The sequence below is a fragment of the Vibrio sp. E14 genome, from assembly GCF_020515785.1.
Classification (GTDB): Bacteria; Pseudomonadota; Gammaproteobacteria; order Enterobacterales; family Vibrionaceae; genus Vibrio; species Vibrio diabolicus.
Genome location: NZ_JAHPJI010000009.1, coordinates 57,672 through 115,342 on the forward strand (window position 1 = coordinate 57,672; position 57,671 = coordinate 115,342).

Annotated in this window: 49 protein-coding genes (2 of these 49 cut by a window edge); 23 read left to right on the forward strand and 26 right to left on the reverse strand. The window is 44.2% G+C overall.

Going from position 1 to position 57,671, the window contains the following annotated elements; translation table 11 throughout:
- Together LIX84_RS19690 and infA are read left to right on the forward strand one after the other, a co-directional pair.
- Positions 1–454, forward strand: partial view of an arginyltransferase gene (locus tag LIX84_RS19690; RefSeq protein WP_145474280.1) — the 3' portion only. Its footprint begins 248 nt before the window's first position; the window shows 454 of its 702 coding nt (coding positions 249–702); the start codon falls outside the window, past its left edge; the stop codon is at positions 452–454.
- Positions 455–535: 81 nt separating this feature from the next.
- A complete protein-coding gene (infA, locus tag LIX84_RS19695; RefSeq protein WP_001040192.1) occupies positions 536–754 on the forward strand; it encodes a translation initiation factor IF-1 in 219 nt (72 codons plus the stop codon).
- Between the two features lie 135 nt (positions 755–889).
- Here infA and clpA read toward each other — a convergent pair whose 3' ends face one another.
- Positions 890–3,157: an ATP-dependent Clp protease ATP-binding subunit ClpA gene (clpA, locus tag LIX84_RS19700; RefSeq protein ID WP_005390700.1), complete on the reverse strand. Its 2,268-nt coding sequence runs from the start codon at positions 3,155–3,157 to the stop codon at positions 890–892.
- 50 nt (positions 3,158–3,207) lie between these two features.
- Positions 3,208–3,528, reverse strand: a complete 321-nt coding sequence (gene clpS / locus LIX84_RS19705) for an ATP-dependent Clp protease adapter ClpS (RefSeq protein WP_031780157.1) — start codon at positions 3,526–3,528, stop codon at positions 3,208–3,210.
- Between the two features lie 704 nt (positions 3,529–4,232).
- Between clpS and cspD the strand changes: the two genes are divergently transcribed.
- Positions 4,233–4,451 carry a cold shock domain-containing protein CspD gene (gene cspD / locus LIX84_RS19710; protein WP_005378407.1) on the forward strand — a complete coding sequence of 73 codons (219 nt, stop codon included), beginning with the start codon at positions 4,233–4,235 and terminating at the stop codon, positions 4,449–4,451.
- Between the two features lie 187 nt (positions 4,452–4,638).
- On the opposite strand, the gene LIX84_RS19715 is transcribed toward cspD, so the two are convergent.
- Positions 4,639–6,864 carry an NADP-dependent isocitrate dehydrogenase gene (locus tag LIX84_RS19715; protein ID WP_226422013.1) on the reverse strand — a complete coding sequence of 742 codons (2,226 nt, stop codon included), beginning with the start codon at positions 6,862–6,864 and terminating at the stop codon, positions 4,639–4,641.
- Positions 6,865–7,175: 311 nt separating this feature from the next.
- Between LIX84_RS19715 and LIX84_RS19720 the strand changes: the two genes are divergently transcribed.
- Positions 7,176–7,877 carry a pseudouridine synthase gene (locus tag LIX84_RS19720; RefSeq protein ID WP_085343558.1) on the forward strand — a complete coding sequence of 234 codons (702 nt, stop codon included), beginning with the start codon at positions 7,176–7,178 and terminating at the stop codon, positions 7,875–7,877.
- Positions 7,878–7,962: 85 nt separating this feature from the next.
- Here the strand turns inward: LIX84_RS19720 and LIX84_RS19725 are convergent, their stop codons facing one another.
- Complete coding sequence (locus LIX84_RS19725; protein WP_012841993.1) at positions 7,963–8,640, reverse strand: DUF2057 family protein; 678 nt, start codon at positions 8,638–8,640, stop codon at positions 7,963–7,965.
- Positions 8,641–8,716: 76 nt separating this feature from the next.
- The gene (locus LIX84_RS19730) at positions 8,717–9,748 is read right to left on the reverse strand and encodes a porin (protein WP_006742133.1); all 1,032 of its coding nucleotides are present in this window, start codon (positions 9,746–9,748) and stop codon (positions 8,717–8,719) included.
- A gap of 514 nt (positions 9,749–10,262) precedes the next feature.
- Between LIX84_RS19730 and dinG the strand changes: the two genes are divergently transcribed.
- The 5 genes from dinG to xthA all read left to right on the forward strand — a co-directional run bounded on the left by dinG (position 10,263) and on the right by xthA (position 14,745).
- Positions 10,263–12,338 carry an ATP-dependent DNA helicase DinG gene (gene dinG, locus LIX84_RS19735; protein WP_226422014.1) on the forward strand — a complete coding sequence of 692 codons (2,076 nt, stop codon included), beginning with the start codon at positions 10,263–10,265 and terminating at the stop codon, positions 12,336–12,338.
- Positions 12,339–12,352: 14 nt separating this feature from the next.
- A complete protein-coding gene (locus LIX84_RS19740; RefSeq protein ID WP_005390688.1) occupies positions 12,353–13,138 on the forward strand; it encodes a sulfite exporter TauE/SafE family protein in 786 nt (261 codons plus the stop codon).
- Entirely contained in the window at positions 13,135–13,680 is a 546-nt protein-coding gene (locus LIX84_RS19745) for a primosomal replication protein (protein ID WP_048626180.1), read from the forward strand. Before LIX84_RS19740 ends, LIX84_RS19745 begins: the two co-directional genes overlap by 4 nt.
- Positions 13,680–13,844: a pleiotropic regulatory protein RsmS gene (rsmS, locus tag LIX84_RS19750; RefSeq protein WP_005378432.1), complete on the forward strand. Its 165-nt coding sequence runs from the start codon at positions 13,680–13,682 to the stop codon at positions 13,842–13,844. Before LIX84_RS19745 ends, rsmS begins: the two co-directional genes overlap by 1 nt.
- A 94-nt stretch (positions 13,845–13,938) precedes the next feature.
- On the forward strand, positions 13,939–14,745 hold the full coding sequence (gene xthA / locus LIX84_RS19755; RefSeq protein WP_048626179.1) for an exodeoxyribonuclease III: 807 nt from the start codon (positions 13,939–13,941) through the stop codon (positions 14,743–14,745).
- Positions 14,746–14,842: 97 nt separating this feature from the next.
- Here xthA and LIX84_RS19760 read toward each other — a convergent pair whose 3' ends face one another.
- The 6 genes from LIX84_RS19760 to LIX84_RS19785 form a co-directional block, all read right to left on the reverse strand.
- Entirely contained in the window at positions 14,843–17,563 is a 2,721-nt protein-coding gene (locus tag LIX84_RS19760) for an ImpA family metalloprotease (protein WP_226422015.1), read from the reverse strand.
- Positions 17,564–17,719: 156 nt separating this feature from the next.
- The gene (locus tag LIX84_RS19765) at positions 17,720–18,397 is read right to left on the reverse strand and encodes an ABC transporter permease (RefSeq protein ID WP_053807157.1); all 678 of its coding nucleotides are present in this window, start codon (positions 18,395–18,397) and stop codon (positions 17,720–17,722) included.
- Between the two features lie 3 nt (positions 18,398–18,400).
- Positions 18,401–19,141 carry an ABC transporter permease gene (locus LIX84_RS19770; protein ID WP_006742137.1) on the reverse strand — a complete coding sequence of 247 codons (741 nt, stop codon included), beginning with the start codon at positions 19,139–19,141 and terminating at the stop codon, positions 18,401–18,403.
- 81 nt (positions 19,142–19,222) lie between these two features.
- On the reverse strand, positions 19,223–19,993 hold the full coding sequence (locus tag LIX84_RS19775; protein WP_012841998.1) for an ABC transporter substrate-binding protein: 771 nt from the start codon (positions 19,991–19,993) through the stop codon (positions 19,223–19,225).
- Positions 19,994–20,075: 82 nt separating this feature from the next.
- The gene (locus LIX84_RS19780) at positions 20,076–20,846 is read right to left on the reverse strand and encodes an ABC transporter ATP-binding protein (RefSeq protein WP_005378438.1); all 771 of its coding nucleotides are present in this window, start codon (positions 20,844–20,846) and stop codon (positions 20,076–20,078) included.
- 237 nt (positions 20,847–21,083) lie between these two features.
- On the reverse strand, positions 21,084–22,445 hold the full coding sequence (locus tag LIX84_RS19785) for a hypothetical protein (RefSeq protein WP_020840322.1): 1,362 nt from the start codon (positions 22,443–22,445) through the stop codon (positions 21,084–21,086).
- A 456-nt stretch (positions 22,446–22,901) separates the two neighbouring features.
- Between LIX84_RS19785 and LIX84_RS19790 the strand changes: the two genes are divergently transcribed.
- From LIX84_RS19790 to LIX84_RS19830, 9 genes are all read left to right on the forward strand, one after another.
- Positions 22,902–24,449 carry a DUF3360 family protein gene (locus LIX84_RS19790; RefSeq protein ID WP_005390668.1) on the forward strand — a complete coding sequence of 516 codons (1,548 nt, stop codon included), beginning with the start codon at positions 22,902–22,904 and terminating at the stop codon, positions 24,447–24,449.
- Positions 24,450–24,754: 305 nt separating this feature from the next.
- Complete coding sequence (gene pflB, locus LIX84_RS19795; protein ID WP_005390666.1) at positions 24,755–27,031, forward strand: formate C-acetyltransferase; 2,277 nt, start codon at positions 24,755–24,757, stop codon at positions 27,029–27,031.
- Positions 27,032–27,183: 152 nt separating this feature from the next.
- Positions 27,184–28,161 carry a lipid A deacylase LpxR family protein gene (locus tag LIX84_RS19800; protein WP_226422016.1) on the forward strand — a complete coding sequence of 326 codons (978 nt, stop codon included), beginning with the start codon at positions 27,184–27,186 and terminating at the stop codon, positions 28,159–28,161.
- Between the two features lie 211 nt (positions 28,162–28,372).
- A complete protein-coding gene (gene pflA / locus LIX84_RS19805; protein WP_226422017.1) occupies positions 28,373–29,113 on the forward strand; it encodes a pyruvate formate lyase 1-activating protein in 741 nt (246 codons plus the stop codon).
- A 154-nt stretch (positions 29,114–29,267) separates the two neighbouring features.
- Complete coding sequence (locus LIX84_RS19810; RefSeq protein WP_226422018.1) at positions 29,268–29,933, forward strand: energy-coupling factor ABC transporter permease; 666 nt, start codon at positions 29,268–29,270, stop codon at positions 29,931–29,933.
- A gap of 136 nt (positions 29,934–30,069) precedes the next feature.
- The gene (locus LIX84_RS19815; RefSeq protein WP_005390659.1) at positions 30,070–30,570 is read left to right on the forward strand and encodes a YfbU family protein; all 501 of its coding nucleotides are present in this window, start codon (positions 30,070–30,072) and stop codon (positions 30,568–30,570) included.
- A 486-nt stretch (positions 30,571–31,056) separates the two neighbouring features.
- Entirely contained in the window at positions 31,057–32,991 is a 1,935-nt protein-coding gene (locus LIX84_RS19820) for a PrkA family serine protein kinase (RefSeq protein ID WP_005390658.1), read from the forward strand.
- Between the two features lie 47 nt (positions 32,992–33,038).
- Positions 33,039–34,310, forward strand: a complete 1,272-nt coding sequence (locus tag LIX84_RS19825) for a YeaH/YhbH family protein (protein ID WP_005390656.1) — start codon at positions 33,039–33,041, stop codon at positions 34,308–34,310.
- 11 nt (positions 34,311–34,321) lie between these two features.
- Complete coding sequence (locus LIX84_RS19830) at positions 34,322–35,881, forward strand: SpoVR family protein (RefSeq protein ID WP_226422019.1); 1,560 nt, start codon at positions 34,322–34,324, stop codon at positions 35,879–35,881.
- A gap of 77 nt (positions 35,882–35,958) precedes the next feature.
- Here the strand turns inward: LIX84_RS19830 and kdsB are convergent, their stop codons facing one another.
- Genes kdsB through LIX84_RS19855 form a run of 5 tightly spaced genes read right to left on the reverse strand, consistent with a single transcriptional unit; the run spans position 35,959 to position 41,925 of the window.
- Positions 35,959–36,714 (reverse strand): 3-deoxy-manno-octulosonate cytidylyltransferase, encoded by a 756-nt coding sequence (gene kdsB, locus LIX84_RS19835; RefSeq protein ID WP_005390653.1) that lies wholly within the window; start codon positions 36,712–36,714, stop codon positions 35,959–35,961.
- Positions 36,714–36,893 (reverse strand): Trm112 family protein, encoded by a 180-nt coding sequence (locus tag LIX84_RS19840; RefSeq protein ID WP_005390649.1) that lies wholly within the window; start codon positions 36,891–36,893, stop codon positions 36,714–36,716. The genes kdsB and LIX84_RS19840 overlap by 1 nt, the downstream gene beginning before the upstream one ends.
- Positions 36,874–37,881 carry a tetraacyldisaccharide 4'-kinase gene (lpxK, locus tag LIX84_RS19845; RefSeq protein WP_226422020.1) on the reverse strand — a complete coding sequence of 336 codons (1,008 nt, stop codon included), beginning with the start codon at positions 37,879–37,881 and terminating at the stop codon, positions 36,874–36,876. Before lpxK ends, LIX84_RS19840 begins: the two co-directional genes overlap by 20 nt.
- 5 nt (positions 37,882–37,886) lie before the next feature.
- Positions 37,887–39,635, reverse strand: a complete 1,749-nt coding sequence (gene msbA, locus LIX84_RS19850) for a lipid A ABC transporter ATP-binding protein/permease MsbA (protein ID WP_005390646.1) — start codon at positions 39,633–39,635, stop codon at positions 37,887–37,889.
- Positions 39,636–39,666: 31 nt separating this feature from the next.
- Complete coding sequence (locus LIX84_RS19855) at positions 39,667–41,925, reverse strand: DNA internalization-related competence protein ComEC/Rec2 (protein WP_226422021.1); 2,259 nt, start codon at positions 41,923–41,925, stop codon at positions 39,667–39,669.
- 8 nt (positions 41,926–41,933) lie between these two features.
- Between LIX84_RS19855 and LIX84_RS19860 the strand changes: the two genes are divergently transcribed.
- A complete protein-coding gene (locus LIX84_RS19860) occupies positions 41,934–42,443 on the forward strand; it encodes a DUF2062 domain-containing protein (protein ID WP_005390643.1) in 510 nt (169 codons plus the stop codon).
- A 148-nt stretch (positions 42,444–42,591) separates the two neighbouring features.
- Here the strand turns inward: LIX84_RS19860 and lolE are convergent, their stop codons facing one another.
- Genes lolE through lolC form a run of 3 tightly spaced genes read right to left on the reverse strand, consistent with a single transcriptional unit; the run spans position 42,592 to position 45,747 of the window.
- Positions 42,592–43,836 carry a lipoprotein-releasing ABC transporter permease subunit LolE gene (lolE, locus tag LIX84_RS19865; RefSeq protein ID WP_226422022.1) on the reverse strand — a complete coding sequence of 415 codons (1,245 nt, stop codon included), beginning with the start codon at positions 43,834–43,836 and terminating at the stop codon, positions 42,592–42,594.
- 2 nt (positions 43,837–43,838) lie between these two features.
- Entirely contained in the window at positions 43,839–44,546 is a 708-nt protein-coding gene (lolD, locus tag LIX84_RS19870) for a lipoprotein-releasing ABC transporter ATP-binding protein LolD (protein ID WP_053807148.1), read from the reverse strand.
- Entirely contained in the window at positions 44,539–45,747 is a 1,209-nt protein-coding gene (gene lolC / locus LIX84_RS19875) for a lipoprotein-releasing ABC transporter permease subunit LolC (protein ID WP_226422023.1), read from the reverse strand. The genes lolD and lolC overlap by 8 nt, the downstream gene beginning before the upstream one ends.
- Positions 45,748–45,996: 249 nt before the next feature.
- Between lolC and LIX84_RS19880 the strand changes: the two genes are divergently transcribed.
- The 4 genes from LIX84_RS19880 (at position 45,997) to LIX84_RS19895 (ending at position 51,523) form a co-directional block, all read left to right on the forward strand.
- Positions 45,997–46,566, forward strand: a complete 570-nt coding sequence (locus LIX84_RS19880) for a PilZ domain-containing protein (RefSeq protein WP_114322529.1) — start codon at positions 45,997–45,999, stop codon at positions 46,564–46,566.
- A 5-nt stretch (positions 46,567–46,571) separates the two neighbouring features.
- Entirely contained in the window at positions 46,572–50,033 is a 3,462-nt protein-coding gene (gene mfd, locus LIX84_RS19885) for a transcription-repair coupling factor (protein WP_226422024.1), read from the forward strand.
- 7 nt (positions 50,034–50,040) lie between these two features.
- A complete protein-coding gene (locus tag LIX84_RS19890; protein WP_006742156.1) occupies positions 50,041–50,811 on the forward strand; it encodes a peptidoglycan binding protein CsiV in 771 nt (256 codons plus the stop codon).
- Positions 50,812–50,974: 163 nt separating this feature from the next.
- Positions 50,975–51,523, forward strand: a complete 549-nt coding sequence (locus tag LIX84_RS19895) for a GNAT family N-acetyltransferase (protein WP_226422025.1) — start codon at positions 50,975–50,977, stop codon at positions 51,521–51,523.
- 84 nt (positions 51,524–51,607) lie between these two features.
- On the opposite strand, the gene LIX84_RS19900 is transcribed toward LIX84_RS19895, so the two are convergent.
- From LIX84_RS19900 to hinT, 7 genes are all read right to left on the reverse strand, one after another.
- The gene (locus tag LIX84_RS19900; protein ID WP_226422026.1) at positions 51,608–52,897 is read right to left on the reverse strand and encodes an NAD(P)/FAD-dependent oxidoreductase; all 1,290 of its coding nucleotides are present in this window, start codon (positions 52,895–52,897) and stop codon (positions 51,608–51,610) included.
- A 539-nt stretch (positions 52,898–53,436) separates the two neighbouring features.
- Positions 53,437–53,976, reverse strand: coding sequence for an alpha/beta hydrolase YcfP (gene ycfP, locus LIX84_RS19905; RefSeq protein ID WP_047008528.1), 540 nt, complete (start codon positions 53,974–53,976; stop codon positions 53,437–53,439).
- A gap of 75 nt (positions 53,977–54,051) precedes the next feature.
- Positions 54,052–54,933 carry a thiamine kinase gene (thiK, locus tag LIX84_RS19910; RefSeq protein WP_226422027.1) on the reverse strand — a complete coding sequence of 294 codons (882 nt, stop codon included), beginning with the start codon at positions 54,931–54,933 and terminating at the stop codon, positions 54,052–54,054.
- 24 nt (positions 54,934–54,957) lie between these two features.
- Complete coding sequence (gene lpoB, locus LIX84_RS19915) at positions 54,958–55,548, reverse strand: penicillin-binding protein activator LpoB (RefSeq protein ID WP_005378467.1); 591 nt, start codon at positions 55,546–55,548, stop codon at positions 54,958–54,960.
- Between the two features lie 66 nt (positions 55,549–55,614).
- The gene (locus tag LIX84_RS19920; RefSeq protein WP_005390620.1) at positions 55,615–56,007 is read right to left on the reverse strand and encodes a YcfL family protein; all 393 of its coding nucleotides are present in this window, start codon (positions 56,005–56,007) and stop codon (positions 55,615–55,617) included.
- Positions 56,007–57,404 carry a COG3014 family protein gene (locus tag LIX84_RS19925; RefSeq protein WP_226422028.1) on the reverse strand — a complete coding sequence of 466 codons (1,398 nt, stop codon included), beginning with the start codon at positions 57,402–57,404 and terminating at the stop codon, positions 56,007–56,009. The genes LIX84_RS19920 and LIX84_RS19925 overlap by 1 nt, the downstream gene beginning before the upstream one ends.
- Before the next feature lie 71 nt (positions 57,405–57,475).
- Positions 57,476–57,671, reverse strand: the 3' portion of a protein-coding gene (gene hinT / locus LIX84_RS19930) for a purine nucleoside phosphoramidase (RefSeq protein WP_005390611.1). It continues 155 nt past the right edge of the window; the window shows 196 of its 351 coding nt (coding positions 156–351); its start codon lies beyond the right edge, outside the window; it ends in the stop codon at positions 57,476–57,478.

A 57,671-nucleotide genomic window follows, 5' to 3' on the forward strand; every position in this document is an offset into this window, starting at 1 on the left:
TCAGAAGAGGCTGCTCAGTAAAGCACAGCCTTTACGTTGGGAAATGAAACCCGAAATGGATGAGGAATGGTTTGCGCTTTACAGTCGGTACATCTGCAAACGGCATAAAAACGGCACTATGTATCCACCAAAGCGTGATGAATTTTATCGGTTTGCCCAAACCAGCTGGTTGACCACTTCATTTTTGCATATTTACGATGAGTCAAATCAATTACTCGCCATTGCGGTAACGGATGTAATGACTCAATGTTCGAGTGCATTTTATACTTTTTTTGACCCTGACTACCCGTTATCTCTTGGCACTTTGGCAGTGCTCTATCAAATAAAATACTGCCAAGAGAACAAACAACAGTGGCTTTATTTGGGTTATCAGATTGATGAGTGTCCAGCAATGAACTATAAAACACGCTTTCAACGCCACCAAAGGCTAGTAAATCAGCGTTGGCGAGGGTAGAATACGCCTCAACTTTACATAATTACTATTTAGCGGCAGAATATAGACCGCTAATATTGCCTAATTTCTAAAGAGGATTAAATGGCTAAAGAAGACGTAATCGAGATGCAAGGCACGGTCCTTGACACTCTACCAAACACTATGTTCCGTGTTGAACTTGAAAACGGTCACGTTGTGACTGCTCACATCTCTGGCAAGATGCGTAAGAACTACATCCGTATCCTAACGGGTGACAAAGTAACTGTAGAGATGACTCCATACGACCTGTCAAAAGGCCGCATCGTCTTCCGCGCTCGTTAATCTCTGATTTTCGGATGCAATAAAAAACGGAGCAGTTTGCTCCGTTTTTTATTGCATGATTTTTATTTCCGAGTAGGTTTAGACAAACAAAAAGCGCACGATAAAATCGTGCGCTTTTACTTCCCTACGGAGCAATTAATGCATCGCTGCCTCTTTCTCACTCAAATATTCAAATTTAAGTGTGTCATTCACTAGTGTTACTTTCACAGTGCCGCCGTCGACTAGAGAGCCAAACAACAATTCATTAGCCAAAGGTTTCTTAAGTTGCTCTTGGATAACGCGTCCCATTGGGCGAGCACCCATCGCCTTATCATAACCTTTATTCGCTAACCAATGGCGTGCATCTTGCGATACCTCCATTGATACGCCACGAGCATCAAGTTGCACCTGCAGTTCAACAATAAACTTATCAACAACTTGATGGATAACGCTTTCATCAAGGCTGTTAAACCAGATGATGTTATCAAGACGGTTACGGAACTCAGGAGTGAATACCTTCTTAATTTCCGCCATCGCATCGTGACTGTTGTCTTGCTGAATCAAACCAATTGATTTCTTCTCAGTTTCAGCCACACCCGCGTTGGTTGTCATAACGAGGATGACATTACGGAAGTCTGCTTTACGACCGTTGTTGTCCGTTAGCGTACCATTATCCATCACTTGCAATAGCAAATTAAAGATATCTGGATGCGCTTTCTCAATCTCATCGAGTAATACGACTGAATGTGGGTGCTTGATAACAGCGTCTGTTAGCAAGCCACCTTGGTCGTAACCGACATAACCAGGAGGTGCACCAATTAAGCGACTCACGGAGTGACGCTCACCATATTCCGACATATCAAAACGAAGTAGCTCGATCCCTAGAAGCTTAGATAGCTGCACCGTCACCTCTGTTTTACCCACCCCAGTAGGGCCAGCAAACAAGAATGAACCAACTGGTTTGTTATCCACGCCCAAACCTGCACGTGTCAGCTTGATCGCTTCGGATAATGCATCAATCGCATTATCTTGACCAAATACCAACATCTTCATCTTGCTATCTAGGTTCTTCAAGATGTCTTTATCTGAAGAAGAAACCGACTTCTCTGGGATTCGTGCCATCTTGGCAACCATCGCTTCGATATCGGCAACACCAACCGTTTTCTTACGGCGGCTTGCAGGAGCAAGACGACTGCGAGCGCCAGCTTCATCAATGACATCAATGGCTTTATCTGGTAAATGACGTTCATTGATGTATTTCGCCGAAAGTTCTACCGCGGCACGCAGCGCTTTATTGGTGTAACGTACTTCATGGTGTGCTTCGTACTTCGGCTTCAAGCCCATCAAGATTTTAGTTGTGTCATCCAGAGAAGGCTCTACAACGTCAATCTTTTGGAAGCGACGGGACAACGCACGCTCTTTCTCGAAAATGTTGCTGTATTCTTGGTATGTAGTCGAGCCGATACAACGCAACTTACCGCTACTTAGTAGAGGTTTGATAAGGTTTGCGGCATCAACTTGACCACCAGAAGCCGCACCCGCACCGATGATTGTGTGTATCTCATCGATGAACAAAATTGCATCTTCTTCTTTTTCAAGCTGTTTCAAAATCGCCTTGAAGCGTTTTTCAAAATCACCACGGTACTTAGTACCAGCCAATAGAGAACCAATATCCAATGAGTAAATCACGCTGTTTTGAATAACTTCCGGGACCTGCCCTTCTACAATTCGCCAAGCAAGACCTTCTGCGATGGCTGTTTTACCTACCCCGGCTTCACCCACTAGTAATGGGTTATTCTTGCGGCGGCGGCAAAGTACTTGAATAGTGCGCTCTAGCTCTTTATCGCGACCAATCAGTGGATCGATATTGCCATCTTTAGCGACCTGATTAAGGTTAGTCGCAAAGCTTTCCAAACGTTCTTCAGAATTCGGCTCTTCGACACTCTCTGAACTGAACGAATCTGATGATGGGTCTTCGCTTGCACCTGACGCTTTAGTAATACCATGGGAGATAAAGTTAACAATATCTAATCGGGAGATGTCGTTTTTCTTCAGTAGGTAGGCGGCATGCGACTCTTGCTCACTGAAGATCGCCACAAGCACGTTTGCACCTGTTACTTCGTTGCGGCCAGACGACTGTACATGAAAGACGGCGCGTTGTAGCACACGTTGAAAACTCAAAGTCGGCTGGGTTTCACGCGTCTCATCACTGTCTGGGATAAGAGGCGTAGTTTGATCGATGAATATATCGAGTTCGTTACGTAAAGCGTCAAGATCCGCTTTACAAGCTAAAAGGGCTTCCTTAGCTGCATCATTTTCCAATAATGCAAGTAGGAGGTGTTCGACAGTCATAAACTCGTGGCGTTTATCTCGCGCCCGAGCAAATGCACCGTTAAGGCTTGACTCTAGTTCTTTATTTAGCATAAGTACCTCCCGAAAAAACAACTTGGGTTGTTCGAGCAAGTCTTCTTTGTTTACGCTTGCTCCATAGTGCAAAGTAGCGGATGTTCATTTTCCCTTGCGTACATCGTAACTTGCGCTACTTTTGTTTCGGCAATTTCTGCACTGTATGTGCCACAGATTGCCTTTCCTTCATAGTGAATCTTGAGCATGATCTGAGTCGCTTTATCAATGTCATGTGAAAAGAATCGCTCAAGTACCTCTATGACGAAATCCATAGGTGTATAGTCATCATTATTTAGTACAACATTGTACAGCTTAGGTGGCTGAACTTTCGTACTTTCTCGCTCCAGAAGATCAGAGTCCGGAGTGACCCATTCAAAATTTTTACTCATGGCAATTCAAAGATATCGTATCAAAGGGTTGATGTTTTCGACCTATAAAAACAATCTACCACAAGCGTGCAGCGCGGTGTAGTGAGATATGGCACCGAATTCGATCTTTGATCGATAAAAGTTGCTACCTAATATAGAGACTAATGCAGGTCTTGAGGGGGCGCAAATAAAAGATGCTTGTCGATAAGTTACACATTTTTACTTATAAAATAACTTTCTTTTTACCCCCTCCTAGCTATTGCGAAACATCTCTCAGTATTCTACCGAGATCACACTTCCTAACTGAGAATGGGGTAATTATCACGAAAACTTCATTTTTTATTCAGTTAGAGGATTCATCTATCATAAGCAACACGAACAGTATGGTTTTTCCAGTGAATACTACTTTGCAGGCTAATTGACCAAACTTCCGCGTATATACGAAAAACTGTTTGCAAATTTGTTAATCTCAAGAGTGATTTGTTTTCAATTATGTTTCTGTTTGTTGCTTAATGCTATTGACTGTCGGGATTCATTGACTACAGTGGAAAGTGTTGATGCATAAATCGTCATTTTGAATCCATTTGTTTTTAAGCAGCTTGGTGAATGTGATTTCTCATTGACTAGATGTTTGTTAGCGTTCGCTGACAATAGTAGTACCAGGTTAAAGGTATAACTTGGTTGTTGTAACAACTCAGTAAAAAATGCATGAGGGATGTAAAAGCATGGCTACAGGTACAGTAAAGTGGTTTAACAATGCCAAAGGATTTGGGTTTATTTGTTCAGATGAAGAAGAGGGAGATATCTTTGCCCACTACTCAACTATCCAGATGGACGGTTATCGTACACTGAAAGCAGGCCAACAAGTCTCATACGAGATTGAAAAAGGTCCCAAAGGCTGTCACGCGAGTAGCGTCGTGCCTCTTGAAGGTCAAGCCAAATAATTAGAGCGCTGTCGAAAAATAAAAATATTGCTCTCGAAACGTCATTTTGATGTTCTGAAGAGAAAAATAAACCCGCCAAGATAGCGGGTTTCTTACTATTTGTAGCTTATGAAATACAGATAGACCACATACAAAGTATTGATAAAAGAAGAAACACGCCGAAAGCGACGTGCTCTTTTCATCTATTTTACTTGTTAATGATCGCGTTAAAGGTTTCGCTTGGGCGCATCAACTTAGAAACCAATGCATCGTCTAGCAGGTAGTAACCGCCCAGCTCTCCTTTCACACCCTGTGCGCTGTTTAGCTCAGCGACGATTTTTTCTTCATGCTCTGACAACGCTTTCGCAATCGGTGCAAACTCAGCAGCGAGATCAGCATCGTCTGTTTGCTCGGCAAGTGCTTTCGCCCAGTAAAGTGCGAGGTAGAAATGACTACCGCGGTTATCTAATTCGCCCACTTTACGTGACGGAGACTTGTTGGTATCTAAAAACTCACCAGTCGCTTTGTCTAGCGTATCCGCCAAAACTTGCGCTTTCGGGCTGTTTGCCACCACACTTAGATGTTCTAGGGATGCAGCTAGTGCTAAGAACTCACCTAAAGAATCCCAACGAAGGTGATTCTCTTTTTCTACTTGTTGAACATGCTTAGGAGCAGAACCACCAGCACCTGTTTCAAATAGACCACCGCCATTCATCAATGGAACGATAGATAGCATCTTAGCTGACGTGCCTAACTCTAGAATTGGGAACAGGTCTGTTAGGTAGTCACGAAGAACGTTACCCGTTACAGAGATAGTATCCAGACCCGCTTTCATACGCTCTAGCGAGTACTTACAAGCATCAACAGGAGATAGGATCTTAATCTCTAGACCGTCAGTATCGTGCTCTGGTAAGTAGGTATTTACTTTCTTAATGAGTTCAGCATCGTGCGCACGGTTTTCGTCTAGCCAGAATACGGCTGGAACACCTGTTGCACGTGCGCGAGTCACTGCTAGTTTAACCCAATCTTGGATTGGTGCGTCCTTCACCTGACACATACGGAAGATATCGCCTTCTTCAACCGCTTGCTCTAACAATACGTTACCCGCAGTATCAACAACGCGAACAGTACCTGCTGCGTCTAGAATGAATGTCTTGTCGTGAGAACCATACTCTTCTGCCTTTTGAGCCATTAATCCAACGTTAGGCACGCTACCCATAGTGGTCGGGTCAAATGCGCCGTGCTCTTTACAGAAATCAATCACCGCTTGGTAAATACCTGCGTAGCTACGATCTGGTATCATCGCTTTGGTGTCTTTTTGTTTACCATCTGGTCCCCACATTTGACCAGAAGAGCGAAGCATTGCTGGCATAGAAGCGTCTACAATAATGTCGCTTGGTACATGTAAGTTGGTGATACCACGATCAGAGTCAACCATCGCAAGTTCTGGTTGAGTTTGGTAAACCGCTTGAATTGCCGCTTCAATTTCTGCTTTTTGCGCTTCAGGTAGAGACTCAATTTTCGAGTAGACATCACCAATGCCATTGTTTACATCAACGCCCAGTTCTTCAAACAGCTTACCGTATTTATCGAAAACGTCTTTGTAGTAAACTTTCACTGCATGGCCGAAAATGACTGGGTCAGAAACCTTCATCATCGTCGCTTTCATATGAAGAGACAGCAGCACGTCTTGTGCTTTCGCTTCAGCAATCTCTTTCTCGAAAAATTCAACCAGCGCCTTCTTCTTCATCACTGAAGTGTCAATGACTTCTTTATCTAGTAATGGGAAAGCCGGCTTAAGCTCTTTAACTGTACCGTCATTACCGACGAACTCGATTTTGACCTCTGTTGCGCCAGAGATGGTTGTCGACTTTTCGCTCCCAAAGAAGTCGTTATCTGACATGCTCGCGACATGAGACTTAGACTCTGATGACCACGCACCCATTGAATGTGGATTTTTCTTCGCGTAGTTCTTAACCGAAGTTGGAGCACGACGGTCTGAGTTACCTTCACGAAGTACTGGGTTAACCGCACTACCTTTGATTTTGTCGTAAGCCGCTTTAATCGCTTTCTCTTCGTACGTGCTCGGCTCTTCTGGGTAGTTTGGTAAATCGTAACCTTTCGCCTGAAGCTCTTTAATCGCCGCTTTAAGCTGAGGAACTGAAGCTGAAATGTTAGGTAGCTTGATGATATTTGCTTCTGGAGTTTGAGCTAGTTCACCAAGCTCTGTCAACGCATCGCCAATGCGCTGTTCTTCTTTTAGATGCTCTGGGAAGTTAGCGATAATTCGACCTGCTAGTGAAATATCACGAGTATCTACATTGATGCCAGACGATGCTGTGAATGATTGAATGATTGGTAGTAATGAATAAGTTGCTAGCGCCGGCGCTTCATCAGTGATGGTGTAGATAATTGTAGGTTTTTCTGTAGGCATGAAATTTCCCTATTTTTTAATCAACTTGTTGGCTGATCAACTCAGCGTCTGAGTTGGTTTAATTGACGCATTGCTGCACGTTAGCAGTACATGTCTCCTCACTAACGCCACATGCGGTTCACACTCTTTGTTGTAGTTTGAAGCTCTGGGCTCTGAATCCATGAGTGCACTGATATAATTAAACAAATAACACGAATTAGTCTATCATTCTGTGCGCGTTTGTTAGTTTTAGGCGCGCAAATCATATCCGATCATGAGAAAACTTAAAACTTTCAAACACAGTTCATTTACATTTTTGCAGGGTAGTTAACATGTCATCTCGTACAGGTCATGAAAAAGGTCGCGGTCGCAATCAATCCCAAACGGGCCGATTTAAACACTCAGGAGCTCGCAATAGCTCAAAGACTCGTACTCAAACAAACCGTCGCCCTGTTCGCTCAGCAAGAAACCAAAAGCCAAAAGTGGATCCAAAAGACCGTAAAGTCATTATATTCAACAAGCCTTACGACACGCTCAGTCAATTTACCGATGGTGATGGTCGCAAAACGTTAGCGGACTATATCCCAATCAAAGATGTCTATGCGGCTGGCCGATTGGACCGAGACAGCGAAGGTTTGATGGTGCTCACTAACGATGGCATCTTGCAGGCGAAGCTCACGCAGCCAAAGTCAAAATCCCCGAAGACTTATTGGGTTCAAGTCGATGGCGCTCCTCTAGAGCAAGATCTTGAAAAATTGAGAAAGGGAGTAGAGCTAAAAGATGGTATGACTCTACCAGCCGAAGTTGAAGTGATTCCAGAACCACAAGTCTGGGATAGAACCCCTCCTGTTCGTTTTCGCGCAAATATCCCTACCACTTGGTTAGCCATTACCATTATTGAAGGAAGAAATCGTCAGGTGCGTCGCATGACTGCGCACATTGGCTTCCCTACTTTGCGCCTCATTCGTCATTCGATGGGTGATATCGTCCTTAAAGACCTAATGCCTGGTGAATGGAGAGAAATCTCTCTCTAATAGGCAGAAAAGATAAAAGCAGGCTTAAAGCCTGCTTTTTAGATTCGTACTTTTTCAGTTAAGCCCTATCTAATGAACTAAGGGATTACTGCTCAGCAAGCCAGTTTTTAAATGCCTCTTTTTCCGCCGGAGACGCTTTCTGGTACATCGTCTTTAATACATCAACCATTGGGCTGTCGTTCGATGCGACTGTTGAACGGGTATCACTACTCTCAACTCGAGGCTCGATATCACTTACTGATTGTTGATGCTGATTCACAGTTACATAACTAACGGCAACACTCGCGATACCGCCAGCAATATTGTAGTTACGAGATTCTTGAGGGTAATTACGACCAATTTGAACACCATCTGACTCTAATACATCTTCGACCAAAGCAATAGGTTGACCTTTGGTGTCCAGCAGTTGCCAATCTAAAGGTGAGATGTTGTTTTGCGCTTGACGAAGAGTTTTAAACTCTGGTAGTTCAAACTTTAGTTTTTCATTTTCAACATCAAACTTAGCGATGATCACGTCACTGTAAACTGTCTTAAGGTTTTCGTTTGTTTCAAAAGCAGGTTGATATTTGAAGACAATTTGGTTAGTTCCGTCGGGGATCTCAATTGTCTTCTCACTAGAGAAAAGTCCCCCCTCAAGTTTTGGCTTCTCCATATTGACGGCCAGTAACTTCACGTCTTCTGGAACCACTAAAGTCGTTGCAGCATAAAGGTTTGTACTGGCAAGAATAGACAACGCCATTGCCACTTTTAATGATAACTGCATAGAGTTTTTCATCCTTATCTTCATAGTAAAAGACCCAGCATATAGCTGGGTCTTACAATATCAAACTGGGTATTGATTACCAGTAGAAACGTGCACCAACACCGAAGTCAGTTTTAGAATCAGTTTCTGCAGTTGTTTTACCAGCTTCTAGCTTATCACCATCAAAATTGTAACCCGCTTCTGCGAATACGCGAGCCCATTTAGAGAACTTGTATTCAACGCCAGCGTAAAACTTAGATTGGTCGCCATCTTTCTTGCCAGATTTGTCAGAAGATGACATTACTAGCTCGTAGCCAGAGTAAAGTGTTGTTTTAGGAGCTACAGCGAACATGCCTGCTAGAGAGATACCGTGAGAATCGATAGTCTCGTTAGCTGCTTTGTCTTCATTTTCGTTGTAGTAGTACGTAGCACCTAGAGTGTGCTCATCTAGAGCGTATTCAGCAGTTACTTCGAAAGATAGGTTCTCAGTGTTGTTACCTTTAGAAGCAATCTTGTTCTCAGAAGAAAGAACGCCAGCGTGTACAGATAGGTCATTGAAAGACTTACCTACGAATACTTCGCGGATTTCTTCGTTTTGATCTTTCTCACCTAGCGCGTAACCAGCTTTTAGCCAGAATGCGTCATTTTCGTAAGCGTATTTAATTTGAGAAGAGTTGTTCCACGCGTGTCCGTAAAGAAGTGCAGAACCACCGAAGAAGTATGAGTAATCAGCTCCGTAGATGTCATCAGCCCAAGTACCTTCTTTACCAAAACGAAGTGTACCCATATCGCCCATGTCGAAGCCAAAGATGTGACGGCGTACGTATACTGAGTCATCAGTACGCTCGCTTGAATCAGCACCTGCACCGTAGTTGTCACCTAGAGCAACACCGATTTCAACTTCACCTAGAACTTTTAGGTTGTCGTTTACAACGTAAACACCATTTACACCCATACGAGAAGAGCTAGTGTTTAGCTCTGCAGTGTGGTCTGTGCTGTCTAGGAATAGAAGAGTTGGACGTAGCTGACCGTAGAAATCTACAGAACCTTCTTCAGATTTGAATACTTCAGCTGCGTTCACTGAAGTTGCAGACGCAACTACAGCTAGTGCTAATAGAGTTTTTTTCATAATTAATCCACTGCCTTTTCTTAGTTCGGGATATCCTTGTCCGGTTCCCTTTTTTATATGTTTGAGATAGAGCGTTAACAAAACGTTATACAGCGCCTTCTCAAAATCTGGAGCTAAGAGTGCAAAAGATTATTCTGGCTGTCAAATTTTCTAAATACCAATGTAAAAAAACAAAAATAACATTTAAAAACAATAGCTTGAAAAGTTTATCTTTATTTATTCGACGAACATCTAATCAATCCTCTTGATTTTTCATAATTTATAAAACCATTAACAATGAGATTTTAAACCCAAAACAAATACTAAAAAACACAATATATAGAATAAAAAACCATACAAATATCATATTTGGAGTTTTATATTTTTCATATAATGAAATTAATTTCATTTAGATAAGGTTCAATATTTTTTTGTGAAGAAGATCTACATTCCTCATAAAAGCATTCCGTTTTGTGAACTACTGTACAACTAGTGATGTGTGCTACTATTCGCCTCCAACGCATTTGAGGCCCGTATGCTGACCAGTAACATTCAAAAATCGATTCGTAATAGCTATCAAAACCTGCAAGATCAACTTGATAACTTTGTACCTAGAAGAGCACAAAACTACCTTGTTGCAGAGATTGCAAAAACGCTGTGCGGTCAGTACCACAAATCTAACCGAATACTGGTTGCAGAAGCAGGGACTGGAATTGGTAAGTCGCTCTCCTATCTAATGGCTGCCATCCCCGTGGCTGTACATAACAATAGAAAAGTGGTTATCTCAACGGCGACCGTAGCTCTGCAAGAGCAGCTCATAAATAAAGACCTCCCTCTTTTTCGTCGGATTACCGACCGAGAGTTTTCTTTTATTTTGGCAAAAGGCCGTCAACGCTATTGTTGTGCAGAAAAACTTGCTTCAGCTTGTGGTGCTGATGGTGGTCAGTTAGCCATGTTCGAAACCAAGCCTAAGCAAAAAGATATAGAGCTGTTGGAAACAATGCATCGCTCTCTTGCGCAAGGTAAATGGGATGGTGACCGTGATTCTTGGCCTAAAACCATCGATGATAAGCTTTGGCAACTGATTGTCAGTGATAAACACAGTTGCAATAACAGTCTACCGGGCCATCGCGGCTGTCCATTTCAAAAAGCGCGCTCGGAGCTGGATAAGAATGATGTCATCATTGCGAACCACTCTCTCGTCATGGCAGACGCAGACTTGGGGGGCGGAGTAATCTTACCTGAGCCAGAAAACACGATATACGTCTTTGACGAGGCACATCACTTACCTCACGTCGCCCGCGATCATGCTTCAGCATCTGCGAGCTTAAAAGGTGCGGCAGCATGGCTTGAGAAGTTAAATCAGTCGATTAGCAAGTTTTCGTCGCTCGCAGACGAGAAGCGCGTAGCTCGATTTCGCAACGACCTTCAAGACGCGGTTCAGAACTTGATACCAGCACTGGCTCAACTGCCTAAACAGTTCGATCCAGCTCAATTTGAAGAGAGTATCTACCGCTTTGAGCACGGTGAACTACCAGAATGGCTAGAGAACCAATCCAAAGAGTTAAAGCAGTTCAGTAAAAAAGCAAATCAAAGTGTGGCAAAAATTGCCGACCTTATTGCGGAAAGAGTAAAAGATGGGGAGCTTACGACAAGATTGGCTGAACCAGCGCTTGCAGAACTCGGCTTCTACATTCAAAGGTTAGAAAACCTAGCGCAAGTCTGGCACTTGATGGCTGAGCCAACTCGTGAAAAAGGTGCGCCTTTGGCTCGCTGGTTAGAAACCCACCCCGATCGCGAGGGTGATTTCATTGTGAGTGTTTCTCCGCTTGAAATTGGATGGCAACTCGACCAACAAATTTGGAGCAGGTGCATTGGCGCCATTTTAGTTTCCGCAACGATGCGTGCATTAAACTCCTTCCATTACTTTTGCCATCAGGTTGGTATTGATGGAAAACCAGAATCAGGCACACCGTTTTTAGCGCTTGCGTCACCATTCGATTACCAAAACCAGGCAGAATTGCTCATCCCTGCGATGAAATATGAACCACCAGCGCCTCAATTTACTGAATATCTTATTGAGATATTGCCTAAGTACTTGGAAGACAAGAAAGCCAACTTAGTATTATTCTCATCCTATTGGCAGATGAACCAAGTTGCGAAGGCGCTGTCTTCGGAGTTCATAAAAAAAGGCTGGGCGTTGCAAGTTCAAGGTGAAAGCTCACGTCAAGAAATTCTAAAAAAACATAAAAAGCTAATAGAATCAAATAAAACCAGCATCTTATTTGGTACTGGCAGTTTCTCTGAGGGGCTAGATTTACCTGGCGCATTACTTGAAAACTTGGTGATTACAAAAATTCCATTTGGTGTTCCAACCTCCCCTGTCGAACAGGCTCACTCCGAATATATCGAGAAAAAAGGAGGGAACCCGTTTATGCAAATAACTGTACCTGACGCAAGCAAAAAGCTGATCCAGAGCGTAGGTCGCTTACTGCGTAAAGAGAGAGATTCTGGTAGAGTAACGATTCTTGATCGACGCCTAGTCACTAAGCGATACGGACAAGCCTTAATCGACTCACTACCTCCATTTAAACGTAAAATAGAATATTAGAAGAATCACCATTTATGGAAATGATTGAGCCAACTATGTTGTTGGTGTTGGCGCTTGTCGCTTTTGTCGCTGGATTTATTGATGCAGTTGCCGGTGGTGGTGGCATGCTAACCGTACCTGCTCTACTATCGTTGGGCTTGCCGCCCCATATTGCACTAGGCACCAATAAACTTGCGGCTACCTTTGCCTCTTCTACTGCGGCATTTACGTACTACAAGAAACGTTTATTCAAGCCTCAATGCTGGGGAAGAGCATTTGTAGCGACGCTTGTCGGAGCAACATTAGGTACCCTACTTGTGGACGCGATTAGCACGGATTGGCTAGAAAAAGGGTTACCTCTTGTTATTTTAGCGGCGGCGTTATACACCGTCTTCCATAAAACACCACACTCTCCTCATCAAAGTCCAATTCCCGAGCCTTGCCCAAAACTTCATAGAAAACAGTACATGCAAGGATTATCCATAGGGTTCTATGACGGGCTCGCAGGGCCTGGAACTGGGGCTTTTTGGACGGTCAGTTCAATGGCTCTGTATCGGCTGAATATCTTGCTCGCCTCTGGCTTAGCAAAAGCAATGAACTTTACCAGCAACTTTACCTCTTTGATTACGTTTGCAGTCCTCGGTCATATCAACTGGGTGCTAGGCTTAACAATGGGGGTATGTTTAATGGCTGGCGCTTTTGTTGGCGCGCATTCCGCCATTCGGTTTGGTTCTAAATTCATTCGCCCTGTATTTGTTACTGTCGTCAGTATACTGGCCATAAAATTGGCTTATGACGCATGGTTTGTAGGTTTGTCATGAACATTTCTCAACTCCAGGAAAACCTAGAACAAATGGCGAAGCAAGCCGCTGTTCTTGACCGTCAAAGAGGCGAACACCATGTTCCGCTTTTTGATGAGCGCTTATTTGGTTGTCGCTCTCGCTTACTTACTCCTTGCGTAAAAGAAGCAAAAGCCACGCTGGATGCGATTGTGCGTGAGCAAAATGAAGGTAAGCTCACCGCTTTGCGTGCTGAGTACCTCACTGAACGGTTAGTAGCGCAAATAGGTGCGATTCAACGCGAGATTTCTACCACCAAAATTCGCAAGAATGAGATCAAACATAGCAGCCATTTCCGCAAGCCTATTAACGTGCTTTATCAGGAACTCGCTCAACACCAAGAGTGGGCAAGACGCTTGCGCGAAATGGTGTTAGAAAAAGAACGTGCTGTCGAAAGCGCTCCGAGTTTTATGCGTGCCGAAGCTCAAAAAGTGTTACTAGCAACCGAGCAACGTTTAGCGCGTTGTGAAGCAGCACTTCTTAAGCTAGAGAACCAAATTACACATAGGGAAAAACATCAATAATGGCTGACCAACCAACCTCGCCTTTAGATGACGCACCTGAAGAGATCAAACTGGCTGTCGATTTAATCTATTTGCTTGAGAGCAATGAGATAGATCCAGAAGTTGCGCTTAACGCTTTGAAGATCGTGCAAAATGACTTAGAAAACAAATTAAAAGCAAAGTAGCTCAGAGCGTTTCACTCCTTTCACGAGACTCATTTTCAGTGCTCTTACACAATGATACTATTCATAAAAAAGTACGCCCCCAAAAGGATAAATAATGAAAGTAATCAGCTTTAACATCAATGGACTACGTGCGCGACTGCACCAACTCCAAGCGCTAATCGACAAACACCAACCTGATGTGATTGGTCTTCAGGAAATTAAAGTTCACGATGAAGCATTCCCGATTGAAGCTGTCGAAGCCATGGGCTACAAAGTGTATTTCCATGGTCAAAAAGCACATTACGGCGTAGCAATGCTTTGTAAGCAAGAGCCTCTACACGTACAAAAAGGGTTCCCGACGGATAACGAAGAGCACCAAAAGCGAATGATCATGGCAACGTTTTTAAATGAAAACGGCGAGAAGGTCACTGTGCTAAACGGCTACTTCCCTCAAGGGGATAACATCAGCCACGAAACAAAATTCCCATACAAACGTCAGTTTTATAAAGATCTGATGACCTACCTAAACGATCATCACAATAGTGACGAGCAATTGATTGTTATGGGTGACATCAACATCAGCCCTATTGATGCAGATATCGGTATCGGCGAACCAAACCGTAAGCGTTGGCTAAAAACAGGTAAATGTTCATTCCAACCGGAAGAGCGCGAATGGCTGAAAACCTTGCTAGATTGGGGCTTTGAGGACACCTTCCGCAAGCTATATCCAGAAGTGAACGATCAATTCTCGTGGTTTGATTATCGCTCTCGCGGATTTGATGATAACCGAGGTCTACGAATTGATGTCATTTTGGCGACCCCTTCTCTCGCGCAAAAATGTATTGAGTCGGGTATCGATTATGAATTGCGCGGTATTGAAAAACCTTCAGACCACGCTCCAATTTGGTCGACGTTCAAGTAATACATAACTGAGCAATAAGCGGGACTCAACGCTAAGCTTAACCCATGAAAAAGGGAGACTCTGTCTCCCTTTTTCATGCAAGTTACTTTCTACTCAGCTAGTTCTGCGGCCAAACCGTTTGACCATCAACACTGACTGGCGTTTGAGCAAATTCGTTCAGACAGTAGCCGGTATTGCTGCTTGCAAAGTAAGTGAGCGGCATCGGCGGTAGATTCAGCGCCACAACCTGCTGTTTCGCTTTTTCTGCGAACGAGAAGCCCCACATATCTAAATAGCTCGTCATGTCTCGCTGAGAGATGTAGCTCAGAGCAATAAGCAACCAGTCGTTGTTTGAGATGCTATTTGCCTCTTCACGAGAGTAGTTGGCGAAACCAATACTCAATCGTCTCTCATTCCAAAGCGCATCATCCGATTTTAAGCGGTTAAACTCACGTTCAATCAGGTGCAATCGCGCCAATAAATGCCAACCATTTTGCAGTACACCTTCATGCTGCGTCGCCATCATCATTTGAATGTAAACGCGAGCTCCCCAACTCCAACCAGTTTGATTTTGCGCTGCCATGTAAGCGTTTGGATCCGCTTGAGTTCGGCTTGCTTGCAATAATTCAAACTGGCCTTTGAAATCCAAACTTTGGCAAGTTGAAACTTTCCCCGTATTCTGGAAGAAACGAGACTTACTGTAATACGAGTAGTAATTGGTCGTTGAATGCCCTTCCCAGCCTGCAAATCGGAATCGACCTTTTTCCAAGCCATGACCAAGCTCATGTAAATCACCGTGACCGAGTGGGCTGAATGACCAGTAAGCATCGTATGGGTTACCAGAACAACCGTAACCACACGTCGCTTGGTCAGCGTTCATATGCTTCACCATATCAATATTGGCGATTTCCCAACCTTGATTTTTGGCATACTGGATAATTTCCGGAACCTCATCGATCCCCGGCCCTTGGAAACCAGCCAAGACATGTGGGTAGTTATGAACATACTCTTCTGTCGCTAGCGCCATTTCAGCTGGTGTCGACCACATCTCATCGTTGACAGATTCAAGCATTTTGTCACGTTTAGAGTGTACCTCAAATCCAGGCGTGATCAGTTCAGCCCAATCGAACAAATTCGCTTCAAGCTCCTGAATAAACGCATCGTTATCCTTTTCACTTCTCCATACAGGGTGTTGCGCTACATGGCTAAATGTTAGAGCTACTGGTACATCATTATTGTTAAAGTGAACCTGGATAGGCCCGCCATAAGGTGAAGTCAGCGTGATGGTTTCACCCGGCTTCACCTCATAGGCGAAAGAAGTCAGCATTTTTGGTCGCGTGTATCCATCTTTGCTGAACTCATGAGTTGCGCCACTTCTTAAACTGTTGATGACAATTTTAGTCGTCACTTCATTACTGTCATTGCGCGTGACCGTAAAGGTCTCCCCAGGAAGCGCATACACACCAGCAGAGCGGAAGTTACGCTTTGATTCCATATTAATCGTTGCGCTGATTCTCTTTACTTCAGGGCTAAACTCACTACGGCTGAAGTTCCCCATATTTGGTTGTTTTGGGTTCACGCTTCGGCTGTTGTATTGTACGTAATCGGCAAAATACGATTTTAGGAATTCGGTCGTTTGGGTTGATTGTTTGTCCATTGGGAACACAGCCGTTTGACGATAGTGATCAGCCAGCAATACCATGAGTTTTTCGTATTGGTAGCCATCTTGATTAAACAAATCTACTTTTTGTTCATCAAGCTTTTTCAACCGATGGCGAATACTGTTTGCCCCTGCATAAAATTGACTTTCCATATTCGCAGTGTCAGGACAAGATTTGTCATCACACTGTGACAAGTCAACATTGAAGTTTTGAGATTCAAAACGAGACAACAGCGCTTGTTGCGTAGCAACAGAGTCTGGCACGAAGTTCATGAGTGATGAAGGCGCCCAATCAACCAAGCCTAACTTACGCCAATAGTTATCTCCCACATAATCAACATGGAATTTTTCCAAAATGTCTCGGCCAAGTTCAGTTAGTCCTCCATCCCAATGCAGGTATAGAACAGGAATTTGGGCTTGCTCAGCGTATGCCAGAGCATCGAGTACTTGTTGGTTGGTGTCGCCAGATTGCAGATGCTGTGACAAGATCAATAAGTTTGGAGTATTGGTTTGCAAGCAGCTAAGTAGCTTCGAGCCATCGCATAGGTTGGCCTCGTTAAACGCCAACTCTTGTGAAACATTGTCTTTCAGCCAATTCCGAGTCGCTTGCTCATCAGGGAAGTAATAAGACTGATCCATTTGCGCGATGACAACGTTTGAAGTAGTTCCGCCTGACAACCAAGTGACCAGGTTGCTTAGCCATTGAGTCATCGCTGCATTCGAAGACTCGGGAAAGCGTTGTGCCGTTCTAAATGGGTTACTACCTAATAGCGCATAACGTTGACCATTAGCTTTTTCTCCAGCAACGCCAATTGACAACGCCTGATCTTTATAACCGCTAGCCATGGCCTTGTTGGTCATCAAGATTGTGTCGTTGAACCCATACTGAGGTGCCAAGATCGCTGCATCATGGGTTGGATCCCAATAAAGGCCAGAAAGGTTTTTCGCAATTGCGGATTTGATCGTATTCGACTGTTTCTTGTGCCCTTCCACAACTTGCCGACTTTCTCGGATGAAATCGTTCGGGTCAGAAACGAGCAGTGCATTACCAGTTTCCAGAGCTTGTTGAACTGGAGCTGGCGTTGGTTTTACTTGAGCATTAGATTGTGACTCTCCCTCTCCCCCACCACATCCAGTGGCAACGGCGGCAAGGCCCAACGATAGAATTGTTTTTTTCATTTTTTACTTACTAAACAATGGGTTTATCAAATATTAATGTAAGTACATGAATAAAAAGAAATAGTCTTTTGTATCGGTAGGAAAAATAGGAATGAAGATAACAAAATCATCAAAAAGCAATGGTACCCATTTCGATACCATTGCTGACACTAATTATTAACTTAAAGGACGTAGGTATGCCAAGAAGCGCTTCTCTGCCACTTTAAAGCACCACAAGATCATAAACGTCAGTGCCATGTAGAACAGCCCCGCCGTAAGGAAAGATTCAAATGGCGCATAGTAACGTGAGTTAACTAAGCGCGCAGCGCCAGTTAGATCCATAATGGTAACGATACCCGCGACCGCACTACCGTGCAGCATGAAAATCACTTCGTTAGAATAAGCTGGTAATGCTCGACGCAGTGCACTCGGCAAGATAATACGTCTGTATGTCATAAACTTACTCATCCCATACGCTTTGGCAGCTTCTACTTCACCTTTGGGCAAGCCATTAATCGCACCACGAATAATTTCTGCTGTATAAGCCGACGTATTAAGAATAAAAGCGACTAAAGCACAAAACCAGGCGTTTTCCCACAAGGTATCTTTCACAGGAAAGAACTGATCCATACCGTAATAAATCAAATACAACTGGACCAACAACGGTGTTCCACGGAAAAAGTAAATGAATCCCCAAGAAGGTAAGCTAAAGGCATAATTCGCACTATTACGTGCCACAGCTAATGGAATCGAGACACACAAACCGATAACCAACGCTAATCCTACCAGCCAAACTGTCGTCCAAAGTCCCTGAAGATAAGTTGGGAAGCTTTCAATAATCAAAGAAAAATCCATAACTTACCTCGCATGAATACTGAACTTACGCTCAACAAGCTTGAGTAGCCCGGTCGAAACGCTGGTAAAAAACAGAAAGATGAGCGCGACAGCCATGTAAAAGGTAAACGGCATTTTCGTCGTACCTGCCGCCAACGAGCTCATTCTCACCATGTCATCCAGGCCGATGATGGAAACTAACGCTGTGGTCTTGAGTAACACTAACCAGTTATTACCAAATCCAGGTAATGCATGACGAATCATCTGAGGCAGTAAGATTCTTCTAAACGATAAGGCTGAGCTCATACCATAAGCTTTCGCCGCTTCTAGTTCACCTTTGTCCACCGCCATGATCGCTCCGCGAAAAGTCTCCGCCATGTAGGCACCAAAGATAAAACCAATCGTGAGTACACCTGCAATAAATGGGCTGACATCAATATAGTCGGGTAAGTAAGACGTCCATTCATGGTTTGGATCACTCGAAGCAAACCACTCATTGAGCGTTTCGTTAATGGAGTACAGGCTATTGTTTAAAAGTATTTGTCCACCAAAGAAAATCAGCATCATCAGAACCAAATCTGGAATGCCGCGAATGACGGTGGTGTAAAGAGTGGCAATCGCCCTTGCCCATTTGTAAGGCGCTAACTTAGCTAATGCGCCAAGCATACCTAAGATCACCGCAAGAAGGAGTGAAAGCACTGCAACTTCTATCGTTACTAAAGCCCCTTTTAAAATCGAAGCTTCGTATCCTTGTAAATCTAGCATAGGTGAGTTCCTAATCCCTAAACTCAAAAAATCGACCGTTGACTACTTCTAGGAACAAGCCAACGGTCGCTTAATTACGGTTTATTCACCGTACACATCGTAGTTAAAGTATTTACCAGCAATTTCTTGATAAACACCTTTCTCACGTAGTGAAATTATCGCCGCGTCCAATTTCTTCGTTAGATCTTTATCTTGTTTACGCACGGCAATACCAAAACCTTCACCGAACCACTTAGGATCGGTCAATGACGGACCAACAAACTCGTACGCGTCGCCGCCCGCTTTATTAAGCACACCTTCTTCTAGAGCAGAGGCGTCGCCCAATACAGCGGCAACACGACCATTGGCTAAATCTAGGTAAGCCTCATCAAAAGAACCGTAACGAACAATTTCTACTTTATCGCCATAGTTATCTGTCAGATATTTGTCGTGTGTTGTTGCACGTTGAACGGCGATTTTCTTGCCATCTAGGTTGTCAAAATCCAGATTCGCACCCTTCTTGGCAATAAATTTGTTTGGAATCAGTGCGTATTTGCCAGTGAAATCGACTTTCTTCTTACGCTCTTCAGTAATAGACATCGCAGCGATGATTGCGTCGTACTTACGCGCTAATAGAGAAGGAATGATGCCATCCCAATCTTGCGCGACAATCTTACATTTCACTTGCATTTCCTCACAAAGCGCGTTGGCCATGTCTACGTCGAAGCCTTTAAGAGAACCATCCGTTTCTGTCCAGCTAAACGGAGGGTAAGCACCCTCAATGCCGAAGCGAACTGTTTTCCATTCTTTCGCTTGAGCGACACCTGATACTGCCGTTGCAGCGATCGTTGCTGCTAATAACCACTTTTTCATTTCCATACTCCTGTGATTGCTATTTTATTTCGTTTTGTTTGTTGTGCTGGCTTAGGAGGCAATAGTCTGCCGCCTAAAAATATTAGTAAATGGATGAGATAAACTGCTGTAATCGTTCTGAATCCGGGTTTGTAAATAGCTTAGCTGGATTTCCCTGTTCTTCCACTAAGCCTTGATGCAAGAACATCACATGGTTTGATACGTCTCGCGCAAACGCCATTTCGTGCGTGACCACCAGCATGGTTCGTCCTTCATCTGCCAAATCTCTCATTACCCCTAATACTTCCCCAACAAGTTCTGGGTCAAGCGCAGAGGTTGGCTCGTCAAACAACATCACTTCAGGGTCAACTGCTAGCGCACGGGCAATAGCGGCACGTTGCTGCTGACCGCCAGATAAGTGTCCAGGATAATAGTCTTTACGCTCATATAGGCCTACTTTCTTAAGCAAGACTTCTGCGTTTTCAATCGCTTGGGCTTTTGGTACGCCTAGAACATGAACAGGGGCTTCAATCACGTTTTCTAGTACTGTCAGGTGTGACCATAAGTTGAAACCTTGGAACACCATCGCTAGACGTGAGCGAATACGTTGCACTTGCTTTTCATTAGCAGGAACGGATTCCCCTGCTCGGTTGTTCTTCATTTGGATTAATTCACCATTCACCCAAATTTCGCCTGCGGTAGGCGTTTCTAGCAAGTTGATACATCGAAGAAAGGTACTCTTACCAGAACCGGAAGAGCCAATGATGGAGATGACATCTCCTTTGTGCGCGGCAAGAGAAATTCCCTTGAGAACTTCATTTTGTCCAAATGTTTTGTGCAGGTCTTTTATATCTAGCGCTGGTACATCATTCATGCGCTCTACTCCCTGTGTTTTTGTCACTGCAATTAAGGGACTCCGCCCTCTCTAATTCGGAACAAATTAGCACCACCCCTAGAAAGTTGCAACAAATTATTAACCTAAATAAATCGAATAGATAGATACGATAGACAAATTAATATGCAATATATAGCAACATATTCTTTTATTCGTGAATATAGACCACAAAAAAGCCCCTCAAGCGAGGGGCTAAATAATGAATATTTTTAACAATTATCGTGACAACTTAGTATATTTAAGGGTTCGGATGTCAGTATCATGCCTCGCTCTTTGGCTTGGTTTTACGACCAATGCAACAGTGTCTTCGTCTTCATATTGCGCCATTAAGTTTTGCACCTGCGCTTCTGACAAACTGTCGTACTCATAAGCATCCACAGACAAAGTTTCAGGGGTAGCTGAGGAAAGCCCCGTTTGAGTCAAATCTGGAATCACCAGTTGTGACCCCGCCGGTTTACCAATAATTACGTGCTCTAGCGTTTTGATTGTAGGTGAACTAACACTTTGAGTATACTTCGCGCGGACAACTAACTCGTTCGAAGAGTCCACTCCCGTGATTCGCACAACTCCATTTACTCCAGAGTTGATAATAGAGGGCTTAACATCGTAAGTCTGCAATGAGTCCGGCAATTTGACATCGAGAGAACCTAAGATTCCGCCTACAGTTTTAAATTTCCAACCTGTCGTTAACGTGCCATAAGCTTGGTAGTGATAATTATTATCAAGGCTTGATATAGGGAACGACTCTTCCGTAGCAACATCTGGCGTAAACCAAGAGTAACTGTATGAACCTTTACTTAGACTAATGTTTAGAGACTCAAGATTTGATGTTGGAGCAAATAGGTTTGTCCAATCCAAATCTGTATCAATAGTTTCCAGTACTGCTATGGAAGGCGCAGACTCAGAGCCTAATTTACTCGTAAATTCATAACCAGAAAGTTTTCCATTAAGGATACCTTTAACAAGAACTGATTCATCGCCGAGTTTTTCAACTTCCTTAGAGTTAGATGTATCGATGCTATTGCCCTCTTGGGAAGACAAAAATTGGTAACTATCAGCTTGCACGTTTAGTGTTGATGCTAAGATGTAACCTTTTTGAGGAACAGGTGTAGCATCTGCTGAATAACATTTGTCAACTTGCGGTCTTTTGACTTGTATAAGTTGCGACTCAAGATACTCTTTTTGGATAGATAACGCTTTATAGAAAGGGTCACTATCACTCGGAGAATCTATAACCGTAACATAGCTATTAGCCTCCAAAGGATACTTATCAATAGTTAGAACCCCATTAGTATCAGGGTGTTTAGTATCGATGACATTGCCCTTCGAATCATGGATATAAACTGTTACATCGCTAGCCTTTCGCGCATACGTATATGTCGTAATGTTATCTTTCTGTACTTTATCGAAAATAGTGCAAGTAGCAGATTTATCAGTTGTAGTTGTCACTTTCTGAATAAAAGTAAGAGTGACATAGTCGGACGGAGTACCACCACCGCCGCCACCGCCACCGCCGCCACAACCGACCATTAACCCTGAGATGATTGCCACTAGTGGCAGTACTTTAAGCTGTTTCATGTCTTTTTCCTAAACTGAGCGGCAATGATTAGCCAAAAAATCGTCTTTGCTCTGTAGAAAGCAAGAATAAAGCCAGCTTTATATAATCATCATGAATATTGATATTTACCCCGAATCCCTCGAACGATAAGAGCAACAAATTCTAATTTTATGCAACTTGTGTAATGAAATTACACAAGATTTCACCATCTCATTCGCATGCCAGAAACTTTCTGTAGTTTTATTTCACAACCATTCTTAAAGTGATCTAAATCAATCACCCTAAATGGCTATCTTGCTAGACTCCTGCCAAAAGATGAGGATTTTTTTGTGCCTCAACACAATAAGTTATTAGCTATGCTTAGGCACAATGTCGACGTGTAACAAATCTAATAATAGCTAGCATAAGCGTGCCGCAGGATGCGGATTAACACAATTGAATGAAGAATTCATAACTTTTAAATATATGAGGAATCTATGTCAGACGCAGTTAACAAAACGCACTCTGATTCAGATATCGAGACCAAGAGCTACCGTGAGCTTCATCGTCCAGCATCTGAGTTCGCAAGCCGTTCAGACTACCTAGACCACGAACTACAAATTATGAAGCCGCGTCGTTTCGGCTTAAACTTGCCAGGTCGTGACTTCCGTTTTGAACTTGAAGATCTTGTTCCAGCACTTGCCGGTACGATTGGTATTATCGCGATGTACTCTGCGGTAATGATGTCTTGGGCTGAAGGCCTAACTGCCGCATGGGACCATGTTAACCTGGGCAAAGATTTCGCCATCGAAGTTGCCCGTGTAGAGATGCTCATCCCTGCACTTCTTTTCTGTGTACTTGCTTCTGGCTTTATTAACCCTAAAGCCAACCTAGCAGGTAACCACGGCCCAATGATCCCTCTTATTGGTACCATCGCGCTTGCTGGTGCTCACCCTCTTGCATTGGCAATTCTTATTGGTGTGTTTGGTTTAATTCTGAGCCTGTTAAAAGGTGGTTCAAAACTGGTTAACCTCACCTCTGAAGGTACGGCTGGTGGCCTTCTCATCTTCTTGGGTTTAACCGGAACGATGAGCCAAATTAATTCCATTCAAGCTTGGGCTGTTGGTTTGCAATCCGACACAGTTGCCGCAGGTAGCATGGGTTACATCGGTCTAATCGTTCTTGCGGTTACCATTGGCCTGTACGCGTTTCTTGCTAAAGTGAACAAACGCTGGCTAGCAATCCCTGTTTGTGCCTTCACTGGCCTTGCAATCGCACTTGTTCTTGGCGCAGGCTTCGATATTAAATTCGTAACCGAGACGGGTCTTCCAAACCTAAACCCAATCTACTGGTGGGGTTCAACAGAAGAAGGTTGGATGCTTGGTCTTCCTAATATGGAACACTTCATCGCTTCTCTACCATTCGCAATTCTTGCTGTAGCAATGTGGTCTCCTGACTTCTTGGGTCACCGCATCTTCCAAGAAATGAACTACCCACGTAAGAGTGAAAAAGTACTGATGGACGTTGATGACACAATGACAATGTGTTCTGTGCGCCAAATGGTCGGTACCGCTGTCGGTGGTGGTAACATCACATCATCTTGGGGGACTTACATGATCCCTGCAGCAATCGCGAAGCGCCCTATTCCTGGCGGTGCAATCTTACTAGGTTCTCTATGTATTATTGTTGCAATCCTTGGTTTCCCTATGGATGTTGCAGTATGGCCACCAGTTATGCGCGTTGCTCTTCTCGTTGGTGTCTCTCTACCACTACTTGAAGCAGGCATGCAGATGGTGAAAGACTCAAAAGATTCACAAGCAGCAGGCATCTGTATCTTTGGTTCAGCAGTCGTTAACCCTGTTCTAGCTTGGGCACTAACTATGCTTTTAGATAACAACGGCTTAATTGGTGATAAAGAGCGCGCGTCTCGCTTGTCGTTTGTAGACAAGATTGTGATCCCAGTAAGCGTACTTATTATCTGTTTAGTTGCTATGCTTGCAGTTGGTATGCTTGAAGGCCAATATGGCATCCAAGCTTGGCTGTAAAGCTGACAGTTCAGAAAATGTGTGGGTAGCGCTAGTCGCTACCCCATTTTTATCGAGATTTTTGAGGATTTATTGATTTAGTTTAAGGTTTGCAAAAAAATTTTAGTTTAACCTCTAACTGTTGCTTAAAAAGAGAAACGTTAAAACTAGTGACAATATTTATAGTTTTGTAACTCGAACATTTAAATTTAAGACTATAAATATTGTTATTCATAAGAGTGTACTGTTCCCCTCTTTAACTTGGGGATAGCTGGCTCAACGGCGAAGCAGTACGTATTTTTTTCTACTAAAAAGGTAGGTATGTCATGGCAGAGCAATTTGCTAAAGCTTGGGAAGGTTTTGCTGCAGGCGACTGGCAAAACGAAGTAAACGTTCGTGATTTCATTCAGAAGAACTACACTCCGTACGAAGGCGACGAATCTTTCCTAGTTTCTGAAGGTACTGAAGCGACTAACAAGCTTTGGGCTAAGGTAATGGAAGGCATCAAACAAGAGAACGCGACTCACGCTCCTGTTGATTTTGATACTTCAGTTATCTCTACCATCACTGCTCACGATGCAGGCTACATCGAAAAAGACCTAGAAACTATCGTAGGTCTTCAAACTGACGCTCCTCTAAAACGTGCGATCATCCCTAACGGTGGTATCCGTATGGTTGAAGGCTCATGCAAAGCCTACAACCGCGAGCTTGACCCACAAGTTAAGAAAATCTACACAGAATACCGTAAAACTCACAACCAAGGCGTTTTCGACATCTACACTCCACAAATCATGGCGTGTCGTAAGTCTGGCGTATTGACTGGTCTTCCTGATGCATACGGTCGTGGTCGTATCATCGGTGACTACCGTCGTGTTGCTCTATACGGTATTGATTTCCTAATGAAGGATAAATTCGCACAGTTCTCTTCTCTACAAGAGCGTTTCGAGAACGGCGAAGACCTACAAATGACAATGCAGCTTCGTGAAGAGATCGCAGAGCAACACCGTGCTCTAGGTCAAATCAAAGAAATGGCTGCAAAATACGGTTGTGACATTTCTCGTCCTGCTGAAACTGCACAAGAAGCTATCCAGTGGACTTACTTCGGTTACCTAGCTGCTGTTAAATCTCAAAACGGCGCGGCAATGTCTCTAGGCCGTACTTCTACGTTCCTAGACATCTTCATCGAGCGCGATATCGCTGCTGGCCGCATCACAGAAGAACAAGCTCAGGAAATGATCGACCACTTCGTAATGAAACTACGTATGGTTCGTTTCCTACGTACTCCTGAGTACGATGATCTATTCTCTGGCGACCCTATCTGGGCAACTGAGTCTATGGGTGGTATGGGTCTTGACGGTCGTACGCTAGTTACTCGTACAAACTTCCGTTTCCTAAACTCACTATACACAATGGGTCCTTCTCCAGAGCCAAACATCACTGTTCTTTGGTCTGAGCAACTACCTGAAGGCTTCAAGAAGTTCTGTGCGAAAGTGTCTATCGATACTTCTTCAATCCAGTACGAAAACGACGACCTAATGCGTCCAGACATGAACTCTGACGACTACGCAATCGCATGTTGTGTATCTCCAATGGTTGTTGGTAAGCAAATGCAGTTCTTTGGTGCTCGTGCTAACCTTGCGAAAACTATGCTTTACACCATCAACGGTGGTGTGGATGAGAAGCTAAAAATCCAAGTTGGTCCACAAATGCCGAAGATCGAAGGCGATGTACTGAACTACGATGAGTTGTGGGAGAAAATGGACCACTTCATGGATTGGCTAGCGAAGCAATACGTGACTGCACTAAACGCTATCCACTTCATGCACGACAAGTACAGCTACGAAGCGGCACTAATGGCTCTACATGACCGTGACGTTAAACGTACTATGGCTTGTGGTATTGCTGGTCTATCTGTTGCGGCTGACTCTCTGTCTGCAATCAAATACGCAAAAGTTAAGCCAATCCGTGACGAAGACGGTCTAGCAATCGACTTCGAAATCGAAGGTGATTACCCTAAATTTGGTAACAACGACCCACGCGTTGATGATATCGCATGTGAACTTGTTTCTGTATTTATGGGCAAAATCCGTAAGCTTAAGACTTACCGTGATGCAATCCCTACTCAGTCAATTCTTACTATCACTTCAAACGTGGTTTACGGTAAAAAAACTGGTAACACACCTGACGGTCGTCGTGCTGGTGCTCCATTTGCTCCAGGTGCTAACCCAATGCACGGTCGCGATGAGAAAGGTGCCGTAGCATCACTAACTTCAGTTGCAAAACTGCCGTTTGCTGACGCACAAGATGGTATCTCTTACACATTCTCTATCGTACCTAATGCACTAGGTAAAGATGAGGGTTCACAACGCGCTAACCTAGCTGGCCTGATGGATGGTTACTTCCACCACGAAGCGGGTATCGAAGGTGGTCAACACCTAAACGTGAACGTTCTTAACCGCGAAACTCTAGAAGACGCTGTTAAGCACCCAGAGAAATACCCTCAGCTAACAATCCGTGTATCTGGTTACGCTGTTCGCTTTAACTCTCTAACTGCAGAGCAACAAGCTGACGTAATCGCACGTACATTCACAGAGTCTCTATAAGACTTTAGCGAAGTAACGTTTTAGTGATACAACAAAGGCTGATGCTTAGAAGCATCAGCCTTTTTTTATTTCTTGAATGAAAGTTGTGATATTACGAAAGATTTTGCCCACATTCTTACGTATGATGCGAAAAAAGTTAGTAAATAAAGTATATGAAACTCAGTAAATTAATTGTTCTTACTCTTCTTTCTCCAGTTGCGATGGCATCCACTAAGTCTACGGTCTCTTTTACACTCGACAATGATGGTATTTTCGGCGTCGACCAAGACTACACAAATGGTATTTTTCTTTCCTACGCAACAGGCCAACTGAAACAAGAAAGCCAATGGAAATGGCTGAGTCTGGCAGACTCAGTACACGCCAATATCGATAAAATAGAGTTGGTTCTTGGCCACAAAATGTGGACTCCAAGCGACATTGAAGCGGATTACCCACTGGTCAATGATCGCCCATATGCGGGTTATCTACATACTGAGATCAACTATCTTTCTTTGACTGATGATAAGGCCGTCCGCTACAACTTCACCATCGGTGCAACAGGTGAAAGTTCGCTTTCAGAAAAAGCGCAAGAAATCGTTCACGGCATAACAGGCTCGACTGACCCACAAGGTTGGGATTACCAGATCGACGATAAAGTAGCGTTTAGCCTTGGCTACCGCGTATTTAATAAATTGATGCGCAGCGAAGAACAAAAAACGCAATGGGAAATCACCAACATTAACGACATCAATGCGGGTAACTTCCGTAGTGATGTCTCTCAAGGCGTCATGTTTCGTTGGGGTACAAACCTAGCAAGCAGCATCGGAGCCGCCAATATTAGTGTTGAGAGCCCGTTCTCAGCGAGTATGCTCGCACAGGATACTTCAAGCTGGTTCTTATTTACGGGGTTTGAAGGTCGTTACCGTTTCAATGACATGACCATCGAAGGTGATCGCCCTGGTATTCCTGAGCCATCCGCGCCATACGACGTCACACTGCAAAATTGGCAAGCAAGCGCCGTAGCGGGTGCAACTTGGTATAACCAAAATTACGGTGCAAGCCTAACCTTTACGATAAAAACGCCAGATTATGAAGAATCCCAAACTGATATTTATGGGACAGGCTCCTTCTCTGTGTTCGCCTTTTTCTAAAAGCTGACTTATCCCTGTATCCGCACCAATCTAAATACGAGGCAAGTTCTCTCGTTTGGTATTAACCAACCCTGTGATCAAGCATTTATTTAGATTGGTCTATCTATTTTCTTTCTTCACATAACCTTGCCTTTAGTACCGACAAAGCTGTTTTAACCCTGCTTTTTGTAATAAAATAACAGCTAGAATTTACTAGTAATGAGAGCAAAAGATGTCAACAACTGGTCGTATTCACTCATTTGAGTCATGTGGTACCGTAGACGGACCTGGTATTCGTTTTATCGTCTTCTTGCAAGGTTGTTTGATGCGCTGTAAGTATTGCCACAATCGCGATACATGGGATACGCATGATGGCAAAGAAGTTACGGTTGAAGAGATCATTTCCGAAGCGAAAAGTTACCGCCACTTCATGAATGCATCAGGTGGTGGCGTTACTTGTTCTGGCGGCGAAGCGATGCTTCAGCCTGAATTTGTACGAGACTTTTTCCGCGCAGCTAAGGCAGAAGGTATTCATACGTGTCTAGATACGAACGGTTATGTTCGTAAACACACTGATGTTATCGATGAAGTACTGGATGCAACAGACTTAGTAATGCTTGATATCAAGCACATGAAAGATGAAGTGCACCAAGATCTCATCGGCGTATCGAACCGACGTACATTGGACTTTGCTCGTTACTTGCAAAAAATCGGAAAGAAAACTTGGATTCGCTATGTAGTCGTGCCAGGTTACACGGATGATCCTGAAGCAGCACACATGCTTGGTGAGTTTATTAAAGATATGGATAACATCGAAAAGATCGAGTTACTTCCTTATCACAAATTGGGTGCCCATAAATGGGAAGCATTGGGCTTAGAATACCCACTCGAAGGGGTAAACCCTCCACCGAAAGAAACCATGGACGAGATTCAATCCATTCTTGCGCAGTACAACGATAACGTAAAATACTAAGTGAACAGCAAGACTAACCTCTTTAAAATACCAGCATATTGCTGGTATTTTTTTAACTATACCTAAGTACCTTCAATGAATCTCTATGAGGTGATTTAGGTATAAAAAGAACAATAGAAATGATTGCGTCATGATCGCATAGGAAGGTAGTAACATGGATTGGTTTAACTTGGGCTCGCTGGTTGTCATACTTTGGATAGTACTCGCCTACTGTCTACCAGATTGGAAAAAAGTAGTTTGGCCCAAGCTTGAAAAGGAAAAAGCATTTCAGCACCTCGTTTTCGCAACACTCTTTTTTTTCAGTATCTTATGGGCAACTCAAGCTGGCGTAAAAGAAGGACTACAGATTCATTTTCTCGAGCTAACAACGCTGACGATGATGTATGGTTGGCGTATGGCCTTTCTAATCAGTATCCCTGCAATGCTGGTCAATCACCTGCTACATGATGTGTCGTTGTTACAGTTACCCACGTCTTTAGTATTGTCTGCCCTGCTTCCTATCTTCATTAGTTACCTCGTCTTTCTTTTGAGTTATCACTACTTGCCAAGAAACATTTTTGTATTCATCTTCGTTGCAGGTTTTTTCAACGGCGCGATAACAGGAAGCCTGCATCTGCTGATTAACTCCTTTTACCATTTATCGGTTGGTCATTACGATTGGGAAACCATTCAACATAACTACTTTATTTTTGTACCGTTGCTTGCCTTCCCTGAGGGCCTATTAAATGGTATGTCACTGGCGGTTTTAACCGTATTCAAGCCAGAGTGGCTAAGAGTATTTTCAGACCGAGACTACATATACAATCATTACCATAAATAAGTGTTTTTAAACTGGTCAAAAGTGACAGTTCTTGCCATTTTTTAGTATTAAATATGTGTTGAGATCATGTTTCACTCATGTCTTAAGCGTTAACCTAAGCACATTAAAAATGTATTAGATATCTAGTGAGGTCATCATGGAAATGTCAAACGCTCAACGTTTGATTCTATCAAACCAATACAACCTTATGTCTCAACTTGATCCAAGTAATGCGGCCAAATACAAACGCTTACAAACGATCGTTGAACGTGGCTATGAGCTACAAATGCGTGAGTTGAATAAAGATTTCGGCTGTCTGTCAGAAGCGGAGTGTCGTGAGATCATCGACGTTATGGAGATGTATCACGCGATGCAAGAATCTTACAACATGCTCGATACCGAAGATCGTAACAAAGTGGATCAGCGCCGCTTGCAGTTCCTTGGGTTTGATATTGCTTCTGAGGCCCAACAAGTCCATTACGTACGCTTCCTTATTGATTCTGAAGGTCTGTACCCTCAATTTGATAAAGCAGACCATCACTTTAACAGCCAAATGCCAATGCTGGATAAATACCGTCGTATGCTACAAACTTGGCGCAACTGCCCTCGTCAGTACCATTTATGCGAAAACGAGCTTGCACAAATCTTCAGCGCATAAACTATTCGTCTACGAAAAGGAAAGCACTCGCTTTCCTTTTTTATTTGCCCTGTCACAACCTTACCGCTGCTTTTCCGTCTTCTTACGCTTACCTTATGCGATGTAGAGCAATGAATCACTGAGACTCGTCTGTCTTTGCCAAATATCTGATTTCTATTGCACCTATTCACGACATAAATTCATCTTCAGTGAAAGAGTGATTCAAATGTCACTTTTGCAATAAATTCATAATTGTTAAGCAAAATTGCAAATCCCCGACTAGGCTTAAGTAGAGAAAGGCTGTGATTGAAAGATTCATACCCACCGCTCACCGTTGTAATGAAAAAACTGTCCATAAAGCAAAGTCTTTGGTGTCGCCAATCTTACATTCTGTACGAACCAAATGTGATAACAGGACGTATATTCAAACAACAAGGAGCATAACAATAGGTGGGAAAGCCTGAATCAACGTTCGTCGGTAGACTGACTATTAAAGGGGAAAGCGACATGAGTATTTTCGACCACTATCAATCAAGATATGAAGCTGCAAAAGATGAAGAGATGTCGTTACAGGAGTTTCTAGCCCTGTGTAAGGATGACAAAAGCGCTTATGCTAATGCAGCAGAACGCCTACTGATGGCGATCGGTGAACCAGAGATAATTGATACGGCAAAAGACCCGAGATTGAGCCGCATCTTCTCGAATCGTGTTATCTCTCGTTATGAAACCTTTAAAGATTTTTATGGTATGGAAGATGCCATAGAGCAAATTGTGTCTTACCTAAAACACGCGGCGCAAGGTTTAGAGGAACGTAAGCAGATCCTTTACCTACTCGGTCCTGTCGGCGGTGGTAAGTCCTCACTTGCTGAAAAACTTAAGGCTTTGATGGAACAGATGCCTATCTATGTTCTTACTGCTAATGGCGAACGTAGCCCAGTGAATGACCATCCATTCTGTCTATTCAAAGCCACGGAAGACGGCGATATTTTGAAAAAAGAATATGGCATCGAGCAACGTTATCTTCGCTCGATTATGTCGCCATGGGCCGCTAAGCGCCTTCATGAATTTGGCGGCGATATCACTAAATTTAAGGTAGTGAAAGTTCGCCCTTCAATTCTCGATCAGATCGGTATTGCTAAAACAGAACCTGGGGATGAAAACAACCAAGATATTTCATCACTGGTTGGTAAAGTCGATATCCGTAAACTCGAACATTATTCGCAAGACGACCCAGATGCCTACAGCTACTCCGGTGCGCTGTGTAAAGCAAACCAAGGTTTAATGGAATTCGTTGAGATGTTCAAAGCGCCGATCAAAGTACTTCACCCACTATTGACGGCAACGCAAGAAGGTAACTTCAACGGTACTGAAGGTCTATCTGCGATTCCATTCGACGGTATGATTCTGGCTCACTCGAACGAATCTGAGTGGCAGACCTTCCGTAATAACAAAAATAACGAAGCCTTCCTCGACCGTGTGTACATTGTAAAAGTACCTTACTGTCTCCGCGTATCCGAAGAAGTGAAAATTTACCAAAAACTGCTTGAAAACAGTGAGCTGTCTCAGGCTCCTTGTTCTCCAAGCACGCTCGAAACTCTAGCGCAATTCAGTATTCTTTCACGCCTGAAAGAGCCTGAAAATTCATCCATTTTCTCAAAAATGCGCGTCTACGATGGTGAAACGCTCAAAGACACCGATCCAAAGGCAAAAAGCTATCAAGAGTATCGTGATTATGCGGGTGTCGATGAAGGCATGAATGGTCTCTCTACACGTTTCGCCTTTAAGATTTTGTCACGCGTATTTAACTTTGATCAAACAGAGGTGGCAGCTAACCCTGTACATCTGTTCTATGTGATTGAACAACAGGTTGAACGTGAACAGTTCCCTGCTGAAACGGCAGAGAAATATCTCGAGTTCTTGAAAGGCTATCTAGTGCCTCGCTACGTTGAATTTATCGGTAAAGAGATTCAGACCGCTTATCTCGAGTCTTACTCTGAATACGGTCAGAATATCTTCGACCGCTATGTCACCTATGCAGACTTCTGGATTCAAGACCAAGAGTACCGAGATCCAGAAACTGGTCAGCTATTTGATCGATCTTCACTCAACGCTGAGCTAGAGAAGATCGAGAAAACCGCTGGTATTTCTAACCCGAAAGATTTCCGAAACGAAATCGTTAACTTTGTGCTTCGTGCGAAAGCGAATAACAATGGTCAAAACCCGGTTTGGACCAGCTACGAAAAACTGCGCACAGTAATCGAGAAAAAAATGTTCTCCAATACCGAAGAGCTACTTCCGGTTATCTCATTTAATGCGAAAACCTCTTCTGAAGATCAGAAGAAGCATGACGACTTTGTCGCTCGCATGATGGAAAAAGGCTATACCGAGAAACAGGTTCGCCTACTTTCTGAGTGGTACCTACGAGTACGTAAGTCATCCTAACCCAGTATTGAGTTAGGTCGCTTGTGAAACATGAAGAGGGCTATTTCATGGCGCAATTTATAGACCGAAGGCTCAATGGCAAGAACAAGAGCGCTGTTAATCGACAGCGCTTCTTGAAGCGCCACAAAGAGCAAATAAAAGAGTCGGTAGCAGACGCAGTGAATCGACGCTCGATTACGAATACGGAAACGGGCGAAGACGTCTCTATCCCTCACAAAGACATCAATGAGCCGATCTTTCATCAAGGCAAAGGTGGTGTTCGCGAACGAGTTCATCCCGGCAATGACCAGTTCATTACTGGTGATAAAATTGAGCGTCCTAAAGGTGGCGGTCAAGGTAGTGGCTCGGGAGAAGGCAATGCCAGTCCAGATGGAGAAGGCCAAGACGAATTTGTATTCCAAATATCAAAAGATGAGTACCTCGATATTTTGTTCGAAGATCTCGAGCTGCCTAATCTAGAAAAAAACCAAATTGCCAAAATTACTGAATGGAAAACGCACCGCGCAGGCTTTCAAACTGCTGGTATCCCTTCAAACATTGCGGTAGTACGTTCGCTACAACAATCTCTTGCACGACGTACGGCAATGACCGCAGGTAAGAAACGTCTTCTCAAAGAGCTAGAAGATGAACTTGCTCGTATCAAAAACATTGAACCCGCTCAGCAGTTTGAAGAGAACCGCTTGAAGGCTGAAATTGAAGAGCTGCGTAAGAAAATTGAGGGGGTTCCATTTATTGACACCTTCGACTTACGCTTTAAAAACTATGAAAAACGCCCTGTACCATCTAGTCAAGCTGTGATGTTTTGTTTGATGGACGTATCGGGCTCGATGGATCAAGCAACGAAAGACATCGCAAAACGTTTTTACGTTCTGTTATACCTGTTCTTAACTCGTACTTACGAGAATGTAGACGTTGTCTTTATTCGCCACCACACCCAAGCGAAAGAAGTGGACGAGCACGAGTTCTTCTACTCGCAAGAAACCGGGGGCACCATTGTATCCAGCGCATTGAAACTGATGGACGAAATCGTAAAAGAGCGCTATCCAATTGGACAATGGAACATTTATGCTGCGCAAGCATCCGATGGTGATAACTGGGCAGATGACTCGCCAAGATGCCGCGATCTATTAGTGAACAAACTACTGCCAAACTGTCAGTACTACTCCTACATAGAGATCACACGACGCTCGCACCAAACTTTATGGCATGAGTACGAAAAACTCACCGATGAATTTCCGAACTTCGCAATGAAAAACATTCGCTCTGTGGAGGATATTTTCCCAGTCTTCCGTGAACTATTCCAAAAAGAAACGGCGTAAGGAGGCTAGCGATGAGTACCGCAACGAAAAACCTCTCAGGAGAGGCGCCTAAGAAGCGTAATAGCAAAATGCTGCCAGATGGACCGGATTGGACATTTGAGCTGTTGGAACGCTACCACAAAGAGATTAAGCGTGTCGCACAACACTATCGCCTAGACACTTACCCTAACCAGATAGAAGTGATTACTTCCGAACAAATGATGGATGCCTACTCAAGTATTGGTATGCCCATCAATTACAACCACTGGTCGTTTGGTAAAAAGTTCATCCAAACGGAACAGAACTATAAGCATGGTCAAATGGGGTTAGCCTACGAGATTGTCATTAACTCCAATCCGTGTATCGCCTATTTGATGGAAGAAAACACCGTGACAATGCAAGCGCTGGTGATTGCTCACGCTTGTTACGGGCACAACTCTTTCTTCAAAGGTAATTATCTGTTCCAAACCTGGACGGACGCTAGCTCCATCATCGATTATTTGCTGTTTGCCAAAAAGTACTTAGCTGAATGTGAGGAGCGATATGGAGTACAGGAAGTGGAAAAACTGCTCGACTCCTGCCACGCCTTAATGAACTTTGGTGTAGATCGTTACAAGCGACCAGAGAAAATCTCCATTACCGAAGAGAAAGCGCGACAAGAAGAACGCGAGGCATACTTACAGTCTCAAGTGAATGAATTGTGGCGCACAGTACCAAGAGCCAAAACCAAAGAGGAAGATCTTAAAGAACGGTTCCCAAGCGAGCCTCAGGAAAACTTGCTCTACTTTTTCGAAAAGCATGCCCCGCTACTAGAGCCGTGGCAACGTGAAGTCGTGCGGATTGTACGCAAAATCAGTCAGTATTTTTATCCGCAAAAACAAACGCAGGTAATGAACGAAGGCTGGGCAACATTCTGGCATTACACCATTCTCAACCATCTTTACGATGAGGGTTTGGTATCCGAAAAGTTCATACTAGAGTTCTTACATAGCCATACCAGTGTGGTAGCTCAACCGCCTTATAATAGCCCTTACTTTAATGGTATTAATCCATACGCCTTGGGCTTTGCAATGTTCCGAGATATTAAACGTATCTGTGAAGAACCAACTGATGAGGACAAGGAGTGGTTTCCGGATTTGGCAGGAACCGATTGGTTAGATGCGGTACATTTCGCGATGCATAATTTCAAAGATGAAAGCTTCATTAGCCAATACCTTTCTCCGAAATTAATGCGTGATTTCAAGCTGTTTGCGATCAACGATGATGACCACAAAAACTTTATTGAAGTCGCCGCGATACACGATGAGATGGGTTATAAACGCATTAGAGAAACCTTAGCCGCTCAGTACAACTTATCTAACCTTGAGCCAAACATTCAGGTATTTAATGTCGATGTTCGTGGGGACCGCTCACTCACGTTGCAATACGTACCTCATAACCGAATCCCGCTTGATGACAGTTACGAAGAAGTTCTGAAACACGTATACCGATTGTGGGGATTTGATGTCATTCTGCAAGAAGTAAAAGACACAGGTCACCGAGAAGTCTTAGCGACCTGCCCTAAACGAAGCCAATATGACACAAACATCTAACTAATACTTGGATATAAGCAACAAAAAGGCTCCTAATTCAGGAGCCTTTCTCGTTCTTAATTCAATGTGACCTTTGGTTATGCTTGCTTCGCCACAATAGCGCGCACCGCCTCTAGATCTTCTGGCGTATCAACGCCGGCTGCTGGCGCTTCTTTCGCTACCGCTACATGAATTTTTTCACCGTACCAAAGCACTCGTAGTTGCTCAAGGCACTCGATCTGCTCCAATGCGCTCGGAGCCCAGTTTACATACGTATTAATGAAACCAGCTCGATAAGCATAAATACCAATATGACGCATTAATGGGTTGGCAATGATTTTGTCTTGTTTGGCAAAGTTATCGCGATCCCAAGGGATAGTTGCTCGGCTAAAGTACATCGCATAGCCTTGCTCATTAGCCACAACTTTAACTGCATTCGGATTGAACACTTCTTCTTCCGAGTCTATTTCTACGGCTAATGTCGCCATCGGAGCGTCACACCCCGATAAGTTATCAGCAACCTGACGAATGATAGACGGTGGAATCAAAGGCTCGTCCCCTTGCACATTAACAATAATGTGGTCTGCAGGAATAGCCATCTTTTCAACAACTTCAGCAAGGCGTTCAGTACCTGATTCGTGGTTAGGAGAGGTCATACAGACTTTACCACCAAACGACGAGACAGCATCAGCAACACGCTCGTCATCAGTTGCCACGATAACATCTTCCGCACCCGCTTGTAGCGCTTGCTCGTAAACCCACTGAACCATTGGCTTACCGCCAATATCCGCCAACGGTTTACCAGGCAAACGGCTCGATGCGTAACGCGAAGGAATGACAACCGTAAAAGACATTAGCGTCCCTCATCCATACTCATAGTACGAGCCTCAGGCTCGAGCAGAACGGGAATACCCTCTTTGATCGGGTAAGCGAGGCGATCCAATTTGCAGATCAACTCTTGATTCTCTTTATCGTACGTCAGCTTACCTTTGCAAACAGGGCAAGCTACAATCTCAAGCAGACGGTGATCCATAAGCCGCTTTAACCTCTTTTATTCTATTTAAAATTTGCTCTGCATCGTTTGGTTCAAACTGGGCAGATACAGGCAGATACCACCAATTATCTTGCGCATAATGGCTGCACTTGACAGCATCTTTCTCGGTCATAATCACATTGGCCCCTTGTTGAGCCAATGCTTCTAATTCTTGTTGGTCAAAGTCTTGATGGTCAGCAAAACCTTTTGTGACTTTAACATCTGCGTTCATCGATTTTAGTGTATGAAAAAATCGTGGTGGATGCCCAATCCCTGCAAATGCCACTAGCTCTTTTAACTCAGAAACTTCCACAAGTTGCTTAGTCTTGAGGTTAATGGCTTTAGATGGCGCTAAAGTCATTGCGATTTCGCCCGTATGTGCTTGACCGCCATTGGTGATGATAAAGTCGACTTCAGCAAGACGCTCGACCCCTTCACGAAGTGGGCCAAGCGGAATGAGGCTTTCATTCCCAAATCGGCGATTCCCATCCACAATCACTAACTCAATATCACGGCCTAACGCATAATGTTGTAACCCATCGTCCGTAATAATGATATCCACACCTGACTCTAACAGTGCTTTCACAGCATTTGAACGCACCGGGTCTACCGCAACAGGCGCTCCTGTTCGGCGATGAATCAACTTAGGCTCATCACCACAATGTTTCGCAGGCGTATCTTCTTTTAGCACTAACGGATAGGCCGGAGCTTTTGCTCCATAGCCACGAGAAACGACCCCTGGCTTAAGCCCAAGCTGTTGCAGTTGCTCAACAAGCCAAACCACAACTGGCGTTTTGCCATTACCACCAGCTGTGATATTGCCGACAACAATAACAGGGATAGGCGCGTTGTAGGCTTGCTTACGGCCTGTTTGATATTGCTTTCGCTTAGACTTACTTATTGCTCCAAATAATACACTCAGTGGCCACAAAAGCGGCCACAAGAGGTATTTTATTGGATGGTTTTCAAACCAGATTTTTTCAACCACCGCGTCTATTCACCAAACTGAATACGGTGCAATTGTGCATACGCACCATTTTTTGCAATAAGATCGGCGTGGTTGCCACGCTCAATGATGGCGCCATCATCAACCACAAGAATTTCATCGGCTTTCTCGATTGTTGATAAGCGGTGCGCAATCACGAGTACCGTTTTGTCTTTCTGCAGCTCATCTAATGCAGCTTGGATAGCGCGTTCTGATTCCGTATCCAAAGCAGAGGTCGCCTCATCAAGAATTAATACCGGTGCATCACGCAATAGAGCACGTGCAATAGCGACACGTTGACGTTGACCGCCAGATAGACTCGCGCCATTTTCACCAATCATGGTATCAAGTCCATCATCCATTTTGCTGATGAATTCCATAGCATGCGCGAGTTTTGCCGCTTTCTCTATATCACTACGCTCGTATTTTCCATCCGTTGCGTAAGCAATATTGTTTGCAATCGTGTCATTAAATAAATGAACATTTTGTGATACTAGCGCAAACTGCTGACGCAAGTTCTTTAGCTCGTATTCACGAATATCATGTCCGTCTAATGTGATAGAGCCACTATCAACATCATAGAAACGATTGAACAAGTTCGCGATGGTACTTTTACCGGAACCGGAACGACCAACCAGCGCAACGGTCTTCCCTCTTGGAATATCGAAGCTGACATTTTCCAATGCTGGCTTTTCTGCGCCAGTATAAGTAAAGCTTACGTTTTTAACTGAAACATCGCCATTTGCGCGTTCAACTGTCAACTTACCTTCGTTTTTCTCAGGCTCAAGGTCAATCAACGCAAAGAGCGTTTGGCTCGCAGCCATACCACGTTGGAACTGAGAGGTAACGTTAGTAAGCGCTTTAAGCGGACGCATTAAACCGAACATCGCAGAGAATACAACGGTAAATGTACCTGGAGTCAGTTGCTCTTTAATCGAGTCAATACTTGCTAAGTAAAGAACGGCAACAATAGCAAGTGACGCAATCATTTGGATGATAGGGTTAGCCGCTGCTTGAGCTGTCACCAACTTCATGCTTTGTTGACGCATTTGGTTGCTGACCTTCTCAAATCGTTTACGTTCGATATCCTGGCCGCCGTAGCTCAGCACGACTTTATGGCCTTTAAGCATCTGCTCTGCTGACGCAGTCACGTTGCCCATCATTGTCTGCATATTTTTGGATATTTTTCTAAAACGTTTAGAAACGACACCAATACCCCACGCGACAACGGGAGCAACAGCAAACAGCACTAACGACAACTGCCAGCTGTTGTAAAACATCAGGACTAACAGGCCAATGATACTTGCACCTTCGCGAACGATGCTCACTAACGCTTGGCTAGTTGCCGCAGATACTTGCTCTGAATCGTAGGTAATGCGTGACAATAAATTGCCCGTCTTTTCCTTATCGAAGTAAGACACAGGCATATGCATAAAGTGATTGAATACCATACGGCGGACTTGCATAACCACATTGCCGGATACCCAGCTCAAACAGTATGTGGAGACAAATCCACTTATGCCACGGACAAACATCATGGCAAAAATAATCAATGGAAGCGTGCGTAGAAAATCAGATTCAGCGTTCCCAAAACCTTCATCTAGTAATGGTTTTAATAGGGAAATCATATAGGTATCTGATATAGCATTAATAACTAATGCAATGACTGCAACGACAAGACCTGACTTGTAAAGGCGAATAAATTGCCATAGACGCTTAAACGTCTGCCAAGTCGTTTCATCAGTATTTATCGACATAGAAGTGCTTTGTTTTCTTACATTAAGACTCTCATTCTACTCCCTTACGCAGCATCTGCCTATACCAAGGCTCAAATGTATCGCTACGTTTGGTTTCTGAGAGCCAATTATCACGGTGAATAGAGAAGCTTACCTGACCATATTCCCCAGTATCAAGCCAAGTAATGTCAAGCTTGCGATATGCTGCAACAACATGTTCTGCCGGCATTCCCCATTGATTATTTTTTGCCAAAGAAGCAACGGCCACACTCGGGTTTACCGCTTCAATAAAGCGAGGATTCGACGAACTTTTACTACCATGATGAGGGACCAACATCACATCACTTTTTAACTTTTCAGGCTCCCTGAGCAAGATCCACTCACTAATGGTCTCAATATCACCAGTAAAAAGCATACTGAACGTAGAAATGGGGTCGGTAAGACGTAGCACACAGGAGTGCGGATTATATGCGCGTTGAACAAGAGCAGGAGGCCAAAGTACTTCTATATTTAATCCTTGCCATTTCCAATGATCGCCGCGAGTACAAGACTCATATCCGATAAAATTTTGGCTACTGAGTTTGCGCTGCGGCGAAAAGGAATCTTCAATGAACAAGCGTCCTCCTGCATGGTCATTGTCGGAATGGCTGAGGATCATCGTATCGATGCTTTCATAACCTCGTTGATGCAAGACCGGAGTGACGACCTGCTCCGTAATACTGCCATTTTGCCATGCTTTACCTGTGTCATAGAGCAACACTTTATCGTCTTTTTCTACAATCACCGCAAGGCCATGGCCCACATCTAGTACATCAATGCGCCAATGTTGCTGATCATACTCCGATGTGAGCTGAATACTAATTACAATGCTAAGTAACAAACACCACGCGAAATGAAACATGAATCGTTGAAACACCAAGCAAACAATTCCCGCGAGAATCAACCCTGTCATTTCTATACTAATGGGTTGCCAAGAGCCTATCGCATACTGTATTGACGTGCTCAATGGCTGCAATGACCAGTCCACCAACTGCCACAGAGGCTTTGCTATCATTTCAAGAAATAAAGATGAGAACAGGGCCAGAAACATCAAAGGCACAACGATAAATCCGAACCAAGGAATAAACGCCAAGTTGTATGCAATTGATGACAAACTGAAACCAGAAAAGTAATAGCCACTAATAGGCACGATTAACACACTCAACATCAATTGAGTAAGCAATAGCACTTTTAACTTCGCCTTCCAGCCCCCGTTTTGATGCCGAATCAAATTGATTGCGAACAAAACTGCGCAAACTGACAAATACGATAACCAAAAACTCATGCTATACGATGCAAAAGGTTGAACAAGCAGTTGTAGCGCTACCGCAAGCAAAAGTACCCGCCAGGAAGCCCAGTGCACTAAGGTATACTTGAGAACGACGTAAATAACACATACCGACACCGCGCGGGTAGTAGGTAATGAGAAGTCCGCTAACCAAGCATAGGCAACGGCAAACATCAGCCCACATAAGCTAGGCAATAGCTGGTATTGAGGTAACGTATAACGAATGGCACCGCCCACCACTAGCCCAAAAGTGAACGCCATACCAATATGTAAGCCCGAAATCGAGACCAAGTGCAGTAAACCACTGTCTCTGAGTGCTTGCCAATCTTCCTTAGATAACCAAGAGCGATCGGCAAAAACTAACGCATTTATTAACGAGAAATGATGAAGGGAGGACACATCCTCCGAAACATCAGCGATAATGGCTTGGCGAAAAGATGTAGTAGAGCGAATAATCCAGGTAACATCCTCGTTAACAACACCGCGTGCGATAATGCTTTTACCCATTGCGTGCTTTTCGGCGTCAAAACCAGCTTCGTTGCGTAGGCCTGTAATCGGCTTTAACGAGACGGATGTCGTAAACTCACTGTTAACATCGAGTGGAAAACGCGTAATAAGACGGATTTTAGGTTTAAGAAAAGGTAACAGAGTTTGAGAATTTACCTTTTTTAGAGCCACAATGCCTTCATATCCGTGACTTATTTGCGTAAAAGGGCTGTCAACTTTACCAATTATGGTAATATTCTCCCCTGCTTGAAAAAGGGCTTGTCTCTGAGACTCCAATACATTGCCGTGGACGATGACAACCATAAAGCCCGCAATTGCGCCTATGCTAATTAAGCCACGACGTAATTTGATTATTGAGCCAGTGGTTATTATTCCCAGCAGCAACCAACGCCAATCTGGTATTGTCGGCCACCAAGCTGACGAAATTACGCTCGCTACAAATAACGCCAAGGTCCAACTTTTTTCTAAGAGAGTCATGCTGTCCTATGCCTAGAAAGCTGATAAAACGCTTCATGCCAGATCATGAATTGATCAAACGCCAAAAAGCATTGAAGGTCTTCGGCAATGTGTTGTACAACCCGAACTTGTGGTGTTTAAATCGTCGCTCTGCGTCCGGGGCTTTTGCTGTTGGGTTATTTATGGCATTTGTTCCGCTACCAAGCCAAATGATCATGGCTGCAGGTTTGGCAATCATGCTTGGCGTCAATTTACCTCTCTCCGTCGCTTTGGTATGGATAAGCAACCCTATCACCATGCCTGTGTTATTTTATTTTGCGTATAAGCTTGGCGCTTTAGTGATGCATGTTCCTCCGCAACCTTTCCACTTTGAACTTTCGTGGGAATTCATCATGCAACAGATGAGCACTATTGGCCCTCCATTCTTATTAGGCTGTGCTATCTGTGGTGTCGTATCCGCGATTATTGGCTACTTCGGCATTAGAGGACTTTGGCGCTACTCAGTGGTTCGGAGCTGGCAAAAACGCAAAATAAGATAAGACGTTACTGCATAAAAATCAGCATTTGCGCTATCAGTTGAGGGGCACCTAACAGTTAGAATGAAACACGATGTCGCTCAAGTTGGACAAATACAAAAAAGGACCGAATTCGGTCCTTTTTGCTTTTCTCGTATTGTAAAACGGTTGGTTATTTAGAACTCAGCACCGCTGCTGGATTTAACTTCGCGGCGCGAGAAGCGGGATACCACGTTGCAAGTAAACTCAAAACGATCGCCGTCACCGACACCAATGCTACGTCTGGCCAGTGTAACTGTGATGGTAAGAAGTCGACGAAGTAAATATCACCCGATAAAAACTGATGACCGATTAAGCTCTCTAACCCTTTAATTAACGGAGTCAGGTTTAACGCCACTAAGACACCAATAACACTGCCGACGAGACTGCCAAATACACCAGAGAACACGCCTTGCCAAACAAAGATACGTTTGATTAGGCTATCTTTTGCTCCCATTGTTCGCAAAATTGCAATTTCTGCGGCTCGATCTTTCACTGCCATCATCAGCGTAGACACAATGTTAAAACATGCCACGCCAATCACGAGTACCATCACCAAGTACATAATGGTGCGCACGAGCTGAATATCGCGATACAAAAAACCAAACTTTTGCTGCCAGCTTTTCAAATACACGTAAACATCCACCATGCTACCTACCTCACGAACAATAGAAGGCGCATTGAGAACATCATCCGTTTTTAGTGAAATGCCAGTGACCCCTTCCCCTAACCTCGCGTATTGCTGAGCATCCGCTAATGGCACTAACGCTAAAGAATGGTCTATTTGGCCATTCAACGTTAAGAACCCAGACACCTTCACGCGCACACGCTTGGGAGCCTGCACTTTGTTTGCGCCGCCAGTTTGCGGAATCATCAACGTAATGTAATCCCCCACTGCGACATTTAGCTCGTTTGCAACACCTCGGCCTAAGATCACTTGCTTCTGACCGGCATAAAAGTTTTGCCAAGCTTCTTGGTCAATAAAATTCGATAAGCTCGACACCGCTTGCTCGAAAGTAGGCTCTACGCCACGAACTTCTATCGCTTTTAGCTTACTGCCTTTTTCTGCTAACCCCGTAAAACGAACGTACGGCGCTGCCGCAACAACATCTTCATGGTTTAGGGCTTGATTCATCGTTTTGGTGTAGTTATGAAGCGGACCATTAACGCCTTCCAACTCACCGTGTGGAATAACTGACAACACACGCGATTGCAGCTCGCGCTCAAAGCCATTCATTGCAGAAAGACCGATAATGATCACGGCTACACCAACCGCAATGCCAATCGTTGAAGAAAGCGAAATGAAAGACACCATCTTGTTGCGCTTTTTCGCTCGACTGAAGCGACCACCAATCATCAATGCTAAAGAGGTAAACAAAATTAGCCCTCCGCAAACGCAGTATCAGTCACAAAACGATCTACGAGCAAACCATCTTGCATGTGCATTTGACGATCCATTTTCGCCGCCAGCTCTTTGTCATGCGTGACAACCAAAAATGCAATGTTTGACTCTTTATTGAGCTCGCGCATCAAATCATAGATAGACAGTGCCGTATTGTGATCTAAGTTCCCCGTTGGTTCATCGGCCAAGACCAGATCAGGTTTATTCACCAATGCACGCGCAATCGCAACACGCTGACGCTCACCGCCCGATAACTCGGAGGGTCTATGTTGCATCCGATGACTCAAACCAACTTTATCTAACAGCGCTTTAGCCGCCTGTTTTGCATCCGCTACTTTAGCACCGCCAATCATCAGTGGCATCGCCACGTTTTCAAGCGCAGTAAAATCAGCTAACAAGTGATGAAACTGGTATACAAAACCAAGGTGCTTGTTGCGTAAAGCCGCCTGTTTATTCGAACTTAAAGCTGATAGGTTTTGCCCTAGAAAATCAACTTCACCATGAGTTGCGTCATCTAACGCCCCTAAAATATGCAATAAGGTACTTTTCCCAGAACCAGAAGAGCCAACAATAGAAACCAGCTCCCCTTTATCGATATCGAAACTTACGCCTTTCAACACTTCCGTATCTAACGAACCCTCTCGGTAGACTTTACGAATATCACGACATTCTAATAGCTTATTCATAGCGAAGTGCCTCAGCAGGTTTAACAGAAGATGCTCGATAAGAAGGATAAAGCGTAGCAGCAAGGCTAAGAGCAATCGCCAACACCACCACTAAAAGAATTTGCAGTGAATCAATCAAGATGGGTAGATGACCACCAAAACTGAATAGCGCCACACCAGCAGATTCAAGAATAGCGTTCAGGTTAAGTGACAAGATCACGCCCGCAGCACCACCAACAATCGCGCCAATTACACCACTGCTTGCACCTTGCACCATGAAAATGGTCATCACTTGAGATTGAGTCATGCCTTGAGTTTTCAATATTGCGACTTCTGATTGCTTCTCCATCACCACCATGATTAAGGCGGAGATAATATTGAATGCAGCAACGCCCACTATCAGACCTAGCATGAGTCCCATCATGTTCTTTTCCATTTTCACCGCTTGGAAAAGCTCACCACGCTGTTCGCGCCAATCACTCCATTGCCACCCGTCAGGCATGGGTTGATCAGCAAAATCCGTCACCATAAATGGATCAGAGAAAAAGACACGCCAACCAGAAACCGTGTCTTTCGGAAAACGCATCAGCTTAGATGCATCCGTCATGTTAACAATCATTAATTGACCATCAACGTCCGATCCCGTATTGAAAATACCAGCGACAGTAAAATTGCGCTGGCTAGGAATACGGCCAAGTGGGGTAAACTGCGTCGCGTTGGTCACCATTAAGCGCACTTTATCCCCCATTGATACCTTTAGAGCGCGCGCCAAACTATGACCTAAAAAGACATTGTAATCGCCCGCTTGAAGTGACGATAATCGCCCAGCAATCAAATGGTTGCTAATCGGGTCGCCTTTCTTTGGTTCAATGCCAATGAGGTAACCTGCCGTCAGTTGCGCAGAACTCTGAATTACAGCCTCTCCACGCACGATAGGCTCCGGTTCAGATTCACTCGACATCGCTTGAACAAATGAAGGGGCAGACTCGGTCAACGGCGTTTTTCCATCGTGTTGCGAAACAACAGCGTGAGGCAGCACACCTAAAATGCGCTCTTTTAACTGCGATTCGAACCCATTCATCACTGAAAGAACCGTCACCAACGCCATTACACCGATCGTAATACCCGCCGTCGACATATAAGAAACAAATCGGCTGAACCTATCTCCAGAGCGTCCCCGAAGATATCTCAAACCAATAAATAATGAGATAGGATGATACATATAAGACAAACCAACTGGTTGTTTTGATATAAAGCTTTAGCAGATTATCTTACCTTACTCTTCTCATTAAGAAGACAAGAGAATCGCTAAATTTGTCAACGACATGCAATAAGTCTGTATTTAGGGCAAAAAGTTCAAGGACAAATCAGGTAAACTTGATAACTTCATTCAGTTAGCGATAATCAGTGCCCTACTTCTCTTTGTTTGTTGAGTGAACAGGGAGCGCTCGCTGGCAAAAGGACCGACTATATGACAGAGCAAGAATACTTTACCGTCCATCATAATCTCACTATCAACGTCGAAACGTTGAGTGCGGATTTTGCTTTGCCAGATGAAGAAACCTTTGTCTCCGAAATTCCAGCACCGTTTATTGTTGCCAGCGAATTTAGCCATCTAGATATGTTGGCAGACAATGCACGTCTAGAGCTAAAAAACAAAGATTTAAAGCATGTGATTAACTTGCTTGATACGCAAAACGCGAAACTTAACCTCTTGTTGAGCTTTATGCTTTCACAACAAGATGACGCCTCCATTCGATACCAAACCACAAAGTTTGGCGCCAGCCAACTCAGTTACCGTTCAGATACAGCGCTATCTGCCCAACAACTCGTTCGTGTTAAACTGTTTCTCGATCATCCTGCTGCAGCGATTTACGGTTACGCTCAAGTAGAAGAATGTGAGGCTTCAGAGCAAGATTTCATTATCACTCTTAGATATAAGATGCTACGTGAATCTGACCAAGATTTGCTGATAAAAGCGGCACTATATCAACAACAAAAACTTTTACGTCAGCGCTCGATGGAGCGAGATAAAAAATAACTCCTATGACAAAAGCAACGATTCTTTCCGTCACCAATCCTTCTGAGCGTGGCGACAAAAAACAGCTAGGTAATTTACCGGGCGCGGCTCTACCTCTAGCTATTGCTGAGCTAGCCAAGCAGCATTCGAGTCACTCGCTACTCGTCGTGCCTGACCCGCAAATCGCTTTAAAACTTCAAGCGGAGATTGAACAATTCACCGACCAAACAGTAAGCCTGTTCCCTGATTGGGAAACGCTGCCTTACGATAACTTTTCTCCGCATCAAGAAATCATCTCTGAACGTATCGCGCGCCTATACCAACTGCCAAGCCAACGTGATGGCATAACCATCGTCCCGGTCAGTACAGTATTGCAACGCCAATCGCCACGTGATTTTCTGTTGCAACACACTTTAATGGTGAAAACTGGTGATCGACTCTCGCTTGAGAAGCTACGTGTACAACTTGAAAATTCGGGCTACCGCCACGTAGACCAAGTATTTGGGCCAGGTGAATACGCGAGCCGTGGGTCGATTCTGGATCTCTTTCCTATGGGCAGCGATGACCCGTATCGCATCGACTTCTTTGATGATGAGATAGATACCATTCGCACCTTTGATCCAGAGAACCAACGCTCTATCGACGATATTCAGCAAATCCAATTGCTGCCCGCGCATGAGTTCCCAACCACTAAAGAAGCGATTGAGGATTTTCGTACACGTTGGCGCACCCAATTTGAAGCACGCCGAGAGCCAGAGTCGATCTACATGCAAGTGACCAAAGGCACTTGGCCCGCGGGTATTGAGTATTGGCAACCGCTGTTTTTTGACCATACCGAGACTTTATTTGAATATTTGCCAGAAGACTCTCAAGTCATCACATATGGTGATATTGAATCTGCGGTCGATACTTTCTTAACCGATGTCGAATATCGGTACGACCAGAAAAAAGTTGATCCACTACGTCCTCTTTTGACTCCTGAACAACTTTGGCTGAAAAAAGACGAACTCTTCAGCCAACTAAAACAGCTCCCTATGGCTCAATTGAGCCTAGAGAAAGTGGTTAAGCGTGCTGGTCGTCAAAACCTACCAGTACAATCGTTAGCCGAGCTTGGCGTTCAGCAACAAAATAAAGAACCGCTTTCGCGTCTTCGTCAATTCAGTGAGCAATTCAGCGGCAAAATTGTTTTCTCGGTAGAGTCGGAAGGTCGTCGTGAAGCACTAACAGAACTGTTGCAAGGCATCAAAGTTCGCCCAGTCGTACATGGTTCACTTTACCAAGCTCTAGATTCGGGTGATCGCTTCAGTTTGATCTTAGGCGCTGCAGAGCATGGTTTCATTCACGAAGAGCTGAACTTCGCTCTGATCTGTGAAAGTGATCTTCTCGGTGACCGCGTTATCCAGCGACGCCGCAAAGATAAAAAAGCAGTCAACAGTGACACCGTTATTCGCCACCTTGCGGAATTGAAACCCGGTCAACCCGTGGTTCATATTGATCACGGCATTGGCCGCTACATCGGTTTGCAAACACTTGAAGCTGGTGGCATGAAAACGGAATACGTAACCCTTGAGTATCAAAACGATGCCAAGCTCTACGTACCAGTTTCATCACTAAACCTTATTAGCCGTTATTCAGGCGGTGCTGAAGAAAGTGCACCACTGCATAAATTGGGTGGCGAGGCTTGGGCAAAAGCACGTCGTAAAGCGGCAGAAAAAGTGCGTGATGTCGCGGCTGAGTTGCTGGATGTTTACGCTAAACGAGAATTAAAACCGGGCTTCAAATTTGAGCTAGATCGTGGGCAATACGCAACGTTTAAAGCAACGTTCCCATTTGAAGAAACGGATGACCAAGCGATGGCCATCAATGCCGTCTTGTCAGACATGTGCCAAGCAAAAGCGATGGATCGCTTAGTGTGTGGTGACGTGGGCTTTGGGAAAACGGAAGTCGCTATGCGCGCAGCATTTGTCGCAACGGATAACAGTAAACAGGTCGCCGTACTCGTACCAACAACCTTACTTGCTCAGCAGCATTTCGAAAACTTCTGTGACCGTTTTGCCAACTTGCCAATCCGAGTTGAAGTACTGTCTCGTTTTAAATCGGCCAAAGAACAAAAAGTCATTTTGCAAGACGTTGCCGATGGTAAAGTCGATATTGTCGTTGGTACACATAAGCTGCTTTCGAGCGACATTAAATTCAAAGATTTAGGTTTGTTGATCGTTGATGAGGAACACCGCTTCGGGGTTCGTCAAAAAGAAAAAGTCAAAGCAATGCGTGCGGATGTGGACATTCTTACCCTCACCGCAACACCAATTCCACGTACCTTGAATATGGCCATGAGTGGCATGCGCGATCTGTCGATCATCGCGACACCTCCAGCGCGTCGTTTAGCCATCAAAACCTTTGTTCGTCAAAGAGAAGAATCTGTGGTCCGTGAGGCGGTACTGCGTGAAATCATGCGTGGTGGTCAGGTTTACTTCCTGCACAATCAGGTAGAGACTATCGAGAAAACCGCGGAAGACTTGCAAAAGCTGATTCCTGAAGCACGAATTACCGTGGCACATGGTCAAATGCGTGAGCGCGAACTGGAGCGCATCATGAATGATTTCTACCACCAGCGCTTTAATGTGTTGGTGTGTACAACGATCATCGAGACTGGTATCGACGTACCAACGGCGAATACCATTATTATGGATCGTGCAGACAACCTTGGTTTAGCGCAACTGCACCAATTGCGTGGCCGTGTTGGACGCTCTCATCATCAAGCCTATGCTTACTTATTAACGCCACATCCAAAAGCCATGACCAAAGATGCTATCAAGCGTCTTGATGCGATTGCTTCACTGGAAGACTTAGGCGCAGGCTTTACTCTAGCAACTCACGACTTGGAAATCCGTGGGGCTGGTGAACTGCTTGGTGACGAGCAAAGTGGGCAAATTCAATCGGTTGGTTTTACACTGTACATGGAAATGCTGGAACAAGCAGTCCAAGCATTGAAAGAAGGTAAAGAACCTTCTTTGGACGAGCTGCTTCGTGAACAAACTGAAGTTGAAATGCGAATCCCAGCGCTCTTGCCAGACGATTACATCCCGGATGTTAATACACGACTGTCGATGTACAAACGTATTGCGAGCGTTACGAGTGGTGAAGAACTCTCAGAGCTCAAAGTGGAACTTATCGATCGATTTGGACTGCTTCCAGACGCGACGAAGAACTTACTTGCTGTCTCAGAATTGAAAATTTCGGCTGGTAGCCTAAAAGCGAAAAAGATAGAAGCCCATGATAAAGGCGGATTTATCGAGTTTTACCCTGATGCTGACATAAATCCAGCGTATTTGGTTAAACTGCTGCAATCACAGCCGCAAAAATTTGCAATGGAAGGTCCAACTAAGTTCAAGTTTAGCGTACCATTGGCGGACCGACGTAAACGCATTCAGTTTGTTCAAGACTTATTGAATGATTTTAAACAGAATTTATTACCAACGAGCTAATAGTCGAATGAGAATACTGATCCCGTTATTGCTTCTATGTGTCTCAATGCCTTCTTGGGCACAGCGTCAATTTGATATTGAAGTGATCATTTTCAAGCGAGCAGTCGACGCTGAAAGCACCACTGAATCTTGGCCGAATCAACTGCCAAAAATCGATATGGAAAATGTCGGCAGCTTAGAGAGTGAATCATACCGTCGCTCTAAAGGTGTAACACTACTGCCACGCTCATCTTTCCGCCTGAATGCGCAAGAAGCGGCATTAAACAACCATGCTGGGTTTAAAGTGCTTAAACACGTAGCATGGCGTCAAGGTGACCGAGGCAAATCTAGCGCCCCAATTTTCCGTATTGTTGGTGGACGAGATTTCTCTGATTCTTATCACGCAGATGGTAGTCCAATCAATGGCAGTACTCAGACATTTTCCACTGACGGTTACAGTGAGGAGACAGTCAGCGGCCCTTTGTATGAACTAGATGGTCGATTCCAAATTTACGTGCAGCATTATCTATTCGCTGAAACGACACTAGACCTGCGCGAGCCAAGTGTTAGAGAAGTGCGTTTTGAACCAACTTCAACTGAGCAATTGGCGGATGATTTAGGTGAGGTCGATGGCAATGTTCAAGTCGGTAACTTGGCGGAAATCTCCCCTACAATAACAGAAGAAAAGTTCCTCAAGAGCTACCGAATGGATCAAAAACGCCGTATGCGTAGTAGTGAGACTCATTACCTAGACAACCCATTGATGGGCATGATCATTCAAGTTCGTCGCGTTCGATAAGCACGAGTGATTCAACAAAGCGCAGCATTTGCTGCGCTTTGTTTTTATCTGTTATGTCCTCAGTTATTCCTAACCAACGCAGGGCAAGGAAAATAACTGCGTTACAGTATGAAGTAGACAGTTTTCAAATTACTTAAACTCAACATGGAAGTCGTATCAGTTCATGAGTCCAGATTTTGAAATCATTGCGCCCCGCTTAGCGCTCAAGCTCATCCCTTCTGAAGAAGCTCACTTACTACAACGTTTGCTTGCAGAATCCCCTTCCCTACACCAGTGGCTAGATTGGTGTAATCAAAACATTACGTTGAAAGATGCACAGGACTTCCTGTTGGCAACCCGACTTAACTGGGTAAAAACAGAAGCTTTCGGTTTCGGTATCTATGAACGACAAAGTAACACTCTAGTAGGAATGGCCGCCGTAAACGAGTTATATCACACGTTTAATATGGCAAGTATTGGCTACTGGGTTGCTGACCGCTATCAACGACAGGGCTATGCTCAAGAAGCCGTTAGAGCCTTGGCTGAATTCTGCTTTGTAAAGCTGAGTTTAACTCGACTGGAAATTGTCTGTGACCCCGACAACGAAGCAAGCCAAACCTTAATTGAGTCAGTCGGTGCGCAAAAAGAAACCATCGCCAGAAACCGGTTTATTTTTCATGGTGAGCCTAAGGATGGTGTTGTGTACTCACTTTTACCGGCAGATCTAACATAAATAAAAAGCCACCGACTTGCGGTGGCTTTTTATATTTCTAAGATACAGCATCCGCGCAACCCGCGTAGATGTGAATTGGGCGTCTTAGTGAAGCTTAAGGTTTGGACGCAGTACTCGGTTGATACGGCCCACGAGCATCATCAGTCCGGTTTTAAATACGCCGTGCAACGCCATCAGGTGCATTCGATATAACGAGATATAAACGACACGTGCAATACGGCCTTCTACCATCATCGACCCTTTGGTTAGGTTGCCCATCAAGCTACCAACGGTAGAGAAACGGCTTAGAGACACCAATGAGCCGTGATCTTTATACACATAGTCTTTCAGCTCGCGTCCGTTGATCTTCGCAACGATGTTGCTGAATGCTTGGCTTGCCATTTGGTGCGCAGCTTGCGCACGTGGTGGAACAAACGAACCATCAGCCTGAGTACATTGTGCTAAGTCACCAATAACGAAAATGTCATCATCACGCGTCGTTTGTAGTGTATTTTTCACTACCAGCTGGTTGATACGGTTCGTTTCTAAACCAGCGATATCTTTAATAAAATCTGGTGCTTTAATACCCGCAGCCCAAACCATGATTTGTGCCGGGATCTTCTCACCATCTTTCGTGGTGAGGCCATCTTTTTCAGCTTTAGTCACCATGGTTGCAGTGCGTACGTTTACGCCCAACTTCACCAACTCTTGATGAGCAGTAGAAGAAATACGTGGAGGTAACGCTGGTAAAATACGCTCACCGGCTTCAATCAGGTTGACGTTCAGCTTGCTAGAGTCAAGATCTCCAAAGCCGTAAGTACGCAGCTCTTTAACGGCATTGTGTAGTTCTGCAGATAGCTCAACGCCAGTTGCACCAGCACCAACAATCGCGATATCCACCGTACCGTTACCGTTTTTCGCGTGCAGTTTTAGGAACTCATTGTTCATTTCTGTGCGGAAACGGTGCGCTTGTTCTGGACTGTCTAGGAAAATACAGTTCTCACGAACGCCAGGAGTGTTGAAGTCGTTTGATGTTGAACCAATCGCCATGACCAGAATGTCGTATTCTAGCTCGCGGCTTGGCATCAGAAGCTCACCATGCTCATCTTTAAGCTCACTTAAGATGATCACTTTACGTTCGCGGTCGATGTCTTGAAGGCTACCCATTTGGAAGTCGAAGCTGTGGTTTTTTGCATGAGCTCGATAACTCAGAGCATCCACCCCTTCGTCCAAAGAGCCAGTTGCAACTTCATGCAATAATGGCTTCCACAAGTGGCTCGCTTTACGATCTACTAGCGTAATTTGCGCACGGTTCTTGCGACCTAGAGTTCGGCCAAGCTTAGTTGCCAACTCAAGACCACCAGCACCGCCGCCTACAACGATAATGCGTGTCACAATGATTTTCCTCTACAAAAATGAATATATGGGGTTCAGCTCGACATATGGCTCACAGGCATGCTGTGCCATACATCCAACCGATGAATTCTTGGTTCTTAGAGGTGTCTCAATTTATTTGGATTAAAAACTGCTGCCTAATTTTATTCTTTATCTATCAATAACTTGTTAGGAATCAGCATATTTGTCTGGTACGGATACGACGCCAGAGATTTTTGTGCAAGTTTATTACTCGCTCTCAATTTTTTTTGATATTTATCAAATTATTTTAGTCTGGTTCATTATATAGAGACGTACTTTGAAGGCAACCAAAATCCGTGTGACGAGTACGGATTGACTACTTTTCGACTACTCTACAACAAGGTATTCGTGCCACATAGGATGGAAGTAAGAAAACGGTAAGGAGAACACAATATTCTAAGCGCTAAACCAAGAAAATGAGGCCTTTAAAGAGAAAGTGACTCGGCATACTCACAATAGGGGGTCGCAGCAAAGCAGCCGATAAAAAATGCCGCTTTACTGTTCACACTCAAACACTCTTAAGTATTTTTAAATGCCTTCATCGCTTGTAAATGTTGAGAGATCTTTTTGAACTTGTGGGACTGCGTTTCGTCCCAAATGATTTGATAGTATTTTTCTAACTCAGCTGCCGTTTTCGCATTGTCATGCACTTCATCATCTTTGGATAAAATCACCAAGCAGTGAGCTTGATTTTTCGCTCGAAACTGATCAACACATTTTGTTGCGATATCTTCATACTCTTCTGGGCGATCGATTCGACCAGCCATCGTTTTTTCTGGGTGCAAGTTCGGGTTAAACATCACTTGTTTGATACCGCATAGAAAACCAATTCGTTCAGACCAATAACCACCTAAACCAACCCCACAGATTAACGGGTTTGGATCATCCGATTGATCGATAACTTTAGACACCTCTTTTAACAAGTGTTGCATGTCGTGCTTTGGGTGAAGGGTGCTGTAATTGATAAAACGAACGTCGTCGTCGATGAATTGCAGTTGAAGAACTTTTTCGTGGTTACCCGGGCTTGTACTGTCAAAGCCGTGTAAGTAAATAATCATGTGTACCTCTCCCTGTGTGTATCTGGTACTTTTATTAAAACTACCACTATTTCCTTACTGTTAAAGGGGAAAATATCACGAGTTCTCAAAACAGTGATCTTCCATACACAATGAGCCTTTCAACTCATGCGCACTGTTTAAGTATTGTTCATCTCCCCACAATTTATAGGCCAGTAGATACCAAAGCATCGCCATCACTAGGGTTCTTGGCTGCCACGCCTGTACACCACTTAACCAAAGAGACGTATCGTCGATACCTCGAATTTGGCAATACTGTTTCACTGCCTCTTCCACAGGCGCATCCGCGACTTGAATAGTCAAGGTCAAATCAAGCCTAGGGTCAGCAATACCAGCATACTCCCAATCAATGACTTTCACCCCACTATCTCCCCGAACGAGGTTGTAACACCCCAGGTCAAAGTGACAAAGAGCTAGTGGAACCGGCTCTACACTCGGTTCCGTGCGCCACTTCATGTATAGAGCCTCAAATTCCGTATCCGCATACTGACCATCAAGCTCAAGCCAATAATGATCGATGCGAGAAATATAAGAAAATGGAACCAAAGGGAGCGCGCTGATCGGGTGCTGATGAATGGTCGCCGCAATGGATAATAAATCTCTTACTGGTAGCCCTACATCTGAAAGTGCTTGCCCTTCGATCCATTCCACTAGTAAACCTTGCTCGTGGATAAACACTGGCTTGGGGCCAATTTCTAATGAAGAGATAGCATTCAGAACTTGATATTCATTGTGGCGAGAAATTGAAAAAGCCTTGCAAACATTACTGGTCGGTCGCCAGATGTATACAAGGCCTTGAGAGGATTCCAACCGCCAACAGCGGTTGGTTAGCCCCCCGGTAACGGTTTGAACTTTTACCGGAGGCTCAGTAAAGAAGCCATCGAGAGCATTAAGACTCGGATCTAACTGTTTTGCTTGTTGCCAAGAAAACCATGCCATTGATGACTTCTCCATCAGTATCGATTAAAGACCGAATAAGCTCTTCGATTGCGCTTTACGAATTTCCGTTTCATCCGCCCACTCAATCAAACCTGTTTCTAGGTCCATTAGGCGCATGGTCATCTTGTAGTATACATCTTTATCGCTACCTGCATTTTTGACGATGCTAGATAGGTTACCGTAAAGCATGTATTGCGCACCCACCATTTTACCAAATTGGATCGCTGTGCTTTGGTTAACCAGCTCATCCGTGTTTTGGAAGTTAAGCTGTTCACGCACAGACTCAACACGGTCCATATCAACAAAGCGGAACTTACCAGAGTTCAGCATCTTAGTAGAAATAGTGTCGGTAATGGATTCAGTGTCAATGTGTTCACTGGTCTTGTTCTTAATTCGCTCAACAAAAACGATAGGACGTTGATCACGAGTAATTGCTGCTACAGAACCCGACATCATCATGCTATCCACCATTTCAGCCGCGATTTTTTGTAAATCTGTTGAGCCAAAATCGATAGTCGTGGTTTCTGTTGCTTGCGCATCGCCGTAAGAGACTTTGTTAGAACAGCCACCCAAAATGACGGCAAGACCTAAAAGAGCAATAATACTTTTTTTCATGAGAGTTCCTTAGTTTTTCAATACCAGCGCATCGTTAGCGCGGCAGCTTCGGCAAAGCCGTTAAGATTAATTGTCTTGTGCTTCTCTAATTTGAACACGGAATTTAGTGCCATTTGGATTCACAGTAACTTCAGATAATGTGACTTGCTCAAACCCTCGCACAATCATTTTGCGCCATGGGCCAGGCTTGGTATTCACTTCTAAACCATTATTGTCATACCAATAGAAGCGGTAAAGAATGTGCTGGTCACCTTTATAGTTACTGCTTAGTTGCACCACTCCACGTGGACGATCATCAACGTAAGTGGTGGTGATGTTGTCAACTAATAAGCGACTACCCAAAACGTTATCATTAAAAAATACTTTTTGCGTTTGACCATCAATTCGAATACCAGCCGTGTTTTCGGCGCATCCAACTAAACCAATAGCCATTGCTAAACAAATAAGCCATGCTTTCATTACAGTCTCCCTAGCTGTTTATGCCACACGGTTGAGTGTGTTCCCTGACGAGATACCCATACCAATGTAGTCTGCTGTGCAGGCACTTCAAACTGATAGGTTTGATCACCCAAGTTTAAACTTTGTGTTCCCGGTTTCACGACTTTTGATGCCGTTTTCACTTGCGCTGGTAATGTTTGCCAACTTCTCGTATCCGGCTGCTCGGTCAATGTGTTCCATACATTGAAAAGTATGTTACCCACATCATCACCTTTTTTCGCCGCCTCTTTTCGGATTCGATCTTTTGCCCAAACGCGAAGAGCTTGACGGATCACCATTGTAGTCAGACGTTCATTAAGATCGTTTTGTGCCATCGCATTAACATCAGTCAGCGTGCTAGAAGGCAATACCTGACCATTTAAAACCACATCGCTAAAACGTTGAGTCCCCCGATTCGGATAATAAGGAAGCGCCAACGAATAAATGGCCCCATTATCGCGACTGTCGTAAATCGGTAGATCAATACGCCAACCTTTCAAAGCCTCCACAACGCCTTGTTCATCAATAACGATGACTCGACCTTGAGACTGAGTTAACCCAGAAGGTGCTTTGCCATACCGCTTTTCCAGCATACGTAAGTCTTCACGCATGCCTAGTTTCTTAGCGGCGTACAACGTGCTTTCAACAACTTGTTTATTGTCTGGCATCACAGCGAGTGCTCGTCGGTAATCAACATAAGCACTGTTTAAATCTCGTGACGCTTCATATAACAAGCCAGAAAGATAGAACAAATAGCCGTTTTGTACTGCGCTTAGTTTTTTACCAGCATCAGGGTAGCTCGCCAACACACTGCCTAAATTGGCAGACATGCCTTGCTTTTTCAGGTCTTTTTCTGCTGCTTTTAGTTCTTTTTCACGCGCCTTTCTTGCCGCTTCCTGAACTTGATTGGCTCGACGCACTTCAACAAGCGCCCCTTCCAAATCGTTTTTCTGTAAATAGTTTAGCCCGAGATAAAGGTGCAGAAAGCCAAGTTCATAATCGGCGGGATGATAATCTTGGAGATTGTCGTTCACTGCGAGAGAGCCGACGCTCGTTGCCGTTTCTGACACAGGAATAGTCGCGCGATCTTGCTGAACACGAACGGCACGATCACCATTTTCCAGCGCTTTCAAACTTGTCGGGTAATCTTCAGCAAGAAAAGAAATACGGCCCTTTTCAAAGTTGCCAAGTATCTCGCCACCCACTTCGCTCGATTGAAGTTGTTTCGCTTTCGCATATTCCCCTGCAACAACGGCTTGATAAACTTCTTGATTCTGGTTGCTGTAGTGACTAAACAGATTGCCCGCAGACAAATTCGCGCAGCCAGAGGCCATTAAAGCCCAGCTCATCAGCCCTAACAGCTTTACACCTAGTTTCACATTTATCTCCACAAATGTGTCATTCGACAGGAAAAAGAAGTGGGTGAACTGCGCCACCCACTTTTTAAAGCTTAGCTCAATACCATTGGACCTAGAGGACGACCGCCTAATAAGTGCATGTGAATATGGTAAACCTCTTGGCCACCGTGCGGGTTACAATTAACGATCAGGCGATAGCCGTCTTCCGCAATGCCTTCCTCTTTCGCCAGTTTTTTAGCAACAGTGAACAAACGCCCCATCATTGCTTCATCTTCAGCTTCAACATCA

Excerpts from the sequence above, each read along its gene's own strand:
- LIX84_RS19815 (WP_005390659.1), top strand. The coding sequence starts at position 30,070 with ATGGAAATGTCAAACGCTCAACGTTTGATTCTATCAAACCAATACAAC.
- LIX84_RS19810 (WP_226422018.1), top strand. The coding sequence starts at position 29,268 with ATGGATTGGTTTAACTTGGGCTCGCTGGTTGTCATACTTTGGATAGTA.
- LIX84_RS19860 (WP_005390643.1), top strand. The coding sequence starts at position 41,934 with ATGCCTAGAAAGCTGATAAAACGCTTCATGCCAGATCATGAATTGATC.
- LIX84_RS19730 (WP_006742133.1), bottom strand. The coding sequence starts at position 9,748 with ATGAAAAAAACTCTATTAGCACTAGCTGTAGTTGCGTCTGCAACTTCA.
- clpS (WP_031780157.1), bottom strand. The coding sequence starts at position 3,528 with ATGAGTAAAAATTTTGAATGGGTCACTCCGGACTCTGATCTTCTGGAG.
- clpA (WP_005390700.1), bottom strand. The coding sequence starts at position 3,157 with ATGCTAAATAAAGAACTAGAGTCAAGCCTTAACGGTGCATTTGCTCGG.
- LIX84_RS19765 (WP_053807157.1), bottom strand. The coding sequence starts at position 18,397 with ATGGATTTTTCTTTGATTATTGAAAGCTTCCCAACTTATCTTCAGGGA.
- LIX84_RS19890 (WP_006742156.1), top strand. The coding sequence starts at position 50,041 with ATGAGAATACTGATCCCGTTATTGCTTCTATGTGTCTCAATGCCTTCT.
- lpoB (WP_005378467.1), bottom strand. The coding sequence starts at position 55,548 with ATGAAAAAAAGTATTATTGCTCTTTTAGGTCTTGCCGTCATTTTGGGT.
- LIX84_RS19825 (WP_005390656.1), top strand. The coding sequence starts at position 33,039 with ATGGCGCAATTTATAGACCGAAGGCTCAATGGCAAGAACAAGAGCGCT.
- cspD (WP_005378407.1), top strand. The coding sequence starts at position 4,233 with ATGGCTACAGGTACAGTAAAGTGGTTTAACAATGCCAAAGGATTTGGG.
- mfd (WP_226422024.1), top strand. The coding sequence starts at position 46,572 with ATGACAAAAGCAACGATTCTTTCCGTCACCAATCCTTCTGAGCGTGGC.
- LIX84_RS19830 (WP_226422019.1), top strand. The coding sequence starts at position 34,322 with ATGAGTACCGCAACGAAAAACCTCTCAGGAGAGGCGCCTAAGAAGCGT.
- LIX84_RS19775 (WP_012841998.1), bottom strand. The coding sequence starts at position 19,993 with ATGAAAAAGTGGTTATTAGCAGCAACGATCGCTGCAACGGCAGTATCA.
- LIX84_RS19785 (WP_020840322.1), bottom strand. The coding sequence starts at position 22,445 with ATGAAACAGCTTAAAGTACTGCCACTAGTGGCAATCATCTCAGGGTTA.
- LIX84_RS19895 (WP_226422025.1), top strand. The coding sequence starts at position 50,975 with ATGAGTCCAGATTTTGAAATCATTGCGCCCCGCTTAGCGCTCAAGCTC.
- pflA (WP_226422017.1), top strand. The coding sequence starts at position 28,373 with ATGTCAACAACTGGTCGTATTCACTCATTTGAGTCATGTGGTACCGTA.
- LIX84_RS19720 (WP_085343558.1), top strand. The coding sequence starts at position 7,176 with ATGTCATCTCGTACAGGTCATGAAAAAGGTCGCGGTCGCAATCAATCC.
- pflB (WP_005390666.1), top strand. The coding sequence starts at position 24,755 with ATGGCAGAGCAATTTGCTAAAGCTTGGGAAGGTTTTGCTGCAGGCGAC.
- LIX84_RS19880 (WP_114322529.1), top strand. The coding sequence starts at position 45,997 with ATGACAGAGCAAGAATACTTTACCGTCCATCATAATCTCACTATCAAC.
- lolD (WP_053807148.1), bottom strand. The coding sequence starts at position 44,546 with ATGAATAAGCTATTAGAATGTCGTGATATTCGTAAAGTCTACCGAGAG.
- LIX84_RS19770 (WP_006742137.1), bottom strand. The coding sequence starts at position 19,141 with ATGCTAGATTTACAAGGATACGAAGCTTCGATTTTAAAAGGGGCTTTA.
- infA (WP_001040192.1), top strand. The coding sequence starts at position 536 with ATGGCTAAAGAAGACGTAATCGAGATGCAAGGCACGGTCCTTGACACT.
- thiK (WP_226422027.1), bottom strand. The coding sequence starts at position 54,933 with ATGGCATGGTTTTCTTGGCAACAAGCAAAACAGTTAGATCCGAGTCTT.
- LIX84_RS19745 (WP_048626180.1), top strand. The coding sequence starts at position 13,135 with ATGAACATTTCTCAACTCCAGGAAAACCTAGAACAAATGGCGAAGCAA.
- LIX84_RS19840 (WP_005390649.1), bottom strand. The coding sequence starts at position 36,893 with ATGGATCACCGTCTGCTTGAGATTGTAGCTTGCCCTGTTTGCAAAGGT.
- LIX84_RS19725 (WP_012841993.1), bottom strand. The coding sequence starts at position 8,640 with ATGCAGTTATCATTAAAAGTGGCAATGGCGTTGTCTATTCTTGCCAGT.
- rsmS (WP_005378432.1), top strand. The coding sequence starts at position 13,680 with ATGGCTGACCAACCAACCTCGCCTTTAGATGACGCACCTGAAGAGATC.
- dinG (WP_226422014.1), top strand. The coding sequence starts at position 10,263 with ATGCTGACCAGTAACATTCAAAAATCGATTCGTAATAGCTATCAAAAC.
- msbA (WP_005390646.1), bottom strand. The coding sequence starts at position 39,635 with ATGTCGATAAATACTGATGAAACGACTTGGCAGACGTTTAAGCGTCTA.
- LIX84_RS19820 (WP_005390658.1), top strand. The coding sequence starts at position 31,057 with ATGAGTATTTTCGACCACTATCAATCAAGATATGAAGCTGCAAAAGAT.
- lolC (WP_226422023.1), bottom strand. The coding sequence starts at position 45,747 with ATGTATCATCCTATCTCATTATTTATTGGTTTGAGATATCTTCGGGGA.
- LIX84_RS19790 (WP_005390668.1), top strand. The coding sequence starts at position 22,902 with ATGTCAGACGCAGTTAACAAAACGCACTCTGATTCAGATATCGAGACC.
- LIX84_RS19715 (WP_226422013.1), bottom strand. The coding sequence starts at position 6,864 with ATGCCTACAGAAAAACCTACAATTATCTACACCATCACTGATGAAGCG.
- LIX84_RS19740 (WP_005390688.1), top strand. The coding sequence starts at position 12,353 with ATGGAAATGATTGAGCCAACTATGTTGTTGGTGTTGGCGCTTGTCGCT.
- LIX84_RS19800 (WP_226422016.1), top strand. The coding sequence starts at position 27,184 with ATGAAACTCAGTAAATTAATTGTTCTTACTCTTCTTTCTCCAGTTGCG.
- LIX84_RS19780 (WP_005378438.1), bottom strand. The coding sequence starts at position 20,846 with ATGAATGATGTACCAGCGCTAGATATAAAAGACCTGCACAAAACATTT.
- LIX84_RS19920 (WP_005390620.1), bottom strand. The coding sequence starts at position 56,007 with ATGAAAGCATGGCTTATTTGTTTAGCAATGGCTATTGGTTTAGTTGGA.
- LIX84_RS19760 (WP_226422015.1), bottom strand. The coding sequence starts at position 17,563 with ATGAAAAAAACAATTCTATCGTTGGGCCTTGCCGCCGTTGCCACTGGA.
- LIX84_RS19855 (WP_226422021.1), bottom strand. The coding sequence starts at position 41,925 with ATGACTCTCTTAGAAAAAAGTTGGACCTTGGCGTTATTTGTAGCGAGC.
- kdsB (WP_005390653.1), bottom strand. The coding sequence starts at position 36,714 with ATGTCTTTTACGGTTGTCATTCCTTCGCGTTACGCATCGAGCCGTTTG.
- ycfP (WP_047008528.1), bottom strand. The coding sequence starts at position 53,976 with ATGATTATTTACTTACACGGCTTTGACAGTACAAGCCCGGGTAACCAC.
- xthA (WP_048626179.1), top strand. The coding sequence starts at position 13,939 with ATGAAAGTAATCAGCTTTAACATCAATGGACTACGTGCGCGACTGCAC.